Annotated in this window: 48 protein-coding genes (1 of these 48 cut by a window edge); 6 read left to right on the forward strand and 42 right to left on the reverse strand. The window is 68.4% G+C overall.

What is annotated here, in order from left to right:
* On the forward strand, positions 1-797 hold the final stretch of the coding sequence (locus O7611_RS30580; protein ID WP_269698030.1) for an SseB family protein. 2350 nt of this gene lie to the left of the window's left edge; only the last 797 of its 3147 coding nucleotides appear in the window; its start codon lies beyond the left edge, outside the window; the stop codon is at positions 795-797.
* Positions 794-1159 carry a hypothetical protein gene (locus O7611_RS30585; protein WP_013283629.1) on the forward strand — a complete coding sequence of 122 codons (366 nt, stop codon included), beginning with the start codon at positions 794-796 and terminating at the stop codon, positions 1157-1159. The genes O7611_RS30580 and O7611_RS30585 overlap by 4 nt, the downstream gene beginning before the upstream one ends.
* Before the next feature lies 1 nt (position 1160).
* Here the strand turns inward: O7611_RS30585 and O7611_RS30590 are convergent, their stop codons facing one another.
* The 5 genes from O7611_RS30590 to acs all read right to left on the reverse strand — a co-directional run bounded on the left by O7611_RS30590 (position 1161) and on the right by acs (position 10497).
* The gene (locus O7611_RS30590) at positions 1161-2093 is read right to left on the reverse strand and encodes an alpha/beta fold hydrolase (protein WP_194802020.1); all 933 of its coding nucleotides are present in this window, start codon (positions 2091-2093) and stop codon (positions 1161-1163) included.
* Positions 2094-2225: 132 nt separating this feature from the next.
* Positions 2226-2564 carry a hypothetical protein gene (locus O7611_RS30595; RefSeq protein WP_194802019.1) on the reverse strand — a complete coding sequence of 113 codons (339 nt, stop codon included), beginning with the start codon at positions 2562-2564 and terminating at the stop codon, positions 2226-2228.
* Between the two features lie 168 nt (positions 2565-2732).
* Positions 2733-5135 carry an immune inhibitor A domain-containing protein gene (locus O7611_RS30600; RefSeq protein WP_194802201.1) on the reverse strand — a complete coding sequence of 801 codons (2403 nt, stop codon included), beginning with the start codon at positions 5133-5135 and terminating at the stop codon, positions 2733-2735.
* A 356-nt stretch (positions 5136-5491) separates the two neighbouring features.
* A complete protein-coding gene (locus O7611_RS30605; protein ID WP_228532548.1) occupies positions 5492-8275 on the reverse strand; it encodes an immune inhibitor A domain-containing protein in 2784 nt (927 codons plus the stop codon).
* 233 nt (positions 8276-8508) lie between these two features.
* On the reverse strand, positions 8509-10497 hold the full coding sequence (gene acs, locus O7611_RS30610) for an acetate--CoA ligase (RefSeq protein ID WP_194802017.1): 1989 nt from the start codon (positions 10495-10497) through the stop codon (positions 8509-8511).
* Positions 10498-10719: 222 nt separating this feature from the next.
* Between acs and O7611_RS30615 the strand changes: the two genes are divergently transcribed.
* On the forward strand, positions 10720-11466 hold the full coding sequence (locus O7611_RS30615) for an oxidoreductase (RefSeq protein ID WP_194802016.1): 747 nt from the start codon (positions 10720-10722) through the stop codon (positions 11464-11466).
* A gap of 13 nt (positions 11467-11479) precedes the next feature.
* Here O7611_RS30615 and O7611_RS30620 read toward each other — a convergent pair whose 3' ends face one another.
* The 16 genes from O7611_RS30620 to O7611_RS30695 form a co-directional block, all read right to left on the reverse strand.
* The gene (locus O7611_RS30620) at positions 11480-12286 is read right to left on the reverse strand and encodes an HAD family hydrolase (RefSeq protein ID WP_194802015.1); all 807 of its coding nucleotides are present in this window, start codon (positions 12284-12286) and stop codon (positions 11480-11482) included.
* Between the two features lie 333 nt (positions 12287-12619).
* Entirely contained in the window at positions 12620-13891 is a 1272-nt protein-coding gene (locus O7611_RS30625; RefSeq protein WP_269698031.1) for a tyrosine-type recombinase/integrase, read from the reverse strand.
* Entirely contained in the window at positions 13891-14163 is a 273-nt protein-coding gene (locus O7611_RS30630) for a helix-turn-helix domain-containing protein (RefSeq protein WP_269695925.1), read from the reverse strand. The genes O7611_RS30625 and O7611_RS30630 overlap by 1 nt, the downstream gene beginning before the upstream one ends.
* Positions 14164-14191: 28 nt before the next feature.
* Positions 14192-15976, reverse strand: coding sequence for a replication initiator (locus O7611_RS30635; protein ID WP_269695927.1), 1785 nt, complete (start codon positions 15974-15976; stop codon positions 14192-14194).
* Entirely contained in the window at positions 15976-16242 is a 267-nt protein-coding gene (locus O7611_RS30640; RefSeq protein WP_269695928.1) for a hypothetical protein, read from the reverse strand. The genes O7611_RS30635 and O7611_RS30640 overlap by 1 nt, the downstream gene beginning before the upstream one ends.
* The gene (locus O7611_RS30645; RefSeq protein ID WP_269695929.1) at positions 16239-16967 is read right to left on the reverse strand and encodes a hypothetical protein; all 729 of its coding nucleotides are present in this window, start codon (positions 16965-16967) and stop codon (positions 16239-16241) included. The genes O7611_RS30640 and O7611_RS30645 overlap by 4 nt, the downstream gene beginning before the upstream one ends.
* Complete coding sequence (locus O7611_RS30650; RefSeq protein WP_269695930.1) at positions 16957-17247, reverse strand: hypothetical protein; 291 nt, start codon at positions 17245-17247, stop codon at positions 16957-16959. Before O7611_RS30650 ends, O7611_RS30645 begins: the two co-directional genes overlap by 11 nt.
* A complete protein-coding gene (locus tag O7611_RS30655) occupies positions 17247-17594 on the reverse strand; it encodes an RRQRL motif-containing zinc-binding protein (protein ID WP_269695931.1) in 348 nt (115 codons plus the stop codon). Before O7611_RS30655 ends, O7611_RS30650 begins: the two co-directional genes overlap by 1 nt.
* Positions 17591-17890 (reverse strand): hypothetical protein, encoded by a 300-nt coding sequence (locus O7611_RS30660; protein WP_269695932.1) that lies wholly within the window; start codon positions 17888-17890, stop codon positions 17591-17593. Before O7611_RS30660 ends, O7611_RS30655 begins: the two co-directional genes overlap by 4 nt.
* A complete protein-coding gene (locus tag O7611_RS30665; RefSeq protein ID WP_269695933.1) occupies positions 17887-18327 on the reverse strand; it encodes a DUF6197 family protein in 441 nt (146 codons plus the stop codon). The genes O7611_RS30660 and O7611_RS30665 overlap by 4 nt, the downstream gene beginning before the upstream one ends.
* A gap of 83 nt (positions 18328-18410) precedes the next feature.
* Positions 18411-18620 carry a hypothetical protein gene (locus O7611_RS30670; RefSeq protein ID WP_269695934.1) on the reverse strand — a complete coding sequence of 70 codons (210 nt, stop codon included), beginning with the start codon at positions 18618-18620 and terminating at the stop codon, positions 18411-18413.
* Entirely contained in the window at positions 18617-19489 is an 873-nt protein-coding gene (locus O7611_RS30675) for an FtsK/SpoIIIE domain-containing protein (RefSeq protein WP_269695935.1), read from the reverse strand. The genes O7611_RS30670 and O7611_RS30675 overlap by 4 nt, the downstream gene beginning before the upstream one ends.
* 85 nt (positions 19490-19574) lie before the next feature.
* Entirely contained in the window at positions 19575-20516 is a 942-nt protein-coding gene (locus O7611_RS30680; RefSeq protein ID WP_269695936.1) for a hypothetical protein, read from the reverse strand.
* A 106-nt stretch (positions 20517-20622) separates the two neighbouring features.
* Positions 20623-20808 (reverse strand): hypothetical protein, encoded by a 186-nt coding sequence (locus tag O7611_RS30685; protein WP_194802121.1) that lies wholly within the window; start codon positions 20806-20808, stop codon positions 20623-20625.
* A 34-nt stretch (positions 20809-20842) separates the two neighbouring features.
* The gene (locus O7611_RS30690) at positions 20843-21271 is read right to left on the reverse strand and encodes a DUF3307 domain-containing protein (RefSeq protein ID WP_269695938.1); all 429 of its coding nucleotides are present in this window, start codon (positions 21269-21271) and stop codon (positions 20843-20845) included.
* Positions 21272-21517: 246 nt separating this feature from the next.
* The gene (locus O7611_RS30695; protein WP_030500671.1) at positions 21518-21838 is read right to left on the reverse strand and encodes a hypothetical protein; all 321 of its coding nucleotides are present in this window, start codon (positions 21836-21838) and stop codon (positions 21518-21520) included.
* A 220-nt stretch (positions 21839-22058) separates the two neighbouring features.
* Between O7611_RS30695 and O7611_RS30700 the strand changes: the two genes are divergently transcribed.
* On the forward strand, positions 22059-23303 hold the full coding sequence (locus O7611_RS30700) for an XRE family transcriptional regulator (protein WP_228532556.1): 1245 nt from the start codon (positions 22059-22061) through the stop codon (positions 23301-23303).
* Here O7611_RS30700 and O7611_RS32035 read toward each other — a convergent pair.
* On the reverse strand, positions 23290-23541 hold the full coding sequence (locus O7611_RS32035) for a helix-turn-helix transcriptional regulator (protein WP_194802123.1): 252 nt from the start codon (positions 23539-23541) through the stop codon (positions 23290-23292). The genes O7611_RS30700 and O7611_RS32035 overlap by 14 nt on opposite strands.
* A 100-nt stretch (positions 23542-23641) precedes the next feature.
* Between O7611_RS32035 and O7611_RS30705 the strand changes: the two genes are divergently transcribed.
* On the forward strand, positions 23642-23893 hold the full coding sequence (locus tag O7611_RS30705; protein ID WP_269695939.1) for a hypothetical protein: 252 nt from the start codon (positions 23642-23644) through the stop codon (positions 23891-23893).
* Positions 23894-24647: 754 nt separating this feature from the next.
* Here O7611_RS30705 and O7611_RS30710 read toward each other — a convergent pair.
* The 3 genes from O7611_RS30710 to O7611_RS30720 form a co-directional block, all read right to left on the reverse strand.
* Complete coding sequence (locus tag O7611_RS30710) at positions 24648-26528, reverse strand: ATP-binding protein (protein WP_269695940.1); 1881 nt, start codon at positions 26526-26528, stop codon at positions 24648-24650.
* Positions 26529-26934: 406 nt separating this feature from the next.
* Positions 26935-28023: a NaeI family type II restriction endonuclease gene (locus O7611_RS30715; protein WP_269695941.1), complete on the reverse strand. Its 1089-nt coding sequence runs from the start codon at positions 28021-28023 to the stop codon at positions 26935-26937.
* A gap of 60 nt (positions 28024-28083) precedes the next feature.
* Positions 28084-29181, reverse strand: coding sequence for a DNA cytosine methyltransferase (locus tag O7611_RS30720; RefSeq protein ID WP_269695942.1), 1098 nt, complete (start codon positions 29179-29181; stop codon positions 28084-28086).
* A gap of 62 nt (positions 29182-29243) precedes the next feature.
* On the opposite strand from O7611_RS30720, the gene O7611_RS30725 reads away from it, so the two are divergent.
* Positions 29244-29708 carry a very short patch repair endonuclease gene (locus O7611_RS30725; protein ID WP_269695944.1) on the forward strand — a complete coding sequence of 155 codons (465 nt, stop codon included), beginning with the start codon at positions 29244-29246 and terminating at the stop codon, positions 29706-29708.
* A 216-nt stretch (positions 29709-29924) separates the two neighbouring features.
* Here the strand turns inward: O7611_RS30725 and O7611_RS30730 are convergent, their stop codons facing one another.
* The 17 genes from O7611_RS30730 to O7611_RS30810 all read right to left on the reverse strand — a co-directional run bounded on the left by O7611_RS30730 (position 29925) and on the right by O7611_RS30810 (position 41363).
* Positions 29925-31298, reverse strand: coding sequence for a pentapeptide repeat-containing protein (locus O7611_RS30730; RefSeq protein ID WP_269695945.1), 1374 nt, complete (start codon positions 31296-31298; stop codon positions 29925-29927).
* A gap of 193 nt (positions 31299-31491) precedes the next feature.
* On the reverse strand, positions 31492-31674 hold the full coding sequence (locus O7611_RS30735) for a hypothetical protein (protein ID WP_269695946.1): 183 nt from the start codon (positions 31672-31674) through the stop codon (positions 31492-31494).
* Between the two features lie 470 nt (positions 31675-32144).
* Positions 32145-33416: a tyrosine-type recombinase/integrase gene (locus O7611_RS30740; protein WP_269698031.1), complete on the reverse strand. Its 1272-nt coding sequence runs from the start codon at positions 33414-33416 to the stop codon at positions 32145-32147.
* Entirely contained in the window at positions 33416-33688 is a 273-nt protein-coding gene (locus O7611_RS30745; protein ID WP_269695925.1) for a helix-turn-helix domain-containing protein, read from the reverse strand. The genes O7611_RS30740 and O7611_RS30745 overlap by 1 nt, the downstream gene beginning before the upstream one ends.
* 28 nt (positions 33689-33716) lie before the next feature.
* Positions 33717-35501, reverse strand: a complete 1785-nt coding sequence (locus tag O7611_RS30750; RefSeq protein ID WP_269695927.1) for a replication initiator — start codon at positions 35499-35501, stop codon at positions 33717-33719.
* A complete protein-coding gene (locus tag O7611_RS30755; protein WP_269695928.1) occupies positions 35501-35767 on the reverse strand; it encodes a hypothetical protein in 267 nt (88 codons plus the stop codon). Before O7611_RS30755 ends, O7611_RS30750 begins: the two co-directional genes overlap by 1 nt.
* The gene (locus O7611_RS30760; RefSeq protein WP_269695929.1) at positions 35764-36492 is read right to left on the reverse strand and encodes a hypothetical protein; all 729 of its coding nucleotides are present in this window, start codon (positions 36490-36492) and stop codon (positions 35764-35766) included. Before O7611_RS30760 ends, O7611_RS30755 begins: the two co-directional genes overlap by 4 nt.
* On the reverse strand, positions 36482-36772 hold the full coding sequence (locus tag O7611_RS30765) for a hypothetical protein (RefSeq protein WP_269695930.1): 291 nt from the start codon (positions 36770-36772) through the stop codon (positions 36482-36484). Before O7611_RS30765 ends, O7611_RS30760 begins: the two co-directional genes overlap by 11 nt.
* Positions 36772-37119: an RRQRL motif-containing zinc-binding protein gene (locus O7611_RS30770; protein WP_269695931.1), complete on the reverse strand. Its 348-nt coding sequence runs from the start codon at positions 37117-37119 to the stop codon at positions 36772-36774. Before O7611_RS30770 ends, O7611_RS30765 begins: the two co-directional genes overlap by 1 nt.
* The gene (locus O7611_RS30775; protein WP_269695932.1) at positions 37116-37415 is read right to left on the reverse strand and encodes a hypothetical protein; all 300 of its coding nucleotides are present in this window, start codon (positions 37413-37415) and stop codon (positions 37116-37118) included. Before O7611_RS30775 ends, O7611_RS30770 begins: the two co-directional genes overlap by 4 nt.
* On the reverse strand, positions 37412-37852 hold the full coding sequence (locus O7611_RS30780) for a DUF6197 family protein (RefSeq protein WP_269695933.1): 441 nt from the start codon (positions 37850-37852) through the stop codon (positions 37412-37414). The genes O7611_RS30775 and O7611_RS30780 overlap by 4 nt, the downstream gene beginning before the upstream one ends.
* Before the next feature lie 83 nt (positions 37853-37935).
* Positions 37936-38145, reverse strand: a complete 210-nt coding sequence (locus O7611_RS30785) for a hypothetical protein (RefSeq protein WP_269695934.1) — start codon at positions 38143-38145, stop codon at positions 37936-37938.
* Positions 38142-39014 (reverse strand): FtsK/SpoIIIE domain-containing protein, encoded by an 873-nt coding sequence (locus tag O7611_RS30790; RefSeq protein ID WP_269695935.1) that lies wholly within the window; start codon positions 39012-39014, stop codon positions 38142-38144. The genes O7611_RS30785 and O7611_RS30790 overlap by 4 nt, the downstream gene beginning before the upstream one ends.
* Before the next feature lie 85 nt (positions 39015-39099).
* Entirely contained in the window at positions 39100-40041 is a 942-nt protein-coding gene (locus O7611_RS30795) for a hypothetical protein (protein WP_269695936.1), read from the reverse strand.
* Positions 40042-40147: 106 nt separating this feature from the next.
* Positions 40148-40333, reverse strand: coding sequence for a hypothetical protein (locus O7611_RS30800; RefSeq protein WP_194802121.1), 186 nt, complete (start codon positions 40331-40333; stop codon positions 40148-40150).
* 34 nt (positions 40334-40367) lie between these two features.
* The gene (locus tag O7611_RS30805; protein WP_269695938.1) at positions 40368-40796 is read right to left on the reverse strand and encodes a DUF3307 domain-containing protein; all 429 of its coding nucleotides are present in this window, start codon (positions 40794-40796) and stop codon (positions 40368-40370) included.
* A gap of 246 nt (positions 40797-41042) precedes the next feature.
* A complete protein-coding gene (locus O7611_RS30810; RefSeq protein ID WP_030500671.1) occupies positions 41043-41363 on the reverse strand; it encodes a hypothetical protein in 321 nt (106 codons plus the stop codon).
* Between the last annotated feature and the right edge of the window lie 351 nt (positions 41364-41714).

Below are 41714 nucleotides of genomic sequence, written 5' to 3' on the forward strand. Positions count from 1 at the left end.
GGCATGCCGACCACGTCGACGGCGAGCGGTGCGTCTCGGTCTACACCTCGCCGGAACGCCTGGCCGAGCACACCGAGGGCCAGATCGAGACGGTACGGGTCAAGTTCGTGCAGCTCATCCGCAGGTGGCCGGACGCGGCCTGGTCGTTCCGGGTGAACCCGGGCAGCCCGGTCGGCGCGACGTACCCGGGGGAGCAGGTTCTGGCGCTCGCCAACTGGGCGGCCGAGGTGGGTCTCGGCGACGACCCGGAGCCGGCCGCCGCGCCGCAGCCGGCGGAACGACAGCGCCCGGAGGCGCCCACCATCGCCGCGAACCGGCCGGTGACCATGCAGAAGGCGATCGCGGCGAGCCAGCTCGCGTACTACCTGGAGCGTGGCTACGACCGGGTCTCCGGATTCGTGCACCGGGCCGGGGAGCTGGCGCATCTGCGTACCCCGGCGGAGCTGTACGGCGCGCTCGGGCTCGGCCACCCGGGCTCGCCGTTCTCCCCCGACGACGAGGAGATCTACCTGCTGCGCTGGCCCGCCTACCGGCCGAGCCTCTACCGGATCCCGTACGGCGGCCCGAACGAGGCGGCGATGCGGGCGATGGAGGGCTGGGTGATCGAGCGGCCCCCGTTCCGCGGCAACGGCTTCGCGCCGGGGGAGAGCAGCGACGTGATCGCCGAGTTCAAGGTGGACAGCGCCCGGCTCCCGCACGGCGCCGAGCTGTGGCGGGTCGGCGCCGACGGCGACAGCAGGCTGGTCGCGGTCCTTGACACCGACGAGCTGCTGTGGCGGAAGGCGGGCGAGGCGTGAGCCGCGACGGCTACGTGGCCCGCTGGCGGGGCCGGGAGTACCAGGCCAGCCCCGACGGCGACGACATCCGCCTCTACCAGCCCGGCCCGGACGAGGGATTCACCGAGGTACGCCCCGGCCGGTACGTCCGGGTGGTGCCGGCCGCCGAGGTCGACGATCTGGCGTACGTGCGGACCACCTGCACCTGGCAGGGGCAGCCGTTCATCGTGCTGGCCGAGCACGAGGGGTGGCTGCGGCTGGAGTACACCGGTGGGCGCTGGCCGGTGGCCGAGGCGATGGGGCTGGAGGCGTTCGACTTCGGCGTCTACCAGGGCTGGGCGCCGGCGGCCGAGGTGGCCGACCTGGGCGAGCAGCGGGTCTGAGTCAGGACTTCGCCCAGCGCAGAATCTCGCCGAGCACCAGGTCGCGCGCCTCCACGTGCGGGAAGTGGCCCACGTCGTCGAGCAGCCGCCACTCGTACGGTGCGGTGACGTAGCGGCCGGAGCCCTGGGCGGTACGGGGAAGTGAGGCCCGGTCGAGGGCGCCGTGCAGTTGCAGGGTCGGCGTGACCAGCGGCTTCTGCATCAGCTTCACGAAGCGGTAGCCGTGCAGCCGCAGCACCGAGCGGAATGCCCAGCGGTAGCCCTCCATCGCGCAGAACGCGGCCTGCGGGATCTGCATCGCCACCCGGCAGCAGTGCGCGTAGTCGGCGAAGTCGGGGCCGGACACCCAGCGCGGCCCGCCCCACCGGCGCAGGATCTCCTCCACCTCGGCGGCGTCGTCGCGGGTCAGCACGTGCTCGTAGCGGGGGAGCTGGAACTTCAGCGTCGCGGTGGCCGAGGTGAACTGGCCGCGCGGGTCGGCGAAGATGGCCGCCCGCAGCCGCAGCGGGTGCGGCGCGCCGAGCACCACGAGCCGCCGGACCAGGGTCGGGTGGAAGGAGGCGGCGGTCCAGCCGATCAGCCCGCCCGCGCCGGTGCCGACAACGGTCGCCGACCGCTCACCGAGCGCCCGGATCAGGCCGGCGACGTCGGCGGCGAGCGTGTAGCCGTCGTACCCCCTGGGTGGTTTGTCGCTCGCGCCGTAACCGCGCAGGTCGACCGCGACCGCCCGGAAGCCCGCGTCGGCGACCGCCGGCAGCATCTCGTGCCAGGCGTACCAGTATTCGGGGAAGCCGTGCAGGAAGAGCACCATCGGACCGGTGCCCGCCTCGACGACGTGGAACCGGCTGCCGTTGGCGCCGACGAACCGGTGCGTCCACGGCCCTTCGGGCAGGACGCAGGAGTCGTCGACGGGTCCGCCGCGCTGGTCGGTCATGGGGCACAGCCTAGGGCCGCCGGTCACCCACCGGACCCGCAGGTGACGAGGATCAGGGATTTCTCCGGGCGGTCACCTGGAACCGCGCACCCGGGCCGACTCCCGGCGTCGTGCGCGGCCTGCCACCGGCTGTCACTCCTCGATGATCCGCATGGGGATGCCCGGTCCGCAGTCGACGGAGCGGTCCCGTGCGGTGAGCCGCAGCGTGACCAGGTCGCCCTTGCGCAGCTCACCGGCGTTCGGGCCGTACACCGCGTACTCCGTGCCGTTCTCGTCGATCAGGCCGTAGCACGGCCCGGAGCCGCCCCGGGTGATCCAGCCGGCGACGACGCCCGTCGGCCGGTTGTCGGTCGGCGTCTTCGGCGGCCCGGTGGGCCGCCGAAGCGTCGGCAGGTCGGTCGCGGACAGCGGGGTGGGGTGATCGGCGGGCGAGGCGGGGCCGCTCGCGGCCGGCTGGTGGTCGTCGGACACGGATCCTCCGTCTCGGCCGCGCCGGCGATCAGCCCGTCGCGGGGCGGCCGGCAGCGTGGTGCGGGTGTCGAACGGATGGGACGCGGGCGGGGTACGCCGGGTTCCCGGAAAGGGCGATGCCCGGGCGGGTGAACCGCCCGGGCATCGTGTGGTGCGTCGATCAGTGGATCAGGAGAAGCGGACCTTCAGCGAGGTGCCGTTCTGCTCCAGAACCTTGATCTTGGTGCCGGTGGCCGGGAGCTTGACACCGTGGTTCGGCAGCTCCGGGTACCAGTACTGCTTGGTGTCGTCGAACAGCGGCTGCGCCGCCTGGCCGCGGATGTACTGCGGCTGGCTGTTGAGGTGCAGCGTGAACGAGTCGGCCTTCTTCAGGCTGAACGGCGCGTCGTAGACCTGGACGCGGGCCCGCCAGGGCGCCCCGGTCAGGTTGTAGATCGGCCGCGGGTGCGCGTCGATGATCATGTTCCGACCCTCACCCGGGTGCGCGAACGTGTCGTTGTCCGCGAACCGGAGGTTCCAGTAGGAGATCAGCAGACCCTCCTGGTACGCGTAGTGGTCCACGTAGTCCGGGCGGGTGTTCGCGTAGCCGAAGAAGTACGGGCCGGTCTTGAGGTACTTGTCGTACGAGACGTACGACCGGTTGCCGGCGATGTAGTAGTTGTCGAACTTACGGGTGTAGGTCTCCTCGACGATGCTGAAGCCGCTGAGGGTCCAGCCGTTGGCACCGGCCTCGGCGCCGTCGGTGAGGAGGGTCTGACCGTCGGCGGTCACGGTGATCGCGTCACCGTAGAAGCCGCCCTCGGAGACACCGCCGTCCGTCTGGTAGCGCAGCCGGAACTGCACGACGTTGCCGGCGACCGCGTCCATCGGGATGTTGACGTCGACCCACTGGTCGTTGCTGGAGCCGTCCAGGGCGTAGCGCCCGGGGGAGATCTCCTTCAGCGGGGTGCCGTTGGCCGTACCGGGCAGCGAGGTCCAGGTCTGGCCACCGTCGGTGGACGCCTCGAAGAACAGGTAGTCGTAGTCCGCCTCGATGCTGTAGCGACCCTTCATCGACAGCGCGGCGCTGGTCTTCCCGGTGAGGTCGACAGTGCGCGTCATCGTGGTGTTCAGGTCGTCGTCGTTGCCCGAGAAGAACTGCTTCGTACCCTCGAACGGCTTGCCGTTCTGGAACGTGTACTCCCGCTGCGGCAGCACCACCACGGCGCCCTGGGCCTTATTGGAGTTGTACTCCTGCGGGCCCAGCTCCAGGGTGCGCTTCTGGCCGGCCACGACGACCTCGTAGTCGAGCCAGCCGAGCTGGAGCTTGTTCCAGGCGCCGAGGTCGCCACCGCGCTCGCCGATGCCGCCGTCGTTCTTGGCGCCGAGCCGGCTCTGGGCCATCAGGGTCCAGTGCTCGTTGTTGTTGTCCCCACCGCTGACCACGTTGTAGTCGTCCGGCAGACCGAGGTCGTGGCCGTACTCGTGGTAGAAGACGCTCCGGCCACCGTTCTCCGGCTGGATGGTGTAGTCACCGATCCAGACGCCGGTGTTGCCGATCTGGGTGCCGCCGGCCGGGAAGTTCTCCGGGCCGGTGTTGCCCTGGTCGCTGGCGAAGGCGTACCACCGGTGGCTCCAGATGGCGTCCTCACCCTGGTACGGGTCACCGTCGGCCTGGTCGCCGCCGGCGTGGACGATCTGGAAGTGGTCGATGTAGCCGTCCGGCTCGTTGAAGTTGCCGTCGCCGTCGAAGTCGTACCGGTCCCACTCGTCCATCGCCTTGACGTCCGCGGCGATCTCCGCGTCGGAGCGGCCCTGCGCCTTCTGGTCGGCGACCCACTGGTTGGCGGCGTCGCGGACCAGCGCCCAGGTGTTGGTGCAGACGTTCGAGGCGCACGGGTAGCCGTCGGAACGGCCGTAGCGAGCCTCGTTGTACCGCACCTTCACCCAGTTGGTGACCTCGCCGTCGACGCTGTACCGACCCGAGGACTGGGCCTCGTAGTACTGCTTCAGCGACTCGTCACCCGGGTTGGTGCCGAAGTACAGCTGCCGGTAGTGGTCGGCGCTGTAGTCGGCCTGCCAGACCGTGGAGTTGTCCACCGCCCGGTTGGGCTGCGGAATCTGGTTGCGGAGCGGGCCGTCGAACCGGGTCGGGCCCGGGGTGTCCGGGTCGGTGTCCTGGTCCGGGTAGCTCGGGTGCCGCTCGTCGCCGAACTCCGCGAGGATGACGAAGATCTTGTCGGTCCGTTCGCGGGAGAGTTCGACGTACTGGTCCTTGGTCGGACCCTTGCCGGCCTTGGTGCTCTTGGCGGACCTGCCCGCCGAGGGGCCTTCGGCAGCGCGCTCGCCGACCTTGACGACCGTGCTGCCGTTGATCTTCTGGGCCTTCGCCCTGCCGGACAGGACCTCGCTCAGGCCCTCCTGGCGCAGCGCGCGCCGCTTCTCCTCGAGCGGGTTGGGCAGGTCGTGCTCAGCCTGCGCAGGCTCGGCCACCGACGGAGCGGCGGCCGGCAGCTTCGGCGTCGGCGCGGCGCTGGCGGCCGTGCCTGCCACCAGCCCCGTCGCGGTCAGCGAAAGCCCGAGCAGACCCACTGCGACTTTGCGCACGTGGTACCTCCGGTGTGAGGGAACCGGCCCAACTGGGGGTACGGGCCGGTGGAACGTCCCACTAGTGGGACCAAGGGTGAACATAGACACTGCTGCGACTGGTGGGAAGATGTGTGCGTCGATTTGTAGCAACTTTTTGTTGGGGATGCTTTTCACCGTCACACGTCGCACCGTCTGCGAGGCGTTGACCAGCAGTGATGCGTGGATCATGTAGTGCAGTGACAGTCATGGATCAATTGGTTACGCGGAAGGGCCGGGAGCGCTCACGCTCCCGGCCCTTCCCTCATCGGCACCGTTCAGATCATTTTTCGGTCATTCCGGTTCCGCTTTGACCGTACCGTTCAGCTACGCGGCGGGACCACGTACACCTGGGCGTACGAGTTGTCCTTGGCGGCCCGCTTGATGATGATCGAGACGCCGTACTGCACGCCCGCGTCACCCGGGTTGCCGGTGCCGAGCACGATCGCCCCACCACCCAGCGTCGAACCGTAGTAGTCCGTCGCGGGAGTGCCGTCCGGGTTCACCACCCGGGTCGTGTACTGCTGGTTGCCCCGCGACGGGATGACCACCGAGGCGTCGTTGTCCCGCGAGTACGCGGCGCCGTCACGGATCTCGATGCCCGGGTACCAGCCCTTGGCGTCGGTGAAGCCGCGCACCGGAGCCTGCGGGCCGAACTTCGTGCAGTACTCGCTGTACGGCTCGTCCGCCGCCTCCAGGCACTCCTTGAACGGGTACGTCGGCTTCAGGCCGAACGCGGCGTTGGAGGACTGCGGCCGGCTGGGCAGGTTCTTCAGCACCGACGGGTCCTTCTCGGCCGCGACGCCCTTGCGGCGCAGCGGGTCGTTGTGCGAGTCGACGATCAGCAGACCGCCCTTGGCGCCGTAGCTGGGCAGCGCGGTCATCTGCGCGGTGACGTGGTTGACGTCGCCGAGCTGGGTGTCCCGGTACCAGACCAGCATGCCCGGCGCGTTGTACGCGATCCGGTCGACCTTCCAGGCCTCGTGCGAGTAGACGGTGTCGTAGGTGTACTTCAGGCCCTTGTCGAAGCCGTCGAAGTTACGCCACTCGGCCAGGTAGTAGTGCGACTTCACCTGGGTGCCCGAGTCGATGTACCAACCCGCGCCGCTGGTGTCGGTGAAGGTGCCGCCGGTCTGGGTCCAGCCCGCCGCGCCGCTCTCCACGTCGTCGCTCCAGGTGGTGGCGCCGCCGCCGGTCACCGAGAAGTCGTCGGCGAACCAGCCGCGCTCCACGAACGCCTCGTCGGTGGCGTACCGCAGCCGCACCTGCACGGTCTGCCCGGCGTACGACGACAGGTCGACGTAGTCGTGCCGCCAGCCGCCCGTGCTGCCGGTCAGGCCGTACTTCTTGTTGCCGAAGTCGACCATGCGGCCGTTCGGGTCGGCGTAGCCGTCGTTGGTGGAGACCAGCGCGCCGCCCTCGGCGTACACCTTCTGCTCGTTCCAGGTGGTGCCGCCGTCGGTGGAGACCTCGACGAAGCCGAAGTCCCAGTCCGCCTCGATGACGTAGTTGTTCCACATCCAGAACTTCGCGTCGGCGGCGTTCGGGACGGTCACCGTACGGCTGAGCTTGACGTCGGCCCAGTTCTGGTCGGCGCCGGAGTACCACATGTTCCCGCCGCTGTGCGGCGTCGCCAGTGAGATCACCTTGTCCGGCAGGTCGATCTTGATGCCGTCCTCGGTGCCGACCGGCGTACGCGACGTCTGCCCGAGGTTGACCAGCTTGGACCGGTCACCCGGTCCGAACGTCTTCGGCTCGGCCCAGCCCAGCACCCACTTGTCCCAGAGACCCATGTGCGTGGGCAGCGCCTGGAAGATCTCACCGGAGTGCGAGCCGGACGCCATCAGGTCCCAGAAGTCCACGTCGGAGTCGGCGTTGCCGGACGTGTCGTAGAGGTCCGGCAGGCCGAGGTCGTGCCCGAACTCGTGGGCGAAGACGCCGACGCCGGCGTCCTCCGGCTGCACGATGTAGTTCGACACCTTCAGGTTGGTGCCCGGGATCGTGTAGCCACCGGCCACGGTCGAGGAGTGCGCCCAGACCGAGTAGATGCCGACGTCGCCGCCACCACGGGACTTGCCCTGGTTGGCGTGCACCAGCACGAGGTGGTCGATCACGCCGTCCGGTTCGTGGTAGTTGCCGTCGCCGTCGCGGTCGCTCTGGTCCTCGATGTCGTAGTCGGCCCAGGGGAAGTCCGGGTCGGCCGCGGCCAGCGCGTCGATCGCGTCGGTGGCGAGCCGGCCGGCACCCTGCGGGTTGTCCGGGTGGCCGTTCATCGACTGCTCACGCCCGGCGACCCAGTTGCCGTTCTCGTCCTGGAAGCAGCGCGAGGCGGCGTACCAGCCCTCCGAGTGCGGCACCGTGATCCACGGGCTGGCCTGCCCGTCCACGGTGTACGCGCCCTTGGACATCTCCAGGTACATGTTGTGCATGGTCCGCCCGGCGAGGCTGATGCCCGGCTTGCCGTCCGGCCCCTTCAGGTCCTTGCGGACCCGCTCGGTGATGCCCTTCTTGCTGTAGAGCATCTTGTCGTAGTGGGCCGGGGAGAAGTCCGGCACCCACATCGAGTTGTTGTCCTTGTGCGGCAGCGTGGCCGGGTTCGGGATGGTGTTGTGCCGCGGCCCGTTCTGCACGGTGCCGGGAACGCAGGTGCGGTCCTCGAACACCGTCTTCGGGACCATCACGTTCGTGAAGTCGTCGTTTGCGTTGTCGTTGAACTCGACGAGCAGCGTCAGCAGCTTGGCGGTCTGCGTACTCTTGGCCTTCTTGATCTTGCGAGGGCTCTGGCCGGTCCGGATGGACTTGGCCTCCAGCTTGGCCAGCTCGCGCGCCGCGATCGGGTTGCCCCCGGCGTACTTGCGGTCGTAGGCGCGGGCCTCGTCCGCCGGCGAGGAGAAGATGCCGTCGCGGCCCTTGACCTCCTTGCCGCCGGTGTCCGGCTGGACCTCGGGCTCGGCGTAGTTGATGTAGTGCTCGTCCGCCCCGATCGTGACCGGTGCGGACCGGGCCGGCTGAGCCGCCGCGCTGCCCGTCACGGTCAGCGACGTGGCCGCGAGCGCGATGGCGGGCAGTGCGACGAGTAAGCGTCGCCGTGCCCTGTGCTGCGACATGGGGAGCATGCCACTCCGTTCGTAGGGAATGGTGAGGGACCGGCCGTCTCAGTGACGCTCGTCGAAATCCGCCGGTTGGCTGAACGTAACCGACGACGAGCGACATCGACAGAGTTGATCAGGCCCTCTGGCCGATCAGGTCAGTCCCGGCTCCCCCGATCGACCGGCGCGGATCCCGGATGCGACGAGGGGGCGGACCGCCCGGCGGCCCGCCCCCTCGTCATCGCTCGACGTCAGTCCTCGTCGGACTTCCCGCCGCTCATCCCCGACGAGATCAACTCCATCACCGAGGAGTCCTGGAGCGTGGTCACGTCGCCGAGCGACCGGTTCTCCGCCACGTCCCGCAGCAGCCGGCGCATGATCTTCCCGGAGCGGGTCTTCGGCAGCTCCGGCACCAGCATGATCTGCCGCGGCTTGGCGATCGGGCCGAGCGTCTTCGCCACGTGGTTACGCAGCTCGGCGATGAGCTGCTCGCCCGCGTCACCGGAGATCTCCGCGCTGCCGCGCGGGATGGCGAACGCGACGATCGCCTGGCCGGTGGTCGGGTCGGTCGCGCCCACCACCGCCGCCTCCGCCACCGACGGGTGGCTGACCAGCGCCGACTCCACCTCCGTGGTGGAGATGTTGTGGCCCGACACCAGCATCACGTCGTCCACCCGGCCGAGCAGCCAGATGTGCCCGTCGTCGTCCTTCTTCGCGCCGTCACCGGCGAAGTAGACCCACTCGTCGCCGGTGTTCGCGCCCGCGCCGAACCGGGACCAGTACGTCTCCAGGAACCGGTTGTCGTCGCCCCAGATCGTCCGCAGCATCGACGGCCACGGCTCCTTCAGCACCAGGTATCCGCCGCCGCCGTTCGGCACCGACTGGCCCTGGTCGTCGACGACGTCGGCGACGATGCCGGGCAGCGGGCTCATCGCCGAGCCGGGCTTCGCCTCGGTCACACCGGGCAGCGGCGAGATCATGATGGCGCCGGTCTCGGTCTGCCACCAGGTGTCCACCACCGGCAGTTCGCCGCGGCCGACGTGCTGCCGGTACCAGATCCACGCCTCCGGGTTGATCGGCTCACCGACGCTGCCGAGCAGGCGCAGCGACGACAGGTCGTACCCGGCCGGGATGTCCTCGCCCCACTTCATCATGGTGCGGATCAGCGTCGGCGCGGTGTACAGGATGGTCACCTTGTACTTGTCGACGACCTCCCAGAACCGGCCCTTGTGCGGCGTGTCCGGGGTGCCCTCGTACATGACCTGGGTGGCGCCGTTGGAGAGCGGGCCGTACACGATGTAGGAGTGCCCGGTCACCCAGCCGATGTCGGCGGTGCACCAGTAGACGTCCGTCTCCGGCTTCAGGTCGAACACCGCGTGCGTGGTGTACGACGCCTGGGTCAGGTAGCCGCCGGTGGTGTGCAGGATGCCCTTCGGCCGGGCGGTCGTGCCGCTGGTGTAGAGGATGAACAGCGGGTGCTCGGCGTCGAACGCCTGCGCCTCGTGCTCCGGCGACGCCGTCTCCACCGTCTCGTGCCACCAGTGGTCCTTCGCCGACCAGGCGACCTCCTCACCGGTACGCCGGACCACCAGCACGTGCTCCACCGACGGGCAGTTCGCCACCGCCTCGTCCACGGTCGGCTTGAGCGCCGACGGCTTGCCCCGGCGGAAACCGCCGTCCGCGGTGATCACCACCTTGGCGCTGGCGTCCTGGATCCGGTTGGTGAGCGCGTCGGCGGAGAAGCCGCCGAAGACCACGCTGTGCGTGGCGCCGATCCGGGCGCAGGCGAGCATCGCCACCGCCGCCTCCGGGATCATCGGCAGGTAGATCGCCACCCGGTCACCGGCGGTCACGCCCAGCTCGGTCAGCGCGTTCGCCGCCTGACAGGTGAGCTTGTGCAGGTCGGCGTAGGTGACGGTACGGGTGTCGCCCGGCTCGCCCTCCCAGTGGATCGCCACCTTGTCGCCGAGGCCCGCCTCGACGTGCCGGTCCAGGCAGTTGTACGCCACGTTGAGCCTGCCCCCGGTGAACCACTTCGCGAACGGGGCGTTCGACCAGTCGAGCACCTGCTCCCACGGCTGGGCCCAGGCGAGCCGGCCGGCCTGGCGCTCCCAGAAGGCGAGCCGGTCACCGGCCGCCTCCTCGTACGCCTCGACGGTCACGTTGGCGTTCGCGGCGAGTTCAGCCGGCGGCGGGAACTGGCGCGTCTCGTTCAGCAAGTTGGCCAATGCCTCGCTCATGCGGTGACTCCTTCGTCGCGTGACCTGCGTCTCCTGATGCGGGGAAGGTTAGTCCCGGCGTACCCCGGCCGCGACCGCCCGGCCCCTCACCGCGCGCCCAGTGGCCCTCCCCTCGCGCCGAGGTGTAAGGAAGGGCACCTCATTAACGCCTCCGGTGGAGGAAGGGCCCCTTGTTGACAACCCCGGGCCTGGGGGGAGCCGGGCGGTCGCTAGCGTGACGGGGTGACCACCGATCCGCTCGCCCCGCTGCTCGCGCTCGCCGACGTCGCCACCGCCGTCGAGCAGGCCCGCGAGCGGGTCGATCTGGCCCACCGGCACCGCGCGCTGCGCCGCCAGGGCGGCCAGGTCGCCGCCGAGGTCAGCCTCCGCTCCGCCGTGGCCAGCGCCGCGCTGGAGGGCCGCGTCCACGACCGCGAGGAGGTACGCGCCGGCACCGTCACCGACCCGGTGCTCCAGGGTGCGCTGCGGGTCGCCGGGGCGCTGCCCGGCCTCAGCGACCTCTGGCCGAAGGCCCCCCGGCAGGTGATGGCCCGGCTGCACGTACTCGCCGCCCGCGACGTGGTGACCGAGGAGGAACTGGGCCGGCCGGTCGCCGACCCGGTGGTCGCGGCCCGCCTCGACGGCCTGGCCGCCCTGGTGGCCGGTGGCACCAAGGTGCCACCGCTGGTGCTGGCCGCCGTCGTACACGGCGAGTTGCTGAACCTGCGCCCGTTCCCGGGCCCGTCCGGGGTGGTGGCCCGCGCCGCCGCCCGGCTGGTGCTGATTTCCACCGGTTTCGACCCCCGCGGGCTGGTCGCGGTGGACGTCGGTCACCGCGAGCGCGAACCGGAGTACGTGGGCGCGGCCGGCGCGTTCGCCACCGGCACACCCGACGGCCTGCGCTCCTGGCTGCGGCACTACATGACGGCGGTGGAGGTCGGCGCCGAGCAGATCACGCTGATCGGAGACGAGATCCTCGCCGCGTCCTGACGGGCGCGAGGCGTCAGGCGGTGGGTGCGGCGGCGCGGGTGCGGCGGTGCCGGCCGTACCAGGCGATGCCGATGGCCACGCCGACGCCCACGCCGAGTGCCGCCGCCGCGACCGGCACCGCCGGCCGCTCGCGCAGCCGGCGGCCCAGCGGGATCGGGTGCCGGAACTCCAGCACCGGCCACGCGTTCTCCAGCGCCAGCTTGCGCAGCGCCCGGTCCGGGTTGACCACCGTCGGATGCCCCACGCACTCCAGCAGAGGCCGATCGGAGTACGAGTCGGAGTACGCGTACGAGTCGGCCAGGTCGTAGTCGCGCTCCAGGGCCAGTTCGCTGACCGCCTCGACCTTGCTCGGGCCGGCGGCGTAGAACTCGACCTCTCCGCTGTAGCGGCCGTCCACCACGCCCATCCGGGTGGCGATCACGTCGGTGATCCCGAGCAGCTCACCGATCGGCCGGACCATCTCGTCGCCGGACGCGGAGACCAGCACCACGTCCCGCCCGGCGGCCTGGTGCTCCTCGATGAGGGCGGCCGCCTCGGCGTACACATAGGGGTTGATCAGTTCGTGGAGTGTCTCCGCGACGATCTGGCGGACCTGTTCCACCGGCCAGCCCTTGCAGAGCGTGGCGAGGTAGTCCCGGGTGCGGGCCATGGTCTGCTCGTCGGTGCCGCCCAGCCGGAACATCAACTGCGCGTACGCCGACTTGACCACGTCACGCCGAGTGATCAGCCCGTCCCGGTAGAACGGCCGACCGAACGCCAGGGCGCTCGACTTGGCGATGACGGTCTTGTCGAGATCGAAGAAAGCGGCGCTACGGCCCACGGCGCGAAAGTCTAGCCCGACCGGAGGCGTCGAGGCGTCCGCCCGGGTCGCGAAAGCCGACGAGCACCCGGCGGAGTGACGGTGGTCACAGGTAGCTATCGATGAATTTAGCTTTGCGTGGAGTGAACAACACTCGACGTATAAGGGTCGACTGCGGCATGCTTGTCCTCGCGACGGGAGTTCGCATACCCGGCGTCGATGGGCCTCGGCGGTTGCACCCCCCGTAACCGCTGAGTCGGTTCGGCTCGACCCCCCCGGAGCCGAACCACAAGACGACCCCCGTCTCCCCCCGACGGGGGTCGTCCCTTTGCGCCGTGAGCGTTCCGCCGCAGATCACAGGTCATCTCCGTCCCCGTCGAGCAGGCTCCCCGAGGGCGTTTCTCCGGTCGGAGGCAGCAGAGAGGCAGCAGAGCCGTTGAACGCCTCCAGGACGCGGGCGGCGTAGTCGTCCGGGGTGTGGGTGTAGCGGTTGAGCGTCGTCGACGCCTGTTCGTGACCCATGACCCGCTGCACGAGGTTGATCGGAACGCCGTCGGTGACCAGCCAGGTGGCGTAGGCGTGCCGCAGATCGTGGAAGCGCATCCCGCCGGAAGCCTTGGCCGCCACGCAGGCGACGGCCTCCCGCTCGGTGGTGAACTCGGCCGACCACTCGATGCCCTCCCGGTCCGGCCAGGTCGCGCGGTACCGGTGGGGGCCGGTGTTGACGACCTGGCCGAGCAGCCCGGCGCGGACCAGCGACGGCAGCCACACCCGGCGCCGGAAGTTCGAGCGTCGGAGTGGCCGGCCGACCCGGTCGCGGAAGACCAGGGCTCGCGGGTCGGGATCGTCGGCGGCGGTGTGCAGCTCGCGGAGCGCGGCCAGGAGGAAGGACGGTAGCGGCACGGTCCGGACCCCGGCGCGACTCTTCGGGTACGGGCGCAGCACGATCCCGCCGTGCGTCTCCTCGGCCACTTGGACGACGCGCAGCGATGCCCGGTCGAGGTCCACCGACGACCACGTCAGGCCGGCGCACTCCCCCCAGCGAAGACCGGCCCCAGCGGCAGCGGAGACGATCCCCCGATGCCGAGGTGGGACCGCCGGAAGCAGCCGACCGAAGAAGTCCTCCCGACTGATCGTCACCGGCTTGACGTCGCGGGACCGATCACGCGGCAGCTTCACCCCCTCGGCGGGGTTGGTGGCGATCAGCCGTGCCTGCACCGCCGTCTTGAGGATCATCGACAGCAGTTGGTAGGACTTGGCCACGGTGGCGGGCGCGAGATCCCGACCGAGACCGGTCACCCACTCCTGCACCGACATGAAGTCAACCTTCCCGAGCGGCCAGTCACCCCACTTCGGCAGGACGTGCGTGCGAAGCATGGAGACAGTCCGCTCAGTCGTACGGGCCTCGACCGCCCGGGTGGCGAGCCACTGCGAAGCGAAGTCACCGAAACGGGTACGACCGGCGTGCGGGTTCACATAGGTGCCCCGATTGAGGCTTCCCTCGACCTCGGCGAGGAAGGCATTGGCCTCCCGCTTCGTGCGGAAGCTCTTGGACTTCTGCCCACCGGCAGGATCACGCCAGCAGGCGCGGAAGGTACCGGCCGGAGTCTTGCGGACGAAACCCATCAGCGCCTCCGGCCATGCTCGGTGCCGGTGGCGGCGGGCTGTTCGGTGACGCCGTCGAGCCAGGCGTGGAACCGGGCACGCGGGATCAGCCAGCGGCCCCCGAGGCGGGTCGCCGGGATGGTGCCGTCGCGGACGAGGGCGTAGGTGCTGCCCAGCGAGATGCCGAGGAGCTTGGCGACCTCGCGGACGGTGTAGGTGACCGGCTCGACGACGACGGTCCCGGTACGAGGGACGAGCCGGACGACCGGATTGGGGTGGGCGGTGGTGCTCATGACGGGTGACCTCCTCGGTCTGTCGGGATCAAGCGGCGGCCGGCGCGATACCGGCCGAGGTAGTGGCGAGTTCGTGGGCGAGTTCTTCGCGGCCGGTGGTTCGTCGCTCGCGTGCCATAGCGGCGGCGGTGTTGGCGAGGAGCGCGTCACCCGAGGTGTGCCAGCCGACTCCGGCGAAGGTGAGGGTGCCGACGATGAGCGTCGTGTCCTCGTCGACCTGCTCGGCGGGCGGTCCGCTGGCATCGGGGTGGTTGTGGTCCTGGTGCTCGTGGCGCCGGAAGGCGACGCGGGTGTCGCGCAGGAGCCGGAAGGTGACCGAGTAGCGGCGGGCTTTGGTGAGGAAGTGGCCGCCGTAGCCGAGCATGTGCGCCCATCGGCGTAGCCGGGTGTAAGGGTTGGCCGTTGCTGGTTTCGTCGGTTGGGTGTCAAGGGCGGCTTGACGCGCGGCGGTGCAGGTGGGGCAGGCGGGGTAGCGGGTGTGGGTGCCGCAGTCGGGGCATTCCCAGCGGTGGACGAAGCCGGGCCGTGGTCGGGGTTCCCGGGGCCGGTCGGCTAGTGGGGCCGGGGTGGTGATGGGTCGGCCGATGCGCCAGCAGGCGTCGATGAGGCGGGCGGTGTGGTCGCCGTCGGGGTCGGCGTAGTCGCCGATGGTGTCGGCGGTCAGGCGGGTGGAGGTGTGCCCGGTGGCCTCGGTGCTTTTGGTGGCGTACTTGGCAAGGTAGCCCGCGACCATGCCATCGGTGACCTCCCCGGAGCCGTCGGTGGCGATCGGTTCCAGGTCGACTTGGTTGCCCCAGGCGATGGGCCATCCGTCGGGCCGGTCGGGGTGGGGCGGGGTGTGGAAGGCGATCTGCCGGGCGGCGTGGCGCAGCGCGTCGATGAGGTCGTCGACGGTGAACCCGGCCGGCGGGGGGACGATCGCTTGCGGGTCGGTGGGGTCGACGCCGTCGAGGCGGGCGATGGCGTGGAAGTGCACCGCTCCCCGCGCTTGCAGTTCGGCGACCTTCCCGGGCGACAGCCGCACCGGGGCGACCTTGCGCGTCTTGCCGGAGGCCGTGACCACCTCGACGCGAGGGACGCCGCGGCGTTGGGCGAGTTTCGCGAGCCAGCGTTCGGCGGCTTGCTTCGTGCGGTGCCAGAGTTCGCCGGAGAAGATGTTCCAGACGACTTGGTGGTCGTGGTCGTAGCAGTCCAGGCACAGCGGATGCCCGAGCGTGGTGTCGCCGGTTTCGTGGCGTGCCCAGCAGACGGCGTGTCGGCCATGGGGGCAGAGTCCGGTGTCGCGGCGGGCGTGGCAGGGTTCGGCGCGGCAGTCGCAGCGGCGTCGGTTGCGGCAGGTGTGCCGCCTCACGACCCGGGCGTGGACGGTGCCGAACGACGGCGCGGTGAACGTCGCGAACACCGCCGGATGCGACGCCACGGACTCCGGCACGCCTTTGCCGCCGACCAAACCCGCCCGCAGGAGCTGGAAGGCGTCGCGTTGGTAGGTCTGGGCGCAGGCGGGGCAGACGGTGGCGCGGCGGTTGCCGCAGGCGGTGTAGATGGCGGCGTCGGGCATGGCGTCGGTGTGCCGGGAGTCCAGGACCCGGCCGGTGGCCTGCTCGACGGTCAGGATCTGCCCGGCGAGGCGGATGGGACGCGTGCAGCCGGCGGCGGCGCGGACGTGTTCGAGCCAGCCGTAGTAGTCGGGTCGGGTGGCGCGTTCGAACGCGGCCCCGGCAGCGGTCCAGCTGTAGACGGGTGGGACATCGGCGTTCGAGCCCACCCCCCGGGCCACGGAGGCGCGGGGGGTGAGGTCCAGCGTCGAGGCCATCAACCGGCCACCCCAACGGGGTGCAGGTTGGTGATGGTGCGTTCGATGACGATGATCCGGCAGGCACCGCACTGGCGCTTGGTCGGTTCGTGCCGTCGGCACGGGATCTGCGTGACAATGTCGCCGCAGCGGATGGTGACCGGGTTGCGGCAGGGCCCGCCGTCGATGACGTCGATGACGGTCCGGCGGATGTCGTAGGGGTGGGGCTCCGGCTCGGCCGGGCAGGTGTGCAGGAGCTGCACGACGTCGACAGTGTGGATGCTCACCGGGCACCACCACTGATGGTGGTCAGGAGTTGTCCGGCGACGGGTGGGGTGACGTCGAGGCGGTCGGCCAGCTCGGCCGGGGTGATGGGTTGGCCGGTGGCCTGTTCGTGCTGCACGGCGGCAAACCGGGCCATTGGCAGCAGATGAGAGGGGACAGGGACGTCGACCGGCTCGGCCGGTGCGGAGACGGGTTCCGGCGCAATGGTCGGTTTGGTGACGGGTTCCGGCTCGGCGGCCGGGGTGATGGCGGCCGGTGGTACCGGCTCCGTGGTGACCTGCTCGGCCACCTGGACGCGGATGGGTTCGGCCGGCGCAGTGCTGCTCTGCCCCGTCGGAGCGGGGGCGAGGACGAGTTTGACCAGGGCCATGAACGCCAGGGCCGGGACGGCGGACAGGAGCCAGCCGGAGATGCCGGGTTTGGCGACCGCGAGTTGTGCGGCGAGGGAGAGGCTGGCGGCGGCGATGAGCAGGAACAGCGGGTAGCCGATGGGCGCGCCGGTGCGGCGGCGTCGGCGGATGGTCAGCAGACAGGCGATAGGGACCAGCTCGGAGATGACGGCATTCGCCCAGCCGAACCACGCGCCCGTCCCCGCCGGGGAGTTGGCGAGGGTCCAGTCTTTGACGTGGGTGAAGGAAGCGGCACCGGCGAATCCGGCGACGGCGATGAGGATGAGCACCAGGACCAGGCCCTCAATACGCGGACCGGTGGGTCGGTCAGTGGTCATGGGGCACCTGCCCGGTGGTGACGGCACGCTGTTCGGCCGCGAGTCCGGCGAGGCCGACGCGGATGCCGTTGCAGGTGGGGCAGTGCTGCTCGGGTCCGGCGGTGCACTGGGTGAGGTGGGCGTCGTGGATGATGCGCAGGCTTTCGGCGTAGTAGCCGGACAGGAACCGTTCGAAGGACAGTTCGCCTCGGGCGGCGAAGTCCCGGGCGATGGCGGTGACGACGTAGTCGTCCGGGGTCATCCGCTCCTGCGCGGCGAAGTTGACGGCGGTGGTGGTCATCAGTGGCCTCCGTGGCAGTCGAGGCAGCAGCCGTAGCGGCGGGGGATGTAGTAGGGCTTGACCTGGCCGCAGTCGCGGCAGGTCCGTCGGGCGAGCAGGGCTTTGGCGATGGCCTCCCGCTGGGCGGGGGTGGCGATGCGTTTGGGTGCGGCGAGGTCGAGGCGGTAGAGGTAGGCGACGCGCTTACCGCGACGCCAGAGGATCTGCGCGACCGCGTGATGCCCTCCGGGCCGGAGTCCGGCGGCGCGCAACTGTCGGCGGGTGGCCAGCCCGTCCGGGGCGAGCCGGAACGGGTAGGTGGGGAATTCCTCGGCGGGGTTGGCCGGGTCGTAGGTGAAGGTGGTCACGGCCGGTCTCCCCAGCGCTGCTGGGCGGCCTGCCGCGAGATGCCGAGACGCTGACCGATCTCGGCCCAGGAGTAGCCGAACCGGCGTAGGCCGACGACGGCGTCGGTGATGGCGCGGTCGAGGTCGGTGGAGAGGGCGACGAGGTCGCGGAGGGCTTCGACGTCGCCGTCAGCGACGCGGCGGCCGTGGGCGCGGATGATGCGCCGGGCGAAGGCGGCGAAGGCGTCGTTCTCGACGACGTCCCGGCGCCGCTGCCGGGGCAGATGCGGTGTCAAGGTCTTCTTGACGGTGTTCATCGGTTTCCGCCTTCCTGGGTGTGGAGGCGATCCCATTCCTTTGCCGCGCCTTCGAGGGCGGCGATGACGTGCTCTGCGGTGCAGGCCGGGTCGTCGTTCCAGGAGTAGGGGGAGGTGTGTTCGTCGAGCCAGTAGCCGTCGTCGTCGACGAGGTGGATGGGGTAGTGCTGGTCGAGGTAGTCGGTCAGGGCCGCGATCGCGTCGAGGTAGGTGGGCCGGTCGTCGGTGCGCAGGTCGGAGAAGTGCTTGACCGGGTGTCCCGCGCAGGCCATGCCGATGGCCCCGACGGCGCAGGCCGCCGGGGTGGGGGTGTCGGTGGTGGGTGCGTAGTAGGTGCCCTGGTGCCAGCCGTGCCGGCGGAGGTAGAGGACAGCCATCCGCAGCAGGTCAGCGGGTGTGACCTGAGCTGCGGTGGTCGGGTGTTGGGTAGCCTTCATGGCAGCCACGTCCTTTCGGGGCTGTTGGTGGAGGTCGGCGGAACCGGACTGCTTTCCACGGCTGAGGCCGGTTCCGTCGACTGCTATCGGGTGCGGAGCCGCAGGTAGCGGCGTTGGCGGGTGTCGTCGCCGCCCACCGGGTGGGGTGAGCCGAGGTAGACGAGTCGGCCGCTGGCCGAGGCGACCTGGACCATTGAGGCGATCTCGCCGGGTTGGGCGACGATCCAGATCTCGACGTACTGGGCGGCACGCTGCTGGTTGGCCTTGGCGTAGGCCTGTTCGCGGGTGGTCATGCCGCCACCTCGAAATCCACCCGGGTCAGGTCCGGGATCAGGGTCGGTAACGGGCGGGGGCGGCGGATCCAGGCGGCGTAGTCGGCGATGCCCGCGATCTGGGCGTCGGTGAGGTAGGCGACCTTGATGCGCTTCGGGGTGCCGCCTTCGGCGATGAGGTAGGCGGCGCCCTGGTTGGTGGGGGCGATGTCGGTGGCCGTGTAGCCCTGCTCGGCCCAGCCGTGCCCGAGCACGATGTTGGAGGTGTTCGGCGTGGTGCAGCGGAACGCGGCCCGGTAGCCGAACAGGTCCCGCAGCGAGGTGGGGATGATGTCGAACGACGGCCGCTGCGTTGCGGCCACTACCGGGATGCCGGCGGCACGGCCACGGGCGACCAGGTCGCGCAGGAGAGCGACGAACTCTTCCTGTTCTTGCTTGGTGCCGACGGTGGCGGAGTAGTAGGCGATTTCGTCGACGAGGACGGTGATGACGGACAGGCCGTCGGCGGCGGTGAGTTTGCGGCGGCCGTGGGCGCGCAGCCAGGCGTAGCGGTTGTTCATCACCAATTGGAGGCGGCGGAGGATGTCGAGGGCGGCGGTGATGTCGGGGCCGATGAACGCGTCGGCGCAGTCCTCCCACTGGCCGAGTTCGACGAGCTTGCCGTCCAGCAGCACCAGGCGGCTGTCGACGGACAGCGCGGCGTGAGCCGCGATGGTGTTGAGGAGACCGGACTTGCCTCCGCCGGGTTCGCCGCCGGCGAGGAGGTTGCGGTAGGCGAGGGTGATGTAGACGGGGTGACCGAACTCGTCGATGCCGACGAACATGGGGTCGAACATCGACAGGCCAGGCCCCACCGGAACCCCCGACGTCGGGGCGGGTGTGGTGGTCATGGTTGCCCTCCTTGGGCGAGGTGTGGGCGCGGAGAGCCACACGAACGAACCCCGCAGGGCTCTCCGCGACCGGGTTGGGTGAAGGTCAGATCCAGTCGGAGACGTCGTCGACGTCACTGGCGGTGGAAGCCGCGGGCTTGCTGCCGTTGGCGGTCGTGGCCGGCGGCTTCTTGGCGGCCGGTCTGCCCTGGGTGGGCAGGGTGACGGTGGGGGCGTCGATGTCGGGCAGGTCCAGGGCGGTGGGCACGGTGGCCGGGATCCGCTCGGTTGCCGGGGTGTCGGGGTCGATGACGTCGACGAGCGGGGAACCGACCTGGGCGGTGAGAACCTCGCGGCGTTTGATGTCGAACCGCAGGTAGGCGGCGTTACGGTCGGAGGCCCGCTCGATCAGCGCGGTGGAGGCGTGGCAGGCCACGGCGATGCGGTCGAGGCGGCCTTCCAGGTCGGCCAGGGACAGGCCGGGGCGCAGGTAGACCCAGACCCGTTCGCCGACGGGGGTGGGCTTGGCCCAGAGGATGAGCGGCAGGCTGCCGGACTGGTTGGCGATGATGAACTGCGCGAAGCACACGCGCAGCCGGTGCCGCACCACGAGGCACCAGGTCCAGGCGGCCAGGAACCGGCGGGACACCGGCAGGCCGGCGGGGACGCCGACGACCAGGGCGACCACCAGCAGGGTGATCGGGGTTGAGGTGTGGTTGACCAGATGCACCCAGGCGGCACCAAGGGCGGTGGTGATCCCGATTTCGGGGGTCCACCACCACAGCAGCCGCAGGACCGGCCAGATGCGCACGAGCAGCCAGGCCAGGCCGCCGAGGGGAACCCCGATGAGGGCGCCGACGAAGACGGCGAGGATGGGGTGGATGGAGGAAGCGGCCACCACGGCCGACAGAAGGCCGACGATGACCGCCGTGAGGATGAACGCCAACCGGGCGTTGCGGGCCGAGGACCGGTGGACCTTGGCCTCGATGACGGTGATGGTGCCGTTGGCCTTCCGTCCGAAGGAGCGGCGAGGGCTAGACTTGGACACGACACGTCCTCCCAAGTGATTGGGCTGGATGGGTTGGAGAGAGCGGGGTCGGCAGGTGTAGGAGCCAGTACCGGCCCCGCGCTCGTTTTCCTGTCCGCCGGTCAGGTCAGCGGCGGTTGTTCAGGTCGTTGGTGAGTTGTCCGAAGCGGATGCGCTCGTCCTCGTCGAGGACGGTGGGGGTGCGCCCGGCGGCGCGTTCCTCCCGGAGCTGCTTGTCGAGGTGCTTCGGGTCGACCTTGACCTCACGGACGCGGCCGTTGGCGTCCTCGCTGAACAGGTACGTGCGGCCCATGACGGGCTCCTTCCGGTTCTCAGGGATGGGGTTTCTACAGGCAGGCGATGAGCAGCGCGGACACCCACAGGCACGCCGCGTGCAGGGACTGATCGGCCAGGTACATGCCGCAGATCGGGGCCTGCCGGTCGGCGAAGTCGGCGCTTGCGGTGTGGGTGAGTAGCCAGCGCACCGGCCAGCGCCGGTCGAGGAACGCGTGACTGATCGCGGAGAAGCCCAACCCGGCAGCCATGCCGCCGGCGGTGACGGGCAGATCGAGCGCGGCGATGGTGACCGTCAGCATGACGATCACCACGAGGTGGTAGGCCACGACGTGGCCGAGCAGGTGCTTCCAGCCGTGCCAGCCGGGCGCGGCCTTGTGCGCGGCCTGCTTGTCGGACTGGCCGAACACGTGATCGGCCACCTGGTGACCGGCGTAGAGGGTCGCCGCGACGACGGCGAACACGATGGCGGAAACGGGCATGACAACCACTCCCTACGTTGAGGGCAGACAGGTTGGAAGGGCAGACGGGGCCGGCAGGTGTAGGAGCCAGTACCGACCCCGCGCCACACTTTCGAGAACGGCAACCACGGGTTGCCAGGGCCGGGAGAGTAGGAGCCAGAAACGCTCCCGGACCAGATCGGAACAGATACAGCGGACTCAGGCCGCTTCACGCGCGATGCGCGTCAGACACCAGAAGCTCACACAGTTGCAGGTGGAACGAGGAATCTACTTCGCCGCCGAGGTGCCAGCCTTCGGCTTCAGCGACACGGCACGGAACGCGACGCCGTTGCGCCCGTTGGTCGCCCACGGAATGGCCTCCAACTGCTCGACAGCGACGAGCTGCCCCACCGTCACGCTCGGCTTCTCACCCGCCGTGGTGATGGTGATGATCTCGCCGCCGGTCTCGTCGAGAACGAAGACCTGGGTCGACCACATGAGCCGGCCAGTGTTCTTCTCCGACCGCTGGTTACCGTTCTGGTCGTTCTTCGGCTCCGGGTCCTTCGTCACCTGGACCTGCTTGCTCGCGGTGTCCACGTACAGCTTCACAACAAACCTCCTGTGTCTAGGCGCATCCCTTGTTGGATGACTGCCTTGCCATCAAAGTACCAACTGAGTTGGTACTACGCCAGACCCTTGATGGAATCGGTTCGGCGTTTCGCTGGCACATACAACGATCTCTTTCGCTGCGGTAGAACGACAGGTGTCACTGCGGTGACAGGTCCAAGTCCCCTCGCCATGTCCCCGCGATCGGGGCGATACTGGCGGTATGGCTGACGTGGCTGCGGACCTCGACCGACCCGTCTGGGCGACCAGGCTCAGGGCTGAGCGCACTGCCCGGGGGTGGTCACAGGGAGAGGCCGTCCGGGCGATGCGAGTGCACGCCGCCGAGCAGCTTCCGACCGATAGCACGCTGCTACGGAACTGGAAGCGGTGGGAGGCGGGAAGCTCCGAGCCTGACGGCTTCTACAAGGCGCTGATTGCGAAAACGTTCGGCACCGTGACTGCCGCATTCTTCCCGCCCGCGACACCTCATGAGGCTGACGCGGCGCTGATTGCTGGCACCGGCATGGAGACTGTCGAGATTCTGGCACGCCTACGCAGCTCTGATGTATCGACAGCCACGTTGGAAGCACTCCGAATCACTGCCGATCGGCTCTGCTGCGAATACCCCTACATGGAATCGGAACAGCTTCGGGTGGAGGGCCGGGCTTGGCTTCGCCGGATCACTGCTTTGATGGATCGTCGGCTGACTCTTGCCCAGCACCAGGAGGTGCTAAGTCTCGCAGGATGGGTGGCGCTGCTGGTTGGCTGTGTGGAGTACGATATGGGGCTACGCCGCATTGCCGAGGGCACCCGCAAGGCCGCCTTGACGCTGGGCAACGAAGCGGGAAATGCTGCCATCTCTGGGTGGGCCTACGAGATGCGTGCCTGGTATGCGCTCACCCAAGGCGACTACCGAGGCGTCATCGCAGCCGCCGAAGCCGGCGAGGCAATAGCAGCTCGCGACGGCGCGGCGGTCCAGTTGACGGCGCAGCGCGCTAAGGCATGGGCTCGGCTCGGCGACAGGCGGCAGGTGGAAACAGCGCTAGACAGGGGCCGAACCCTGCTGGAATCGTTGCCGTACCCGGAGGACACCGACCATCACTTCGTGGTGGACCCAGCGAAGTTCGACTTCTACGCGATGGACTGCTACCGGATCGCCGGTGAGGACCGTCTCGCGGAGATGTACGCCCGTGAGGTCATCCGTTCGTCCACGGACCCGGACGGGACCGAACGCAAGCCCATGCGCAACGCGGAAGCCCGGATCACACTCGGGGTCGTGGCAGCGCGCAGCGGGGATCTCGACCAGGCGGTGTCGTACGGCCGCAGGGCGTTGAGTGGCGACCGCAAATCGCTGCCATCGCTGCTGATGTGCTCCAAGGAGCTGGCGACCCTTCTGCGGGATCGCTACCCGAAGGAGCCTGAGGCCGTCTCCTACCTTGACGAGGTTCGGACCCTCAGCGCGAGCTGACTCCGTCCGGGTTGCCGTCCTGGATAGGCCGACCGCCAACACCAGGACGAGGCCGGCTCTGGTGCCACTCGATGACCCGCCTCGGGCGCCACATGTGAGTGCGCCCGACCGTCGTATCGGGCTCCGGCATCTGGCCCCGCTTCCGGTAGTTGCTGACGGTCGCCACCTTGACGCCGAGGTACGCAGCAACGTCGGAGGTCGTCCACCACTCCGCGGTTAGGTCGGGGCCAGCTTCCACCCGGCCATTCTCGCATTAGGCGCACTAGGCAAGTCGAGGCGCACGAGCGTGAGAGTTAGACCTTGAAAGCCGAGAGTCGTACACCTGTACGATCGCGAGTGTGGCGAAGGAGCTGGTCGCACGCTGGTGGAACGGCACTTGGGGACGGCTGACCCGCCGTGACGTGTGGCTTGCCCGAGAGGTTCGGTGGCAGGTCGTTGCCAGGGCCGGTGATTCCGAGACGGGCAGGGTGCTGCGGTGGGAGTTCGACACCGAGGGCGAGGCTCGACAGATGGTGCGGCGGCTCGTTCAGGCCGATGGCGGCCAGTGGCGGGAGCAGTCTGGCGACGCAGCCACGCAGCCGCCGAGGTAGGGCCGGCCGGGCTGCCGGCGATGTGGTTCAAAGTTTCTGTACGTCTTCAAGGCGGCCCGCCACGGGCCGCACGCGCCGCCGATAGGGCGTCATGATCGCCCGGCCGGGGGATGGCCGGGCGATCATGCCCAGTGCCCTCGGCTGGCGCGGAAAGCGGGAAGCCCAAGGGGCCGCCGGATGACGACAGGCCGTTGGCCGGGTCGGGTTTGGGGCGGCAGCCGGCCGGGCCGCGCGGCCATGAGCCCGCGCGGCGTAGGGGAGCGCCCTCCGGCCGCGTCGGCGAGCTGGCGGCGGTCGCGGGGCTGCGGTTAGGGCGCCTCCGGCGGGGGCGCTCCGGCTCCAGGATGGCCGGGGCCCGCCAGCGGGTCGCGGTCCGTGGGCGGTTGCGGTAGGCCATCCCGCCTGCCATCGACCCGGGCAAGCCGAGCAGACCCCCGCCCGACCCGCCAGCGTCCCGACCGTGCGTCAAGGTCCGCTTGACATGGCGGGCCGGGCGGCGGCCCGCTCCCCAGAAGGGCGGGTCGACGGCACACGGGATGAAGGATTGCGCCAGCAGGCTGAATACGCTGTGCAGCGCAGACATGCCAGATGCTGGGCATCTAAGCGACGACCGACTTGTAGGCGGCAACTCGCCGACCAGCTATTCGGGCGGCGGCATCTGGCCTTGGAGGTGTTCCTGTCCCAACCTACAAGAGCGCGACTAAGGGCGGTCTGGAACAGGACCGTCCCTTAGTCGGCACTCGGTCTTGCGTCGCTATTCCTCGGTGGCCATGATGCGGAGGAAATCTGCCAAGGCAATAACAAATACAGTCGCTTCTCCAGCTGACTGGAGGCGTGCGAGGTGGGTTACGCCATGGTATCTTCGATCGATTGGACTGTCGCATTCGGCGAATGTAACCTCATCGCCTCCACTTTTCTTGTCGGTGCCGATCTTCCAGCAGACAAGAAAAGTCATGTCCGTCCACTGCTTAACACCGGCCACAATATCCGCAAGGATGCTGTCGGCAGTCAGCTTAAATTCGGCTACGCCTTCCCGGTGGCGCGGATCAAGCTCGTCCGTCCCTGGCAACCTCTCCGCCACGGAAGTGGGAGACAATTCTGATTTGTACTCGAAGTACGAATCGTAAAAGTCGAAGCCACTGAAGAACACGGGTTGGAGGTGGCGAAGAATGCCCATGCCAACTAATTCGTTGTACAAAGCGATGACATCCTGCTCCGACTGCGGCTCTGTTTGCAGCGCAATTTCGCCGAACTCGGGGAGGGCGCCAGGGCTCAGGGGCTTCTCTCGGCGCTTGAACGCCTTGACTGCAGGGGGCTCGTATCCTGGCTGAGTCGGTGCGGTTCTTGGCGGACTGACGCGGAGGAATGGCCTCGCTTGCTCGGCAACTCTATTGGCGATTACCTCCTCCGAGATCTTCAAGAAATCGTGTACGTTGGGCGGGAAATCTTTTCGACCCAGGTCTGGTTCGATTCCTCGGAGGCTGTACAGCAGCCAGGTCCGATCGACGTTGAACCCGCGGTGGGTTAGGGTAATCTCACGCGTCCACGACGAGATCATGCCGTCCGTTGCAACCCGCAAACTGGGGAAGTGAAGTGCCTTGCGGTTCCCCGGGATCTTCCATGCAACCCCTAGCTGGTCCCGATAGGACGCGCTGTAAGAGAAGAGCGCATACACGTGAACCTGGTGGTCCGTTAAGAACGCGGCTACCTCTTCCGGCTCCGCGAGCTGCTCACCAGTTCTTGCGCCGATCAGTTCCTTAAGGTCGTCAGGAGTGAAAACCCAGTAACAGGCATGGTAGGCCTTCTTCTCCTTGGCGCCGGGTTCGGAATTCTTGTTCTGAGTGAGCCATTTGCCAAGGTTGAGGACCTTCATGCCTGCTGCCAGGCCGTCGTGTGGATAGCGGTATTCCGAAGGAATTACGACGGTAGTGGTCTGGGACTTCGCCTTGTATTCGAGGGTCACTTCGAGTTCGCGCTTCTTGATGACGTTAGGCGGCTCGACGATGCCCGCCGCCGTTTGATTCCGGATTGCCGTGACGGCGTAATCGACGGTCGGAAAGGCGTGCCTCAGACTGCGAGGCTCTGTTTGAGGGCTGAGGCTGACGGTTACGATCGTTCCGGTGCCATCAATTCGTCCCGCCGCGATGTTCTCATCGAGCTGCCCCACGGGGGGAGTTCCGTCTTCCGGGCTCTCCACCCATGCGCGCCCGTGTTCCAGGCGGAGTCGGTAGTGTTCCCCCTCCAAGGTGCGAGATTCAAGCTCGAAGTGATTGAATCCATAAGCCAAAAACGTTAGGCCGACACCTTTATGGCCCCGAACTAGGCCGGCGAGGAAGTCGGCGCGTTTACTTCCAACATCGGGAGCGAGCCACTTCTCGATGTTCTCACTTGAGATGCCGCGCCCATTGTCGCGCACAGAAATCGTGTTTTCGTCAGTGTCGAGAATGATCCGAACCCGGCCGACGTCACCGATCCCATCAGCGGAGAGGACCTCGTCAACAGCGTTTTGAATCGGCTCGGCGATGACGTCAGCCGCATTGTGATAACTCCGGATGACGTTGATAACACGTTGCTTCACCCATGCTTGGGTGTCATTTGATGTCAGCGTCTCTAGCGGGCGGATTTCACGCGGCATGCTAGCTCCTGCTCAGGGCGATCAGATGTAGGAAGGATCCCACATCCTGCTCCTTGGCTCGCAGTGCCGAGCGAGGACAGGTCTCATGACATCGCATACCGTCATCCCGACTTGCGCCACGATGCCTCCCCTGACCAGCGAGCAGGGAGCAGACAGCGACGATGACGTGGAGCTGTTCCACGGCCCGCCCATCGGTGAGCGTGTCCACAAGCCCGCCACGGGTTGTCCGGACGGAGTCCCGGCTGACCGCCAAGCCGCGCCGGGTCGCCACACCGCCTGTCTCGGATCAAGCACGGGAGTGTGCGGCGATCCGTACGGGGTGGCGAGCTGATGCAGTCAGGTGGCTCGTGCCGGTCCAGTTGGAGCAGGGCGAATCTTCATCGCCCTGCTCCCTGGTGGGTCATCTTCAGCTCTGTTCTCTCGACTGGCGCGGTAGCAGCGGAGCTGGCGTTACAGGGTCTGAGGAGCGCGCTCGGCGCCATCTGCTCCCTTGGATTTCGGTGTGGGGCTCTGGGTCGCCCGTCCTCCAAGGAGCTACTCGTGTGCTGACAAACCTGCCCAGGGTTGGTGTCGGCAGATGCAGTTCAGCCGCCATGCGCGGGTGGGGGTTGTAGTGGCCGAAGATTACGATCCCATCGGGCCGGAGGTGCTTACGCGCGTCACGAACCCGCTTCGCGCTGTCAACCTGCTGTGCGGCGGTCAGAACCGTTGCTCTGTTGACCAGCTCGCCGGTGAGTTCTCGGAACAGATTGTTGACGGCCGTCTGACCGGCGTCGGCATAGACAATGCTGTCTCGCTTCGCAGGGTTACGTATGTGCAAGAGGGTGTTCTTGACAAGCTCGGCCTCTCGATGAAGCCAGAGGATGCGGTCCCGACCGCGATTATTGAGCTTGCGCTTGCCGTCGCGTTGCTTACCCTTTTCTCTCAGAACCTCCTCTGAAATGCGTATCAGCCCAGCCGCCCAGTGCGCCGTGTAGTCGTTTCCCCATACGACGAGCGCAATTTTCGGCCCGTACCTGTACATCTCAATGGGGATCTCCCACTCGTACAGGTTGAGTGACCATTTGCAGTCGACGTCGGCGCCTGCAATCAGGTAGTCCAGATCGATGCCGTCCTCGAAGCAAAACTCTCGCTGAAGCCAAATCTCGACGAGTGTGCCCATATGGGTTTTCTCGGTTTTCAGCAGCTGCGTGTAGTCCCAGCGGCCGGTGCGCTGGCCGTCGTAGATCTGATCAAGGGCCTCCCGGATGGCGTACCCGGTTCGCACGCCGTCGGGATCCAGCTCCATGAGCGCATCTCGGACGGTCCAGAGTTCGGGGTCATCATCGCGTGTAGGTGGCCTGGCGTCGGTGACGAACTCGTCAGGTCCGATAGCCGGTCGCGGTCGGCCCTTTGTAGTGGGACGGGGCGGTCGGACCCGCCGTGCGCGCGTGCGGAGAGTCGCCGGCTCCTCCGCTGCCTCAGCCAGGAAGAGCGGATCTTGTGGAAATGGCATCCACGGAGATTGCCGGCGATGCCTCCCTCGGTCAACGCGCCATGCTCGCTGGCTGCCGCGTCAGGTCAGCCAGGGCTTGATGTGCCGAGCGATCGCCGCAGCGAGACCTGACGGGACGGCGTTGCCGATCTGCTTCGCGATCTCGGTCTTCGACCCGCACCACAGGTACTCCTTGGGGAAGTCCTGCAACAGGGACGCCTCGTAGTGCGTGATGACGCGGTTGACCCGACGTGCGGGGTCGTCTGGGTCCCACTGCGGATGCAGGTACTGACCCTTCTCCGGCTTGAAGAACTCTGTACGGATGGTCAACGAGGGGGCATCCCAGCGCATGCGTCCCATGACGTCCGTCGTCCCGGTCTTCTTCTCCCGCCAGCATCTTGACAGCAGATGGTCAGGGAGGTTGAAGCGGCCGCCACCGGGTGGGATGTGGTCGTACCGGTCCAGGGACAGCGGTGTGGGGTTGCGCCCGAAGTGGATCTCACTTCCCTTGAAGACCCCGCGGATGCGTTGGCCGAAGTACTCCGTCATCGTCTGCGGCAGTTCTGTCGTGGCCGGCCGTTCGTCCAGCCCTGCGATGCGGCTGCGCACCGTCTCCCACGGCTTCAGTCCGTTCATCGGGGCCTTCGCATGGGTCGGTGACGGGAGGGGGATCTTACCGACTCGCGAGCCGATCACGATGGTGCGTGGACGACGTTGCGCTACACCGTAGTCCGCGGCGAGCAGGACCCCGGGGGTGAGTTGGTACTCCTTGATGATGCCGTGGTCGGCCTCGTCGAGCAGAAGCTGGAACTCGCTGCTTTTTGAAAACCGCTCGACATTCTCGATGACGAAGACCTGTGGTCGAGCCGTCACTACGAACCGCAGGTATTCCTTCCAGAGCTTGTTCCGAGGATCGTCCACGTCCTTGCTGCCCAGGTTTGAGAAGCCCTGGCACGGAGGTCCGCCGATGATCACGTCGGCCTGCGGGATCCTCTCCTCCGTGACCTCAGCGATGTCTCCCCAGTGAGTGTGTGACTCTCCGAAGTTGGCCGCGTACGTGGCGGCAGCCGCCAGGTCCCATTCGACGGCGAGCGCGGGACGGTAACCCTCCGCGTGGAAGCCGACGGTCATGCCGCCGCATCCCGCGAAGAGATCGATCATGCTGGGACTGTCGCTCATCCGCGACATACTAGCCTCCGCACACGTGAGTATCCCCTAGCCGCACCGGTGGAATAGAACAAATGTCTGATCAATCCTGGGCGTCGTCGCCAGCGGTACGAAAATGTATGCAGGCGAACACGGGGCGTGATACCCAGCCTGAAGTGCGTCTACGGCGGGCCGTGCATGCCCTTGGACTTCGCTTCTACGTAGGCAGACGCCCCATCCGGGCGGTTCGCCGGACGGCGGACTTGGTCTTTCCTCGGCTCCGGCTCGCCGTGTTCCTCGACGGATGCTTCTGGCATGGCTGTCCCGAACATCACACGGTTGCCAAGACCAACGCAGAGTTCTGGGCGGAGAAGGTAGCTACCAACCGTCGACGAGACGTTGAGACGAACGCAGTCCTCGAAGCTGCGGGCTGGACCGTCATCAGGGTCTGGGAGCATGAACCGTCTGATCAAGCTGCCAGCCGGATCGCCAGCACAGTACGTGCGTTGCGTGGCACTCCGCCAAACCAGCAACGACAAGCGCCTGACCGAGCGCATTAACGTCCGAAGACTTGACGCTGAGGCGCAAGGCAGCACAAGCGTCGACGCGGGTCGAGCCCGGACGCGAACCAGTAGCCTCCGACGCCTGCTCGCCGCTACTGGCTGCCACCGCCGGACATCACGCGACAGCTTGACACCATCTCCCCGCCGACGGGCCCTTCCATGGGCGCGCCGCGGCAGGTCACCGGTCGTCTCCGTCCCCGTCGAGGCCCGTTGTTAAGGATGTGGCATGACGAGACCGGTGGGAGGATCGTCAGCCGGCCAGGGGTCGAACGCCGGCGGTACCTGGAGGTCCGCGCCTGCAAAGGACACATCCGCCCCCTCGAACGCCACGGCATCGAACCGCACGTCAGCGCCATCGAAGACGGCGCTCTCAAACCGGAGACTCCCGCCCCGGAACTTGGCTGCCCAGAACGAGATCCATCCCCCTGCGAAACCTGCTCCGATGAATATTACATGGCTGCCAGCGAATGTAGATCGGCCGAAGAAGACCCGACTGCCGGTGAACGCCGCACTGTCGAAGACCACAAGCCCTTTAGTGAACTCAGCGTCCTGAAACCAGACCTGCCCCCCGGCGAACGCGGCACGGGTGAAGAGCACCTCTGCGCCGCAGAACTTAGCCCCTACAAAGGAAACGTTTGCGCCGCTGAAGCTCGCTTCAGCGAAAGAAACCTCGACCCCGCCGCTGAATTCCGCTCGGTCAAACGACACCCGCCCGCCGGTGAATCTGGCTGCACTTAGGTCGCCGCCGTCGAGGACGGCGCCGGTGAAGTCGAAGTCATGGCCAGACCAGGACGCCGGGTTCTCAACCTCAAGGCGTAGGTGAGCACCGATGAGGCGGATCACCGTGTGGCGTACCTGGCGCTCTTGTCGAGCGGAGAGGACGTCTTGACTGAACTCTCTCGGCAGTACGTAGTCGCCTGAATCCACTCCGTTTGACGGCTGCCATCCTTCGTCCTCAGGAGGGGTATAGGGCATCCGAAGGTAAGCACATAGCACATCAATGCACGTTTGCCGGCCATCTTGCCAGTCGTCTGCTAACCCAGCCATCGCATACACGCCGGCGAGACGTACTGCTGGCTTTTCCGAACCGAGCTGCTCGGAGGCTTTGGCAAACCGCTCGTTAAACAACCGGACACCGTTCCGGTCGGTCTCGATCTTTGCGCGCTCGTCGGCCGCCTGCGAGAGCGCCTTGCTCACTTCCGCGCGGACATCTGCTGTTTGAGCGAGTTTGTGGGCAAGCTCGGCCAGTTTGTTCGTGTGCTCCGCCACGCGCTGCCGCCTATAGGCAACAACCAGGGCCACCACACCGCCTACTCCCGCTACCATAGCGAAGGCGAGCTTAAAAAGCTCGAACAGGGTCCCCGCGGTTACTGCGCCGTCCCGACTGAACGACGGGTAACCCGCGTACCAGAGAGCAGCAACGATTAGCCCGGCGACGGCCAGCACAGCAGCAACGACCGCGACCCCAATTGCCCAGCCGATGTGCCACTGCCTTAGCTCCGGAACGTCAGAGTCGGCAACCGACGCAGGCGAGATCGCCACGGTCGCGGGTGGGAGGGAGGCTTTATCGGTGGGCAGATGGTCCACAGCTCGTATTTGTAGCGCACGGGCACGTCCCCAGGCCTCGATGTGTCAGATCGTGGCCAATAGCCAGGCTGTAAGGCAACGAGATACCTCGTGCAGGCCAGGATGCCGATCCGTCCGATTTGAGATGATCCATCGGCCACCGGAGGTTCCGGGTTTCGCATCCCTGACGGACGGACCCTGGGTGGCAGAGCCTCTACCGAGGTTTGACCATGGCGGCCACGACAACGACGAGGATAACGAGGGCCAGGATCAGCCAGCCGACATTGATCGCCAAGTCGATCACCATATGGCGGGTGCCGGGGATGATCAGGAGGACGACGAGGACGACCAGGAGCCCGCGCAGCGGCGAGGGCTTCTTCTTCCCCGCTTCGCTCATCCGGCACCTCCCGAGACATGGAGCTCGTTTACTGTGCGGCACCATATCGACTGCCCTCGACCGCAGTGGGCCTGGGTCTAGCGGCCATAGCCCGTGGCGGTTTAGCAGCGTGGTGAGGGTGCTTTCCCCAAGCGCGATGCGGCCCCAGGTCGTCAGCAGCATGACTGTCGACAGCAACGCCACCAGACGACAGGCCACTGACGAGCCTTAGCGGCGACGGAAATCCGAGAGGACATCTGTTGCCGGACATGCACGGACAGGGAGCAGAGAACCTGTAGGTGAGGCGTCAGGCAGCGAAGCAGCGAGAAGGCAGCACGAACGTCGGCAGGGGTCGACCCTTAACGCGAACCGCCGGCGTCCGGCACCTGCTTGCCGACGCGGCCCGCCACCAGCTACTACCGGCTGACAGCTTGAGGCCGCATCCCCCCGACGGGGGTCGTCCCTTTGCGCCGTGAGCGTTCCGCCGCAGATCACAGGTCATCTCCGTCCCCGTCGAGCAGGCTCCCCGAGGGCGTTTCTCCGGTCGGAGGCAGCAGAGAGGCAGCAGAGCCGTTGAACGCCTCCAGGACGCGGGCGGCGTAGTCGTCCGGGGTGTGGGTGTAGCGGTTGAGCGTCGTCGACGCCTGTTCGTGACCCATGACCCGCTGCACGAGGTTGATCGGAACGCCGTCGGTGACCAGCCAGGTGGCGTAGGCGTGCCGCAGATCGTGGAAGCGCATCCCGCCGGAAGCCTTGGCCGCCACGCAGGCGACGGCCTCCCGCTCGGTGGTGAACTCGGCCGACCACTCGATGCCCTCCCGGTCCGGCCAGGTCGCGCGGTACCGGTGGGGGCCGGTGTTGACGACCTGGCCGAGCAGCCCGGCGCGGACCAGCGACGGCAGCCACACCCGGCGCCGGAAGTTCGAGCGTCGGAGTGGCCGGCCGACCCGGTCGCGGAAGACCAGGGCTCGCGGGTCGGGATCGTCGGCGGCGGTGTGCAGCTCGCGGAGCGCGGCCAGGAGGAAGGACGGTAGCGGCACGGTCCGGACCCCGGCGCGACTCTTCGGGTACGGGCGCAGCACGATCCCGCCGTGCGTCTCCTCGGCCACTTGGACGACGCGCAGCGATGCCCGGTCGAGGTCCACCGACGACCACGTCAGGCCGGCGCACTCCCCCCAGCGAAGACCGGCCCCAGCGGCAGCGGAGACGATCCCCCGATGCCGAGGTGGGACCGCCGGAAGCAGCCGACCGAAGAAGTCCTCCCGACTGATCGTCACCGGCTTGACGTCGCGGGACCGATCACGCGGCAGCTTCACCCCCTCGGCGGGGTTGGTGGCGATCAGCCGTGCCTGCACCGCCGTCTTGAGGATCATCGACAGCAGTTGGTAGGACTTGGCCACGGTGGCGGGCGCGAGATCCCGACCGAGACCGGTCACCCACTCCTGCACCGACATGAAGTCAACCTTCCCGAGCGGCCAGTCACCCCACTTCGGCAGGACGTGCGTGCGAAGCATGGAGACAGTCCGCTCAGTCGTACGGGCCTCGACCGCCCGGGTGGCGAGCCACTGCGAAGCGAAGTCACCGAAACGGGTACGACCGGCGTGCGGGTTCACATAGGTGCCCCGATTGAGGCTTCCCTCGACCTCGGCGAGGAAGGCATTGGCCTCCCGCTTCGTGCGGAAGCTCTTGGACTTCTGCCCACCGGCAGGATCACGCCAGCAGGCGCGGAAGGTACCGGCCGGAGTCTTGCGGACGAAACCCATCAGCGCCTCCGGCCATGCTCGGTGCCGGTGGCGGCGGGCTGTTCGGTGACGCCGTCGAGCCAGGCGTGGAACCGGGCACGCGGGATCAGCCAGCGGCCCCCGAGGCGGGTCGCCGGGATGGTGCCGTCGCGGACGAGGGCGTAGGTGCTGCCCAGCGAGATGCCGAGGAGCTTGGCGACCTCGCGGACGGTGTAGGTGACCGGCTCGACGACGACGGTCCCGGTACGAGGGACGAGCCGGACGACCGGATTGGGGTGGGCGGTGGTGCTCATGACGGGTGACCTCCTCGGTCTGTCGGGATCAAGCGGCGGCCGGCGCGATACCGGCCGAGGTAGTGGCGAGTTCGTGGGCGAGTTCTTCGCGGCCGGTGGTTCGTCGCTCGCGTGCCATAGCGGCGGCGGTGTTGGCGAGGAGCGCGTCACCCGAGGTGTGCCAGCCGACTCCGGCGAAGGTGAGGGTGCCGACGATGAGCGTCGTGTCCTCGTCGACCTGCTCGGCGGGCGGTCCGCTGGCATCGGGGTGGTTGTGGTCCTGGTGCTCGTGGCGCCGGAAGGCGACGCGGGTGTCGCGCAGGAGCCGGAAGGTGACCGAGTAGCGGCGGGCTTTGGTGAGGAAGTGGCCGCCGTAGCCGAGCATGTGCGCCCATCGGCGTAGCCGGGTGTAAGGGTTGGCCGTTGCTGGTTTCGTCGGTTGGGTGTCAAGGGCGGCTTGACGCGCGGCGGTGCAGGTGGGGCAGGCGGGGTAGCGGGTGTGGGTGCCGCAGTCGGGGCATTCCCAGCGGTGGACGAAGCCGGGCCGTGGTCGGGGTTCCCGGGGCCGGTCGGCTAGTGGGGCCGGGGTGGTGATGGGTCGGCCGATGCGCCAGCAGGCGTCGATGAGGCGGGCGGTGTGGTCGCCGTCGGGGTCGGCGTAGTCGCCGATGGTGTCGGCGGTCAGGCGGGTGGAGGTGTGCCCGGTGGCCTCGGTGCTTTTGGTGGCGTACTTGGCAAGGTAGCCCGCGACCATGCCATCGGTGACCTCCCCGGAGCCGTCGGTGGCGATCGGTTCCAGGTCGACTTGGTTGCCCCAGGCGATGGGCCATCCGTCGGGCCGGTCGGGGTGGGGCGGGGTGTGGAAGGCGATCTGCCGGGCGGCGTGGCGCAGCGCGTCGATGAGGTCGTCGACGGTGAACCCGGCCGGCGGGGGGACGATCGCTTGCGGGTCGGTGGGGTCGACGCCGTCGAGGCGGGCGATGGCGTGGAAGTGCACCGCTCCCCGCGCTTGCAGTTCGGCGACCTTCCCGGGCGACAGCCGCACCGGGGCGACCTTGCGCGTCTTGCCGGAGGCCGTGACCACCTCGACGCGAGGGACGCCGCGGCGTTGGGCGAGTTTCGCGAGCCAGCGTTCGGCGGCTTGCTTCGTGCGGTGCCAGAGTTCGCCGGAGAAGATGTTCCAGACGACTTGGTGGTCGTGGTCGTAGCAGTCCAGGCACAGCGGATGCCCGAGCGTGGTGTCGCCGGTTTCGTGGCGTGCCCAGCAGACGGCGTGTCGGCCATGGGGGCAGAGTCCGGTGTCGCGGCGGGCGTGGCAGGGTTCGGCGCGGCAGTCGCAGCGGCGTCGGTTGCGGCAGGTGTGCCGCCTCACGACCCGGGCGTGGACGGTGCCGAACGACGGCGCGGTGAACGTCGCGAACACCGCCGGATGCGACGCCACGGACTCCGGCACGCCTTTGCCGCCGACCAAACCCGCCCGCAGGAGCTGGAAGGCGTCGCGTTGGTAGGTCTGGGCGCAGGCGGGGCAGACGGTGGCGCGGCGGTTGCCGCAGGCGGTGTAGATGGCGGCGTCGGGCATGGCGTCGGTGTGCCGGGAGTCCAGGACCCGGCCGGTGGCCTGCTCGACGGTCAGGATCTGCCCGGCGAGGCGGATGGGACGCGTGCAGCCGGCGGCGGCGCGGACGTGTTCGAGCCAGCCGTAGTAGTCGGGTCGGGTGGCGCGTTCGAACGCGGCCCCGGCAGCGGTCCAGCTGTAGACGGGTGGGACATCGGCGTTCGAGCCCACCCCCCGGGCCACGGAGGCGCGGGGGGTGAGGTCCAGCGTCGAGGCCATCAACCGGCCACCCCAACGGGGTGCAGGTTGGTGATGGTGCGTTCGATGACGATGATCCGGCAGGCACCGCACTGGCGCTTGGTCGGTTCGTGCCGTCGGCACGGGATCTGCGTGACAATGTCGCCGCAGCGGATGGTGACCGGGTTGCGGCAGGGCCCGCCGTCGATGACGTCGATGACGGTCCGGCGGATGTCGTAGGGGTGGGGCTCCGGCTCGGCCGGGCAGGTGTGCAGGAGCTGCACGACGTCGACAGTGTGGATGCTCACCGGGCACCACCACTGATGGTGGTCAGGAGTTGTCCGGCGACGGGTGGGGTGACGTCGAGGCGGTCGGCCAGCTCGGCCGGGGTGATGGGTTGGCCGGTGGCCTGTTCGTGCTGCACGGCGGCAAACCGGGCCATTGGCAGCAGATGAGAGGGGACAGGGACGTCGACCGGCTCGGCCGGTGCGGAGACGGGTTCCGGCGCAATGGTCGGTTTGGTGACGGGTTCCGGCTCGGCGGCCGGGGTGATGGCGGCCGGTGGTACCGGCTCCGTGGTGACCTGCTCGGCCACCTGGACGCGGATGGGTTCGGCCGGCGCAGTGCTGCTCTGCCCCGTCGGAGCGGGGGCGAGGACGAGTTTGACCAGGGCCATGAACGCCAGGGCCGGGACGGCGGACAGGAGCCAGCCGGAGATGCCGGGTTTGGCGACCGCGAGTTGTGCGGCGAGGGAGAGGCTGGCGGCGGCGATGAGCAGGAACAGCGGGTAGCCGATGGGCGCGCCGGTGCGGCGGCGTCGGCGGATGGTCAGCAGACAGGCGATAGGGACCAGCTCGGAGATGACGGCATTCGCCCAGCCGAACCACGCGCCCGTCCCCGCCGGGGAGTTGGCGAGGGTCCAGTCTTTGACGTGGGTGAAGGAAGCGGCACCGGCGAATCCGGCGACGGCGATGAGGATGAGCACCAGGACCAGGCCCTCAATACGCGGACCGGTGGGTCGGTCAGTGGTCATGGGGCACCTGCCCGGTGGTGACGGCACGCTGTTCGGCCGCGAGTCCGGCGAGGCCGACGCGGATGCCGTTGCAGGTGGGGCAGTGCTGCTCGGGTCCGGCGGTGCACTGGGTGAGGTGGGCGTCGTGGATGATGCGCAGGCTTTCGGCGTAGTAGCCGGACAGGAACCGTTCGAAGGACAGTTCGCCTCGGGCGGCGAAGTCCCGGGCGATGGCGGTGACGACGTAGTCGTCCGGGGTCATCCGCTCCTGCGCGGCGAAGTTGACGGCGGTGGTGGTCATCAGTGGCCTCCGTGGCAGTCGAGGCAGCAGCCGTAGCGGCGGGGGATGTAGTAGGGCTTGACCTGGCCGCAGTCGCGGCAGGTCCGTCGGGCGAGCAGGGCTTTGGCGATGGCCTCCCGCTGGGCGGGGGTGGCGATGCGTTTGGGTGCGGCGAGGTCGAGGCGGTAGAGGTAGGCGACGCGCTTACCGCGACGCCAGAGGATCTGCGCGACCGCGTGATGCCCTCCGGGCCGGAGTCCGGCGGCGCGCAACTGTCGGCGGGTGGCCAGCCCGTCCGGGGCGAGCCGGAACGGGTAGGTGGGGAATTCCTCGGCGGGGTTGGCCGGGTCGTAGGTGAAGGTGGTCACGGCCGGTCTCCCCAGCGCTGCTGGGCGGCCTGCCGCGAGATGCCGAGACGCTGACCGATCTCGGCCCAGGAGTAGCCGAACCGGCGTAGGCCGACGACGGCGTCGGTGATGGCGCGGTCGAGGTCGGTGGAGAGGGCGACGAGGTCGCGGAGGGCTTCGACGTCGCCGTCAGCGACGCGGCGGCCGTGGGCGCGGATGATGCGCCGGGCGAAGGCGGCGAAGGCGTCGTTCTCGACGACGTCCCGGCGCCGCTGCCGGGGCAGATGCGGTGTCAAGGTCTTCTTGACGGTGTTCATCGGTTTCCGCCTTCCTGGGTGTGGAGGCGATCCCATTCCTTTGCCGCGCCTTCGAGGGCGGCGATGACGTGCTCTGCGGTGCAGGCCGGGTCGTCGTTCCAGGAGTAGGGGGAGGTGTGTTCGTCGAGCCAGTAGCCGTCGTCGTCGACGAGGTGGATGGGGTAGTGCTGGTCGAGGTAGTCGGTCAGGGCCGCGATCGCGTCGAGGTAGGTGGGCCGGTCGTCGGTGCGCAGGTCGGAGAAGTGCTTGACCGGGTGTCCCGCGCAGGCCATGCCGATGGCCCCGACGGCGCAGGCCGCCGGGGTGGGGGTGTCGGTGGTGGGTGCGTAGTAGGTGCCCTGGTGCCAGCCGTGCCGGCGGAGGTAGAGGACAGCCATCCGCAGCAGGTCAGCGGGTGTGACCTGAGCTGCGGTGGTCGGGTGTTGGGTAGCCTTCATGGCAGCCACGTCCTTTCGGGGCTGTTGGTGGAGGTCGGCGGAACCGGACTGCTTTCCACGGCTGAGGCCGGTTCCGTCGACTGCTATCGGGTGCGGAGCCGCAGGTAGCGGCGTTGGCGGGTGTCGTCGCCGCCCACCGGGTGGGGTGAGCCGAGGTAGACGAGTCGGCCGCTGGCCGAGGCGACCTGGACCATTGAGGCGATCTCGCCGGGTTGGGCGACGATCCAGATCTCGACGTACTGGGCGGCACGCTGCTGGTTGGCCTTGGCGTAGGCCTGTTCGCGGGTGGTCATGCCGCCACCTCGAAATCCACCCGGGTCAGGTCCGGGATCAGGGTCGGTAACGGGCGGGGGCGGCGGATCCAGGCGGCGTAGTCGGCGATGCCCGCGATCTGGGCGTCGGTGAGGTAGGCGACCTTGATGCGCTTCGGGGTGCCGCCTTCGGCGATGAGGTAGGCGGCGCCCTGGTTGGTGGGGGCGATGTCGGTGGCCGTGTAGCCCTGCTCGGCCCAGCCGTGCCCGAGCACGATGTTGGAGGTGTTCGGCGTGGTGCAGCGGAACGCGGCCCGGTAGCCGAACAGGTCCCGCAGCGAGGTGGGGATGATGTCGAACGACGGCCGCTGCGTTGCGGCCACTACCGGGATGCCGGCGGCACGGCCACGGGCGACCAGGTCGCGCAGGAGAGCGACGAACTCTTCCTGTTCTTGCTTGGTGCCGACGGTGGCGGAGTAGTAGGCGATTTCGTCGACGAGGACGGTGATGACGGACAGGCCGTCGGCGGCGGTGAGTTTGCGGCGGCCGTGGGCGCGCAGCCAGGCGTAGCGGTTGTTCATCACCAATTGGAGGCGGCGGAGGATGTCGAGGGCGGCGGTGATGTCGGGGCCGATGAACGCGTCGGCGCAGTCCTCCCACTGGCCGAGTTCGACGAGCTTGCCGTCCAGCAGCACCAGGCGGCTGTCGACGGACAGCGCGGCGTGAGCCGCGATGGTGTTGAGGAGACCGGACTTGCCTCCGCCGGGTTCGCCGCCGGCGAGGAGGTTGCGGTAGGCGAGGGTGATGTAGACGGGGTGACCGAACTCGTCGATGCCGACGAACATGGGGTCGAACATCGACAGGCCAGGCCCCACCGGAACCCCCGACGTCGGGGCGGGTGTGGTGGTCATGGTTGCCCTCCTTGGGCGAGGTGTGGGCGCGGAGAGCCACACGAACGAACCCCGCAGGGCTCTCCGCGACCGGGTTGGGTGAAGGTCAGATCCAGTCGGAGACGTCGTCGACGTCACTGGCGGTGGAAGCCGCGGGCTTGCTGCCGTTGGCGGTCGTGGCCGGCGGCTTCTTGGCGGCCGGTCTGCCCTGGGTGGGCAGGGTGACGGTGGGGGCGTCGATGTCGGGCAGGTCCAGGGCGGTGGGCACGGTGGCCGGGATCCGCTCGGTTGCCGGGGTGTCGGGGTCGATGACGTCGACGAGCGGGGAACCGACCTGGGCGGTGAGAACCTCGCGGCGTTTGATGTCGAACCGCAGGTAGGCGGCGTTACGGTCGGAGGCCCGCTCGATCAGCGCGGTGGAGGCGTGGCAGGCCACGGCGATGCGGTCGAGGCGGCCTTCCAGGTCGGCCAGGGACAGGCCGGGGCGCAGGTAGACCCAGACCCGTTCGCCGACGGGGGTGGGCTTGGCCCAGAGGATGAGCGGCAGGCTGCCGGACTGGTTGGCGATGATGAACTGCGCGAAGCACACGCGCAGCCGGTGCCGCACCACGAGGCACCAGGTCCAGGCGGCCAGGAACCGGCGGGACACCGGCAGGCCGGCGGGGACGCCGACGACCAGGGCGACCACCAGCAGGGTGATCGGGGTTGAGGTGTGGTTGACCAGATGCACCCAGGCGGCACCAAGGGCGGTGGTGATCCCGATTTCGGGGGTCCACCACCACAGCAGCCGCAGGACCGGCCAGATGCGCACGAGCAGCCAGGCCAGGCCGCCGAGGGGAACCCCGATGAGGGCGCCGACGAAGACGGCGAGGATGGGGTGGATGGAGGAAGCGGCCACCACGGCCGACAGAAGGCCGACGATGACCGCCGTGAGGATGAACGCCAACCGGGCGTTGCGGGCCGAGGACCGGTGGACCTTGGCCTCGATGACGGTGATGGTGCCGTTGGCCTTCCGTCCGAAGGAGCGGCGAGGGCTAGACTTGGACACGACACGTCCTCCCAAGTGATTGGGCTGGATGGGTTGGAGAGAGCGGGGTCGGCAGGTGTAGGAGCCAGTACCGGCCCCGCGCTCGTTTTCCTGTCCGCCGGTCAGGTCAGCGGCGGTTGTTCAGGTCGTTGGTGAGTTGTCCGAAGCGGATGCGCTCGTCCTCGTCGAGGACGGTGGGGGTGCGCCCGGCGGCGCGTTCCTCCCGGAGCTGCTTGTCGAGGTGCTTCGGGTCGACCTTGACCTCACGGACGCGGCCGTTGGCGTCCTCGCTGAACAGGTACGTGCGGCCCATGACGGGCTCCTTCCGGTTCTCAGGGATGGGGTTTCTACAGGCAGGCGATGAGCAGCGCGGACACCCACAGGCACGCCGCGTGCAGGGACTGATCGGCCAGGTACATGCCGCAGATCGGGGCCTGCCGGTCGGCGAAGTCGGCGCTTGCGGTGTGGGTGAGTAGCCAGCGCACCGGCCAGCGCCGGTCGAGGAACGCGTGACTGATCGCGGAGAAGCCCAACCCGGCAGCCATGCCGCCGGCGGTGACGGGCAGATCGAGCGCGGCGATGGTGACCGTCAGCATGACGATCACCACGAGGTGGTAGGCCACGACGTGGCCGAGCAGGTGCTTCCAGCCGTGCCAGCCGGGCGCGGCCTTGTGCGCGGCCTGCTTGTCGGACTGGCCGAACACGTGATCGGCCACCTGGTGACCGGCGTAGAGGGTCGCCGCGACGACGGCGAACACGATGGCGGAAACGGGCATGACAACCACTCCCTACGTTGAGGGCAGACAGGTTGGAAGGGCAGACGGGGCCGGCAGGTGTAGGAGCCAGTACCGACCCCGCGCCACACTTTCGAGAACGGCAACCACGGGTTGCCAGGGCCGGGAGAGTAGGAGCCAGAAACGCTCCCGGACCAGATCGGAACAGATACAGCGGACTCAGGCCGCTTCACGCGCGATGCGCGTCAGACACCAGAAGCTCACACAGTTGCAGGTGGAACGAGGAATCTACTTCGCCGCCGAGGTGCCAGCCTTCGGCTTCAGCGACACGGCACGGAACGCGACGCCGTTGCGCCCGTTGGTCGCCCACGGAATGGCCTCCAACTGCTCGACAGCGACGAGCTGCCCCACCGTCACGCTCGGCTTCTCACCCGCCGTGGTGATGGTGATGATCTCGCCGCCGGTCTCGTCGAGAACGAAGACCTGGGTCGACCACATGAGCCGGCCAGTGTTCTTCTCCGACCGCTGGTTACCGTTCTGGTCGTTCTTCGGCTCCGGGTCCTTCGTCACCTGGACCTGCTTGCTCGCGGTGTCCACGTACAGCTTCACAACAAACCTCCTGTGTCTAGGCGCATCCCTTGTTGGATGACTGCCTTGCCATCAAAGTACCAACTGAGTTGGTACTACGCCAGACCCTTGATGGAATCGGTTCGGCGTTTCGCTGGCACATACAACGATCTCTTTCGCTGCGGTAGAACGACAGGTGTCACTGCGGTGACAGGTCCAAGTCCCCTCGCCATGTCCCCGCGATCGGGGCGATACTGGCGGTATGGCTGACGTGGCTGCGGACCTCGACCGACCCGTCTGGGCGACCAGGCTCAGGGCTGAGCGCACTGCCCGGGGGTGGTCACAGGGAGAGGCCGTCCGGGCGATGCGAGTGCACGCCGCCGAGCAGCTTCC

The sequence above is a fragment of the Micromonospora sp. WMMC273 genome, from assembly GCF_027460285.1.
Classification (GTDB): Bacteria; Actinomycetota; Actinomycetes; order Mycobacteriales; family Micromonosporaceae; genus Micromonospora; species Micromonospora aurantiaca.

Coding starts and splice junctions, on each gene's coding strand:
- O7611_RS30590 (WP_194802020.1), bottom strand. CDS start 2,093: ATGACCGACCAGCGCGGCGGACCCGTCGACGACTCCTGCGTCCTGCCC.
- O7611_RS30605 (WP_228532548.1), bottom strand. CDS start 8,275: ATGTCGCAGCACAGGGCACGGCGACGCTTACTCGTCGCACTGCCCGCC.
- acs (WP_194802017.1), bottom strand. CDS start 10,497: ATGAGCGAGGCATTGGCCAACTTGCTGAACGAGACGCGCCAGTTCCCG.
- O7611_RS30625 (WP_269698031.1), bottom strand. CDS start 13,891: ATGGGTTTCGTCCGCAAGACTCCGGCCGGTACCTTCCGCGCCTGCTGG.
- O7611_RS30630 (WP_269695925.1), bottom strand. CDS start 14,163: ATGAGCACCACCGCCCACCCCAATCCGGTCGTCCGGCTCGTCCCTCGT.
- O7611_RS30635 (WP_269695927.1), bottom strand. CDS start 15,976: ATGGCCTCGACGCTGGACCTCACCCCCCGCGCCTCCGTGGCCCGGGGG.
- O7611_RS30645 (WP_269695929.1), bottom strand. CDS start 16,967: ATGACCACTGACCGACCCACCGGTCCGCGTATTGAGGGCCTGGTCCTG.
- O7611_RS30650 (WP_269695930.1), bottom strand. CDS start 17,247: ATGACCACCACCGCCGTCAACTTCGCCGCGCAGGAGCGGATGACCCCG.
- O7611_RS30660 (WP_269695932.1), bottom strand. CDS start 17,890: ATGAACACCGTCAAGAAGACCTTGACACCGCATCTGCCCCGGCAGCGG.
- O7611_RS30665 (WP_269695933.1), bottom strand. CDS start 18,327: ATGAAGGCTACCCAACACCCGACCACCGCAGCTCAGGTCACACCCGCT.
- O7611_RS30670 (WP_269695934.1), bottom strand. CDS start 18,620: ATGACCACCCGCGAACAGGCCTACGCCAAGGCCAACCAGCAGCGTGCC.
- O7611_RS30675 (WP_269695935.1), bottom strand. CDS start 19,489: ATGACCACCACACCCGCCCCGACGTCGGGGGTTCCGGTGGGGCCTGGC.
- O7611_RS30685 (WP_194802121.1), bottom strand. CDS start 20,808: ATGGGCCGCACGTACCTGTTCAGCGAGGACGCCAACGGCCGCGTCCGT.
- O7611_RS30690 (WP_269695938.1), bottom strand. CDS start 21,271: ATGCCCGTTTCCGCCATCGTGTTCGCCGTCGTCGCGGCGACCCTCTAC.
- O7611_RS30700 (WP_228532556.1), top strand. CDS start 22,059: ATGGCTGACGTGGCTGCGGACCTCGACCGACCCGTCTGGGCGACCAGG.
- O7611_RS30710 (WP_269695940.1), bottom strand. CDS start 26,528: ATGCCGCGTGAAATCCGCCCGCTAGAGACGCTGACATCAAATGACACC.
- O7611_RS30715 (WP_269695941.1), bottom strand. CDS start 28,023: ATGCCATTTCCACAAGATCCGCTCTTCCTGGCTGAGGCAGCGGAGGAG.
- O7611_RS30720 (WP_269695942.1), bottom strand. CDS start 29,181: ATGAGCGACAGTCCCAGCATGATCGATCTCTTCGCGGGATGCGGCGGC.
- O7611_RS30725 (WP_269695944.1), top strand. CDS start 29,244: ATGTCTGATCAATCCTGGGCGTCGTCGCCAGCGGTACGAAAATGTATG.
- O7611_RS30735 (WP_269695946.1), bottom strand. CDS start 31,674: ATGAGCGAAGCGGGGAAGAAGAAGCCCTCGCCGCTGCGCGGGCTCCTG.
- O7611_RS30740 (WP_269698031.1), bottom strand. CDS start 33,416: ATGGGTTTCGTCCGCAAGACTCCGGCCGGTACCTTCCGCGCCTGCTGG.
- O7611_RS30745 (WP_269695925.1), bottom strand. CDS start 33,688: ATGAGCACCACCGCCCACCCCAATCCGGTCGTCCGGCTCGTCCCTCGT.
- O7611_RS30750 (WP_269695927.1), bottom strand. CDS start 35,501: ATGGCCTCGACGCTGGACCTCACCCCCCGCGCCTCCGTGGCCCGGGGG.
- O7611_RS30760 (WP_269695929.1), bottom strand. CDS start 36,492: ATGACCACTGACCGACCCACCGGTCCGCGTATTGAGGGCCTGGTCCTG.
- O7611_RS30765 (WP_269695930.1), bottom strand. CDS start 36,772: ATGACCACCACCGCCGTCAACTTCGCCGCGCAGGAGCGGATGACCCCG.
- O7611_RS30775 (WP_269695932.1), bottom strand. CDS start 37,415: ATGAACACCGTCAAGAAGACCTTGACACCGCATCTGCCCCGGCAGCGG.
- O7611_RS30780 (WP_269695933.1), bottom strand. CDS start 37,852: ATGAAGGCTACCCAACACCCGACCACCGCAGCTCAGGTCACACCCGCT.
- O7611_RS30785 (WP_269695934.1), bottom strand. CDS start 38,145: ATGACCACCCGCGAACAGGCCTACGCCAAGGCCAACCAGCAGCGTGCC.
- O7611_RS30790 (WP_269695935.1), bottom strand. CDS start 39,014: ATGACCACCACACCCGCCCCGACGTCGGGGGTTCCGGTGGGGCCTGGC.
- O7611_RS30800 (WP_194802121.1), bottom strand. CDS start 40,333: ATGGGCCGCACGTACCTGTTCAGCGAGGACGCCAACGGCCGCGTCCGT.
- O7611_RS30805 (WP_269695938.1), bottom strand. CDS start 40,796: ATGCCCGTTTCCGCCATCGTGTTCGCCGTCGTCGCGGCGACCCTCTAC.